Consider the following 57671-nt stretch of genomic DNA (forward strand, 5'->3'; position numbering starts at 1 on the left):
AGCCACGCGTAGCTGCGTGGCTTTTTTGTTTGCCGGTCGATCGGCTTAAAGATGCACGAGCCGCCCCGGTCGCAGCACACCATCTTGCCAAGCAGCCACTCCGAGCAGCGAAGCCGTGGCGCCCGCCTCTATCGTCTCACGCAAGCCGTACACGCGTACCTGATCTGCGTTCGGCAACGCCAATCGCAACGGCAAGCGCTGACCATGCAGGAAGCGGCGGCTCTCTTCCGCATCCAACTCCACACGCGGCAGCGTCTGCAACAGCGCATCGACTGGCGCCAGCAATGCGGCGCGGGCATCTTCAGGGGCTGCATCCAGCGATTCGAGCGTCACGGCGCCGTTCAGTGTCAGGTTGCCGACCTGCGTGCGACGCAGCGCAACCAGATGCCCGCCGCAGCCCAGCGCCTCGCCAATGTCTTCACCCAACGTGCGGATGTACGTTCCCTTGCTGCATGACACGCGCAACGTGATCGTCGGCTCCGTCGACTCTAGATCCGTCGCCAGCACATCGATCGCGTGAATCGTTACCCGCCGCGCAGCGCGTTCCACGGTCTGACCCGCACGCGCGTACTCGTACAAGGGCTTGCCGTCCTTCTTCAGCGCAGAGTGCATCGGCGGCACCTGGTCGATCTCGCCGACAAAGCGCGCGATGGCTGCCTGCAGTTGCTCGGGCGTGACCGATACCGGGCGCTCGTTCAACACCTCGCCTTCCGCGTCTGCGGTACTCGTCTTGATACCAAGACGCACGACGGTTTCGTACGTCTTGTCTGCATCGAGCAAATCCTGCGAAAACTTGGTCGCCTCGCCAAAGCACAGCGGCAGCAAGCCCGTAGCCAGCGGATCGAGCGTGCCGGTATGCCCCGCCTTCTTTGCCCACAGCAGGCGCTTAGCGCGAATCAGCGCATCGTTGCTCGACCAGCCGATCGGCTTGTCCAGCAGCAGCACGCCATGCACATCGCGGCGCGGTGGCTTTTGTGGCGTGGGCACATGTTGTTCGGCCATTTCAATCGTCTTTGGCACGCGTGGCGTTGGCCTCATCGATCAGACGCGACATCTCGATACCGCGCTCGACCGAACCATCAAAGTGGAAATGCAGTGTCGGCACCGTGTGGATGTGCAGGCGCTTGAACAACAGTGAATGCAGGTAGCCCGCCTTCTCGTTCAGAATGGCGCCAGCAACTTCCGGCTCAGCACCTAGCACCGTAAAGTAGATTTTGGCGTGCGCGTAGTCAGGCGTGAGCGTCACGGATTGCAGCGTCACCAGGCCCATCGCCGGGTTCTTGATTTCGCGCTGGATCAATTCGGCCAGATCACGCTGGATCTGATCGGCGATGCGCACGTTGCGGCCAGCGGCCGATCCCGATTTCTTCGGCATAGTGTGTTCCTCACATGGGCGCCGCCAGCACACGCCGGCGCGGCCCAAAAAGACAAAACGGTGGCGCGGGACGCGCCCGGGCCACCGTCGCAAAGTCGAGCCGGACACCGAAGCGTCCGGCTAACGTATTACAGCGTACGCGCCACCTCGGTGATCTCGTAGACCTCGAGTTGATCGCCTTCTTGAACGTCGTTGAAGTTCTTGATCGACAGGCCGCACTCGAAGCCTTGCTTCACTTCCTTCACATCGTCCTTGAAGCGCTTGAGTGAATCGAGTTCGCCCGAGAAGATAACCACGTTCGCACGCAGCACCCGCACCAGCGAATTGCGCTTGACGAAACCGTCCAGCACCATACAGCCGGCGACGGCGCCAACCTTCGGCACGTGGAAGACTTGGCGTACCTCGACAAGGCCCGTCGTCTCTTCGCGCTTTTCCGGCGAGAGCATGCCCGACATCGCCGCCTTCACCTCATCCACAGCGTCATAGATGATGTTGTAGTAGCGGATGTCGATGCCCTGATGCTCGGCCAGCTTACGTGCGCCCGCATCGGCCCGCGTATTGAAGCCGATGATGACGGCCTTCGACGCGGTTGCCAGGTTGACGTCCGACTCGGTGATGCCACCCACGGCGGCGTGCACAACTTGTACGCGCACTTCGTCGGTCGACAGTTTCTGCAGCGAGTGCACCAATGCTTCCTGCGAACCCTGAACGTCTGCCTTGATGATCAGCGGCAGCGACTTCACATCGCCTTCGCTCATCTGTTCCAGCATGTTTTCCAGCTTGGCAGCCTGTTGGCGCGCCAGCTTCACGTCACGGAACTTGCCTTGGCGGAACAGCGCGATTTCGCGTGCCTTGCGCTCGTCCGGCAGCACCAGCACTTCTTCGCCGGCGCCCGGCACTTCCGACAGACCCTGGATTTCCACCGGGATCGACGGGCCAGCTTCCTTGGCCGGCTTGCCGTTTTCGTCCAGCATGGCGCGCACGCGGCCATAGGCCGTGCCCGCGAGCACCACGTCGCCGCGCTTGAGCGTACCGCTCTGCACGAGCACCGTAGCGATCGGACCCTTGCCCTTGTCCAACTGCGCTTCCACCACCAGGCCCTTGGCCGGCGCATTGACCGGCGCCTTCAGTTCCAGCACTTCGGCCTGCAGCAGCACGTTTTCGAGCAGGCTGTCGATACCTTCGCCAGTCTTGGCGGACACCGGCACGAACGGCACATCGCCACCGTACTCTTCCGGAATCACGCTCTCAGCCACCAGCTCCTGCTTGACGCGGTCGGGGTTGGCTTCGGGCTTGTCGACCTTGGTGATCGCCACCACGATGGGCACCTTGGCCGCCTTCGCGTGGGCGATGGCTTCCTTCGTCTGCGGCATGACGCCGTCGTCGGCAGCCACCACCAGAATCACGATGTCGGTTGCCTTGGCACCACGTGCACGCATAGCCGTGAAGGCCTCGTGACCCGGGGTGTCCAGGAAGGTGATGACGCCGCGATCGGTTTCGACGTGATATGCGCCGATGTGCTGCGTGATGCCGCCGGCTTCGCCTGCCGCAACCTTGGCACGACGGATGTAGTCCAGCAGCGAGGTCTTGCCGTGGTCAACGTGACCCATGACGGTCACGACCGGCGGACGGGTTTCTGCCTCGGCATTCGTCGGTTCTTCCACGCCGCCAATCAGCAGCGCTTCCGGATCATCCAGCTTGGCCGCGACCGCCTGGTGGCCCATTTCTTCGACCACGATCATCGCGGTCTCCTGGTCCAGCACCTGGTTGATCGTGACCATTTGGCCAAGCTTCATCATCTGCTTGATGACTTCGGCGGCCTTGACTGACATCTTGTGCGCCAGATCGGCCACAGAGATGGTTTCCGGCACATGCACTTCACGCACGACCGGCTCGGTCGGTGCCTGGAAGGCATTGCGGTTGTCGTCGCCATGGCGGTTGCGGCCGCCCTTGGAGCCGGAGCGCCAACCGTCGGCACCGCCGCCGGTGTCGCCGCGCGTCTTCAGGCCACCACGCTTGCCACCACGGTTGTCGTCTTGCCAACCCGACTTGCCACGACCGCCCTTCTTGTCACCCGTAGGCGAACTCGGTGCAGCAGCGGCAGGTGCCGGAGCAGCCGGCTTCTTGGCAGCCGCAGCCGGGCGTGCTTCGCCAGCCGGCTTGACCGGCTTGTGCAGCGTGCCCAACTGCTCGGCCTTTTTGACCTCTTCAGCCTTACGCTCGGCGGGCGTCTTCAGCACACGAGCCGGGGCGCTCATCATCTCGCGGATGGCGCGGGCTTCGGCTTCAGCAGCTTCGCGACGCTTGCGAGCGGCGTCTTCCTCGGCCTTGATCTTGTCGGCAGCAACGCGCGCTTCGTCAGCAGCCTTCTGCGCGGCTTCGCGCTCGGTTGCCAGACGTGCGGCGTCTTCCTCGGCCTTGCGGCGCGGGGCTTCGTCCGACGCTTCAGCGGCAGCGCGGGCTGCAACGGCTTCTTCTTCCGCCTTCTTGGCAGCAAGTTCAGCCTGGCGTTTCTGCTCGGCTTCCGCTGCTTCCTGGCGGGCGCGACGCTCAGCCTCCTCGCGCTCCATCGCTTCCTGGCGCGCCTTCAGCTCGGCTTCCTGCCGGGCTAGCAATTCGGCCTGGCGGCGCTGTTCTTCCTCGCGACGCGCAACTTCCTCGGCATCGACCACCGGTGCAGCTTCTGCGGCCTCCGATTCAGCCTGTGCCGCGTTCGGCTCATCACGCTTGACCAGCACGCGCTTCTTCTTAACTTCCACTTGCACGGTACGCGTCTTGCCGGTGGCATCCGCTTGGCGGATTTCGCTGGTTTCGCGTTTGGTGATCGTGATCTTCTTGCGCGCGCCATCCTCGGCGCTGCCGTGTGCTCGCTTGAGATAGTCGAGCAGTCGGGTCTTGTCCGATTCGGTGATGACGTCTTCCGGCGTCGCCTTTTGCACGCCCGCGGCTTGCAATTGTTCCAGCAGCGCTGATGCGCTACGGTTCAATTCGCCAGCGAGTTGGGCAACTGTTGTGCTTGCCATTCAAACCCTTTCGATGCTTGGTTTCAGTGAGAATTGCGATAAACGATCAACGCTTATGCGACTCACGAAAACCAGTGTTCACGCGCCTTCATGATCAGCGCCTTGGCTTGTTCTTCGTCGACGCCGGTCATCTCGACCAATTCGTCCACGGCCAGCTCGGCCAAGTCGTCACGCGTCTGGATGTTCCCCTCGGCCAGCTTGCCGATCAGCTCCGGGGTCAGCCCCTCGAGGTCGCGCAGGTCTTGCGATACCTTCTCGACCTTTTCTTCCTTCGCCAGCTCCATCGTCAACAGCACGTCCCGAGCGCGGTTGCGCAGCTCGTTGACGGTGTCTTCGTCGAACGCTTCGATTTCCATCATTTCCTGCAGCGGCACGTAAGCCACTTCCTCGAGCGAGCTGAAGCCCTCTTCGATCAGGATGTCGGCAACCTCTTCGTCCACGTCCAGCTTCGCCATGAACAACTGGCGAACGACTGAGCTTTCTTCTGCCTGCTTCTGCGCAGACTCTGCCGGCGTCATGATGTTGATCTGCCAGCCGGTCAACTCCGACGCCAAGCGGACATTCTGGCCGCTACGGCCGATGGCCACGGCGAGGTTTTCCTCGTCGACCACCACGTCCATGCTGTGCTTTTCCTCGTCCACGACGATGGACTGCACTTGCGCCGGCGCCAGCGCACCGATCACAAACTGCGCCGGGTCTTCCGACCACAGCACGATGTCCACAGCCTCGCCGCCAACTTCGTTACGCACAGCCGTCACGCGGGTGCCGCGCACGCCGACGCAGGTGCCAATCGGGTCAATACGCTTGTCGTGCGCAACGACCGCGATTTTCGCACGCACGCCAGGATCGCGCGCGGCGGCCTTGATCTCCAACAGGCCCTGTTCCATTTCCGGCACTTCGTTTTCGAAGAGCTTGATCAGGAACTCTGGGCAGGTGCGCGAAAGCTCGATCTGCGGGCCGCGTGCGGTGCGGTCGACATTCAAGATGTACGCGCGGACGCGGTCGCCCGTGCGCAAATTTTCCTTCGGGATCATCTGGTCGCGGGCCAGCAGCGCCTCGACGCGGCCGGTTTCAACGATCAGGCCCTTCTTGTCGGCGCGCTTGATCGTGCCGGTCATGACCTTCTCGCCACGATCCAGGTAATCGTTCAGGATCTGCTCCCGCTCGGCATCGCGAATGCGTTGCAGGATCACCTGCTTGGCCGCCTGCGCGCCAATGCGGCCGAACTCGACCGACTCGATCTGCTCTTCGACGAAGTCGTCGACATCGAGGTCAGGATTTTGCTCCTTGGCTTCGAACAGCAAAATCTGCTTGTCCGGTTCCTGCAGGCCTGCATCGTCGGGAACGACGAGCCAGCGACGGAAGGTTTCGTGTTCGCCCGACTCACGGTCGATCGCCACGCGCACATCCACGTCTTCTTCAAAGCGCTTCTTGGTCGCGGAAGCCAATGCGGCCTCCAACGCCCCGAACACCACATCCTTGTCGACGTTTTTTTCGCGCGCAAGCGCATCGACGAGCAACAGAACTTCGCGGCTCATTGCTTGTTCCCTTTGTTTCGATTTCCTTTGAAGTCCAGCACAGGCACCAGCCGGGCGCGGTCGAGTTCCGACAGCGTGAATTCCAGCAGCGCGGGGCCTTCCTTGCCCTCAAACTCAAGGCCGATTCGTTCCTGGCCTGGCTCGCCCGTCGGAGCCTGAATGATTCCCGTGAAATTCTTTTGCCCGCCCACCGGCAGGCGCAACGTCACCTTGACCTCAAGGCCGGCGAAGCGCGTGAAGTCGGCCAGCGTGCGCAGCGGGCGGTCCAGCCCGGGCGACGACACTTCCAACCGTTCGTAGTTGACGTTTTCAACTTCGAACACGCGCGTGAGCTGATGGCTCACTTTTTCGCAATCTTCAATGACGATGCCGTTCTCTGCCTGATCGATATACACGCGCAGCAGCCCGGCGGGCGCGCGCTCCACTTCCACCAGCTCGTAACCCATGGCGGTGAGGGTTTTCTCAATCAGATCAGTCAAATGCACGTTTTTCCTGAAGAATTTCCCGGTATGACCAACCTGCGGAAGCAAAAAAAATGGGCGCAACGCCCATATCATTCGCCCATCTTCTGCAGGATGACTTTTGATTAGACTCTCATTGTAATACGTTTCGAGGCAAAACGCAAAAATTGCCTAGAAGCCGCCACAAAATGGGGCGTTGCGACGAACGCCGCACACAACGCCCGCATTTTTAACGCTTACCGCCGCGTTTGCTACCACCGCGCGGCGCCTTATTGCCACTCGGGACACCACCACCACTCTTTCCGGGGCGCTTGCTGCCGGGCGCGCGATTGCCATCACGCATACCACCGCCGCCGGCCGCGCCGCCGCGGCCATTCGGGCGCTCACCCATACGGGTGCGCGCTGTCAGCGTGGTGGGACCACCCACATTGATGTAGCCCATGGACGTTTGCATCGGATCGGGCTGACGCGGGCTCGACGGACGGCGCTGCGCGGGTTGCGCGCGATTACCGTTCTCAACGCCCATACCGCGCGACTGGAAGTTGGCTTCCCCCGCAAAACCGGACGACATCGGCCCCATCAACACCGGCGCGGGCCCACGGCGACGATTGCCCTGGCGGTCTTGCCCACCGCCAGAACTGGCCGTCGGCACCTTCATGCCCAGCGTACCCATCAGCGTACGCACATCGTCGGCCGACACTTCCTGCCAGCGCCCGCGCTTAAGCCCGCGTGGCAATACGAAGCTGCCATAGCGCGTACGGATCAGGCGCGACACGGTCAGGTTGACCGCCTCGAACATGCGCCGCACTTCGCGGTTACGCCCCTCGGTCAGGGCGACGTGGTACCAGTGGTTGACACCTTCGCCGCCGCCATCGACGCAGCGCAGGAAGTTGGCTTCGCCGTCCTGAAGCGGGATGCCGTGCAAGAGCTTCTGACGGTCAGTTTCGGCCAGCTCACCAAGCGTACGCACCGCGTATTCACGCTCAACGCCATAGCGCGGGTGCATGAACCGGTTGGCGATGTCGCCGGAGGTCGTGAAAATCAGCAGGCCCTCGGTATTGAAGTCGAGGCGGCCGACTGCAACCCACTTGCCCGTCTTCATGCGTGGCAACGCGTCGAACACGGTCGGCCGGCCTTCCGGATCGGACTGGCTCACGATTTCACCGGCCGGCTTGTGATACAGCAGCACGCGCGGCGGCTTGTTCGGCAGCTTGCGTTGGATCAGCTTGCCATTCACGCGCACCTGATCGGTCGCGAGAATGCGTTGGCCGATGTGGGCCGGCAGGCCGTTCACGGAGACGCGACCTTGCAGGATCAGGTCTTCCATGTCGCGGCGCGAGCCAAGCCCGGCATCAGCCAAGATTTTGTGCAGCTTGGGAGCGTCGTCGTCGGAGGTCAGTTCGCGCACCTTGGGGGGCTGCGATGCACCTCCAGCGTCAACCTCCGAATCGTACGCGCCGGAAATCACGTATTGGAAGACGTCTTCGGAGCCCTTGCCGCTCTTCAGCCCCTTGCCCCCTCGATTCTGGGTCTGGCCGCCAGCCTTGCCCTGCGGTTTGCCATTGTGGTTCGGCTGCTTGCCACGACCGCCGGCATTCTTGCCGCCAGCGCCTTCCGTACGTTCGCTGCGCTCGGCGCGTTCCGCCGGTTGGCCTTCGCCTTGACGGCGACGGTTCTTGCCGAAACGGCCGCGCGGACCACGTCGCTCCCCCTGGCTTTCTGCTGGCGCCTGTTCTGCCGGAGCAGCACCTTCTGCGGCAACGGTCGCCGGCTCACCAGCCGCCTCTTTCGGCTTGCGTGCCCGTGGCGCGCGGCTCTTGCGCGGTTGCGCAGGCTGGCCGGCGTCCGCACTACCCGCCTCAGCAGCTTCCCCCTCAGGGCGGCCGTCCTGCTGCTGGCGGCGCGAAGCCACAAGGTTGCGCAAGCCTCGGCGCAATCCCTTGCGACGAGGCGCGGCCTCAGTCCCATCACCGCCGTCTTGTCGCGGCGGCTGAGCGTCGGCGTCGGCCGGCATACGTGTATCCATGGAGTCTGACTGGGTGCTCACAACGTCTTCAAAAAATCTAGGGGTTCAGACCATGCACCGACTGTGCGGTGGGCATGGCGTCACGAATGTTCATTGGCGGGAGCCGCAGGCGGCTCGATCGGTGTTTTGTACTCGTCTTCAGTTGCAACCTCGATCGCATTCACTGTTTGCGACTCGGTTTCCAGCGCTGGCTCGCCACCCGCCGCAACCTCAACGGGCTGCGCTGGCGTTTCAGCAATTGCCTCGACGGAAGCCTCGGCAACGGGCGATCCGGCAGAGTCCTCCACCGAAGCCGCTACGCTCTCAGCACCTTCCGGCGCGTCGTTGACCATCGCCGTCAGCTCTTCCACCGCAATTGCACCGCCCTCGAATTCGATGGCGCCCTGCTCCAGCAGGCTCGCCTGCGCCTGGGCGCGGGCATCTTCAAGCGGCGGCAGTTCGTCCAGCGAACGCAAGCCAAGGTCGTCGAGAAACTGCTTGGTCGTCGCATACAGCGCAGGGCGGCCTGGCACGTCGCGATGACCGATGACCTCGATCCAGCCGCGGTCTTCAATCTGCTTGATGACCTGCGTGTTGACCGTCACACCGCGAATGTCTTCGATATCACCGCGGGTGACCGGCTGGCGATAAGCGATGATCGCCAGCGTTTCCATCACAGCGCGCGAATACTTTGGCGGCTTTTCCGGATGCAGGCGATCGAGATACACGCGCATTTCCGGGCGGCTCTGCAGGCGCCAGCCCGAGGCCAGCGCGACCAGTTCGACACCGCGATTCAACCAGTCCTGGCGCAGCTCTTCGAGCAGCACACGGATGGTGTCTGCGGAAACATCTTCGTCGAACAGCTTGCGCAAGTCATTGACTCGCAACGGGTCCTGCGCGCAGATCAGCGCGGTTTCGAGGACGATCTTCGCCTCTTGGGTATTCATCGGGTTGAGCGGCTCGTCATTGCTCGCGCGCGGCCAGTCGCCGTCACGCTTGAGGTTTGTCGTCCCGCCGCGAAGCACGCGGCATTTCTGAATGCTGTTGCCCGCCCGGGCCCGGCACGCGAAGGCCAATTAATTCAATTGGACTCTGCACCAAAACGCAGTGGCTGTGCCCGTAAAGTAGGGCCGGAGGAGCGAGTTGATCCGGTGCCGGTCAGGCACCACAAGGGCAATTTCTTCCGCCGCCATGGGAACGGATACTGCACCGGACGACTACCAAGAAGAACGGCAGCCTGCCCGAGTCGACTGTCCAGGGTGACTCTACCGCTGGATGGCATCGCTTGGCGCCGCGCTTGGGATTGTTGATTTGCGCGGGTGGCGAATCGAATTGTTGTCGATTGTAGGGCAATTTCCAGCGACGCCGCAACCGGGAAGATGCCCTAGCCACCCATCCCAGGCCGGATGGCAATTTCCGCGCGCCTTAAACACCTACAGCACTAGACAGAATCCGTGTGCGTTAAGCATCTCTGGCAACCAGATTGCGTGAACCAGCCCCCAGACCCCAAACCCGGCGATGGCGATGCCGGCCGCGCCCCGCGCCCATCGCTGGCGCGACAGCCCGCGCAGCCACCCAGCCAGACCAGACATCATCAGCAGGTTGGGCAGCGTACCGGCACCAAAAGCGAGCATGACCACGGCCCCGGAGGCGGCGTTGCCCGCCAACAACGCCACAGCCAATGCGCCGTAGACCATGCCACACGGCACCAGCCCCCAGGCCATGCCAGTGAGATAGCGGCGTAGTAACGGCGGCTGACGTTGCAGCCTACTTCCCACCGTGGCGGCCCCTCGAGACAGGCCACCTGCCACGCGGCCAAGCAAGCGCTCAAGCCACACACTGCGCCACGCATCCCCAGCGGAACGAACAAGCAGCAAAACCCCGTAGGCGACCAGCAATGCGCTAGCGAAGGCAAACAAGCCGCGTTGAATCGGCAGCCATTGCTGCCGCCAGACAGTCGCGCCCATCGCACCCATGATTGCGCCCAGCAACGCATAGGTGGTCAGCCGGCCGGCATGCATGACGACCTGCTCAAACCATAGCCGGCGACGGGACACGATCCGCACCGCCACAGCTCCACGTTCGGCCGCGAGTGCGATACCGCTGCACATCGCCAGACAATGCACACCACCGAGCAATGCAATCAGGAAAACGCTCAGAAGCGCTGCGGCACTCATCTTTCTGACGCTCTCTTGATATGGACCAAGGTTTTCGTTTTACTGTTGCGAACTAAGCGTAATCGACGCCTTTTGCCGCATCGGAAATGTCCGAGGACAAGAAGGTCGCCGTTATAATAAGCTGCAGCAGCATCACAAGAATTACTCATTTCACTTTCCCGAAATTCAGTCGCCCCCACCCGTGCTCACTCGAATCGCACTTACCGATCAAGCCTCGCGTTGCTCCACCTGCGTACTAGGGCAAATCTGCCTGCCGGTGGGAATGAACTCGGACGACGTGCGCAAGATGGACGATTTGGTCAGCGAGCGCATCCGCATTAAGAAGGGGCAATCGCTCTATTCCTTGGGCGAGCCGCTGGAAGCGGTTTATGGCATTCGTTTCGGCACGCTCAAAACCCATCTGACGCTTGAAGACGGTCGACACCAGATCACGGGGTTCCACCTGCCGGGTGAAATCGTCGGGCTCGATGGCATTGGCGACATGCGCCACGTGTCGGACGCCACCGCGCTCGAAGATACCGAAGTCTGCGTGGTGCGCTACGACGAGTTGCAGCACCTTTCGCGCCGGCTGCCTTCGCTGCAGCATCAGTTCCTGCGCATCATGAGCAAGGAGATTTCGCAGGATCATCTGATGCTGCTCACGCTGGGCTCCATGCGTGCGGAGGAGCGTCTCGCAGCGTTCCTACTAAACCTCTCGAAGCGTTCGGCCCAGCGTGGATATTCGTCGACCGAGTTTGTCCTGCGGATGAGCCGCGAAGAACTCGGCAGCTATCTTGGTCTGAAGCTCGAAACGGTCAGCCGCCTGTTCTCGCGCTTTGCCGAAGCGGGTCTCATCCAGATCCGCCAACGCCACGTCAAGCTGATCGACCTGGCCGGCCTGCGCCAGGTCATGAGCGGTCAGGCGGCCTAAGCTGCCCTCCATGGCGCCCGCTCAGACGAGCGGGTGTTCATGCGCTTCCAGCTTGCCAATGCCCGGTGACACATAGAGCGTCAGCGCGCTCGACAATCCGCACAACAACCAGAACACAAAGAACGACACGGTGTAGACCGCTTGGGCCGACACCGTGATCTGCTCGCCGAAAAAACGCAGGTCTGCGGGGTCGACCACCGCGAAGACCACCAGCTCAGCCAGCGCGGCCGACAGAAATGCCGGCCACAGAATCCACATCAGCAGTCGACGCTTCATCGGGCCTCCGTGTGAATGGCATGCGCCGGCGTCACGACCGTCTTTTCAACGACCAAACCGCGCCGCACGACGTTGTCATGAATAACAGCGTCGGGATGCGACACCGCCAGCCAGATTGTGACGCCGCAGCCGACCATGGCGACGAACGGCCCTGCCATCAGCAGCCACGGCCAGGGCTCGCGCCACCAAGGACGGGCCTGTGCGGAAGATTGCGTTGCGTGCATCGTTGCCTCCTGTTGGGGATGCCGCATCAGCGCGGCACGATGAAGCTCGACGGTTCGCGCAGTACGAGGCTGTCGCTACCGCTGTCTGCATGGATGACGAAACGGATTTTGTGCGAGCCGGGGGCGGCATCGTCGGCCGGCCGGCGTACGCGCACTGGCAGCAGCCGGTTAGCCGCCGGCGGCAGTTCCAATGTGGTCGACTCGCCGCGACCGCCCTCCACGTCCAGTTCCGGCATGCCCTCTGCAGTGATGGTCACGCGCATGGGGTGCTCGGAGGCGTTCATCAGTTGCAGGCGATAAACGTTCTCGATCTTGCCGCCGTCCACTTCACGCGCCAGTGCCCCACGATCACGAATGACGTCAACCTTGAGTGGCTGCCGCATGGCCAACGCCACGATGAACCCGGTGAAGAGCACCAGCATGATCCCGGTATAGATCAGCACACGCGGACGCAGCAGATGTCGCCGGGCTTCCTTCGGGCTGAGCCGATCAAGCATCGCGCGTTCTGACGTGTAGCGAATCAGACCGCGCGGGTAGCGCATCTTGTCCATGACCTGGTCACAGGCGTCAATGCAAGCACCGCAACCGATGCATTCGTATTGCAGCCCTTGACGGATGTCGATGCCGGTCGGGCACACCTGCACGCAGATGCTGCAGTCGACGCAAGCACCCAGACCCTGAGCTTCGAAATCGGCGTTGCGCGAACGGCTGCCGCGCGGCTCGCCGCGCTGGGTGTCGTAAGTCACAACATAGGTATCGGGATCGACCATCACGCTCTGGAAACGAGCGTAGGGACACATGTACCGACAGACTTGCTCGCGCATGAAACCGGCGTTGCCCCACGTCGCAAATGCGTAGAACAGCATCCAGAATGTCTGCCAAGGACCGAGCGACAGCGTCCAGGTCTCCATGCCCAGATCGCGGATTGGCGTGAAGAAGCCCACAAAGGTGAAGCCTGTCCACAGGGCGATGAGGATCCAAGCCGAATGCTTTGCGGCCTTCAGGCGGAATTTGCGCAGACTCCAACGCTCACCGTCGAGGCGGATGCGCGCGAAGCGATCTCCTTCGATGTGCCGCTCGATCCACATGAAAATCTCGGTGTAGACCGTCTGCGGACAGGCATAGCCGCAAAAGAGCCGCCCCGCCACCGCCGTAAATAGAAACAGCGCCAGCGCCGACAGCACCAGCAGCAACGTCAGATAGATGACATCCTGCGGCCACAACACGAGGCCAAAGAGGTAGAACTTGCGTGCGCCCAGGTCGAACAGCACTGCTTGGCGACCGTTCCACTGGAACCACGGCAAGCCATAAAAGATGGCTTGCGTGGCCAGCACCAGCCAGACGCGCCAACGCGCAAAGGCGCCGGTCACGGCGCGTGGATAAATCTTGCGCCGGACCTCATAGAGCATCTGCTCGGTGGGTGCGTCTTCGGCGCCCGCCGCCGCAGTGGCGGGCGTCATCGGGCGCCAGGCTGGTTCTTTGTCGCTCATTGCGCGTGACTCGTATTGCTATTCGACAGACCCCATACATAGGCCGCCAGCATGCGGATCTTCTCCGGCGAGAGCAGGTTCTCGTGCGCCGGCATCGTGTTGTCACGACCCTTGAGAATGGTCTCGACGATGGTTGCTTCCGAACTGCCGTACAGCCAGACGCGGTCGGTCAGGTTAGGTGCGCCAAGTGTCTGATTGCCCTTGCCGCTTGCCGTGTGGCAGGCCGCGCAGACCGACTTGAACGTCGGTTCACCACGCGCTGCCTTGATCGGGTCGTAAGACAGGCCCGACAGCGAGCGCACGTAGTTGGCCACGTTGACAGCCTGGTTGCCATCCACCACAGCAGCCAGCGATGGCATGACACCGTGACGCCCCTTGGTGATGGTGGTCAGGATCGTCTCGGGCTCGCCGCCGTACAGCCAGTCGCTGTCGGTCAGGTTCGGGAAGCCCTTCGAGCCGCCGGCGTCGGAGCCGTGGCACTGCGCGCAGTTGTTCAGGAACAGGCGCTGGCCGATCTCATGGGCCTGCGGGTCGGCGGCGATCTGCTTGATGTCCATGCTGGCATAACGCTCATAGACCGGACGGACCTGTGCATCGGCTGCAGCGCGCTGCGCGGCCAATTCGCCCCGTGTCGAGAAACCGAGGGCGCCGCCGTATGAACCCAACCCCGGGTAGAGGATCAGGTACCCCAACGCAAAGATGCACGACAGCAGGAACATCCACATCCACCAGCGTGGCAGCGGGTTGTTCAGTTCGCGCAGGTCGCCGTCCCATACATGGCCGGTGTCCTCGCCCGCGCTATGACCGGGCGCAATCTGAATGCGCCTCTGCGAAAACAGCAACCAGACACACCACACGATGCCAACCAAGGCGATCGCTGCGATGTAATACCCCCAGAACTCCGAAATGAAGTCGCTCATGATTCTGTGTCCTTATTGATGCGGGCGCGACGCGTCTGCGCGCGCACCGGCGACCTCGGCCTCATCGGGCAGCAGGAACGGCAGCATGGCCGATTCCGCATTCGCAGCGCGGCGATGCGCGGAGAATGCCCACCAGGTAATGCAGACGAACAACACGAGGAAGACGGCAGTCGCAATTGCACTCAGCATGGCCATGGCTTACTCCTTGGCTGCAACGGTGGCAGGCGCAGCAGCCGGAGCGACAGCCACGTCCCGGACGTTACGCAGCTCCACGCCAAGGCCTTGCAGATAGGCGACCACGGCGTCTTCTTCCGTTTTGCCTGCGAGTTGCTCGCGCGCCCCGGCAATCTGGGCATCCGTGTACGGAACACCCAGCTGACGCAGGACATGCATCTTCTTTTCGATGTCACTGTTGTCCAGCGGCGTCTTCGAGAGCCACGCATATGACGGCATGTTCGACTCAGGCACCACTTCACGCGGATCACGCAGGTGGATGCGATGCCAGTCGTCCGAATAGCGCTGCCCAACGCGCGCCAGATCCGGGCCCGTGCGCTTGGAACCCCACAGGAACGGGTGATCGAACACCGACTCGCCAGCCAGCGAATAGTGGCCGTAGCGTTCGGTCTCAGCGCGAAGCGTACGCACTTGCTGAGAGTGGCAGCCAACGCAGCCTTCGCGGATGTAGATATCGCGCCCCGCCAGCCGCAGCGGTGAATACGGGGCGATGCCCTTGACCGGTTCAGTGGTCGAATGCTGGAAGAACAGCGGCAAGATCTGCACCAGGCCGGCAATGCTGACGACGACGAGCGTCATCACGATCAGCAAGCCGATGTTCTTTTCCAGCGTCTCGTGCGAGAAAAACTTGTTGGATTGATTGCTCATGTTCCCCTCCTCACTGAGCCGCGACCATCGGGGTCTGGGCCGATTGAGGAATCGGTGCATCGATTGCCTTGCTGCCCTGGATGGTCTTGAACACGTTGAATGCCATCAGCAGCATGCCGCCCAGGAAGCACAGGCCGCCAGCCAAACGAATCAGGTAGAACGGGTACGTTGCCTTCACCGCTTCGACAAAGCTGTAGGTCAGCGTGCCGTCAGCCTCGGTGGCGCGCCACATCAGGCCCTGCATCACGCCGGCTACCCACATGGCAGCGATGTAGAGCACCACGCCGATGGTCGCCACCCAGAAGTGGACCTCGATCAGGCGCGTGCTGTACATCTTCTGCTGGCCGAAGAGGCGCGGGATCATGTAGTACATCGAGCCGATAGTGATCATTGCCACCCAGCCCAGGGCGCCGGAGTGCACGTGGCCGATCGTCCAGTCGGTGTAGTGCGACAGCGCATTCACGGTCTTGATGGACATCATCGAGCCCTCGAACGTCGCCATGCCGTAGAACGACAGTGCCACCACGAGGAACTTCAGGATCGGATCGGTGCGCAGTTTGTGCCAGGCACCCGAGAGGGTCATGATCCCGTTGATCATGCCGCCCCACGATGGGGCCAGCAGAATGAGCGAGAACACCATGCCCAGCGACTGCGCCCAGTCGGGCAGCGACGTGTACTGGAGGTGGTGCGGACCCGCCCACATGTAGGTGAAATTCAGCGCCCAGAAGTGGACGATCGAGAGGCGATACGAATAGATCGGACGCTCGGCCTGCTTGGGCACGAAGTAATACATCATGCCCAGGAAGCTGGTGGTCAGGAAGAAGCCCACTGCGTTGTGGCCGTACCACCATTGCACCATCGCATCCTGCACGCCGGCATAAGCCGAGTACGACTTCCACATCGACACCGGCAACTCAGCGTTGTTGACGATGTGCAGCAGCGCAATCGTGATGATGTAGGCGCCGAAGAACCAGTTGGCCACGTAGATGTGCCGGGTCTTGCGCTTGACGATTGTGCCAAAGAACACGATCGCGTAGGCCACCCACACCACGGTGATCAGGATGTCGATCGGCCATTCGAGTTCGGCGTATTCCTTCGAGCTTGTGTAGCCCAGCGGCAGGGTGATGGCGGCTGCCACGATCACTGCCTGCCAGCCCCAGAACGTGAAGGCGGCGAGCTTGTCGGAAAGCAGGCGCACCTGGCAGGTACGCTGCACGATGTAGTAAGACGTCGCAAACAGAGCGCTGCCGCCAAACGCAAAGATGACGGCATTCGTGTGCAGAGGACGCAGCCGACCATAGGTCAGCCAAGGCACCCCGAAATTCAGTTGCGGCCAGATCAACTGGGCCGCGATCAGCGCACCGACCGCCATACCGACGATGCCCCAGACGATCGTCATGATCGAGAACTGGCGAACAACGCGGTAATTGAAGGTCTGGGTGGGCTGCAACGCGCTGGACGATTGCATGCTTGCTCCCCGAGAGTGTTGGTTTGATAGGGTCATGTTAAGAATGGGGCGACATTCGAGTCTTGATGTGCGTCAAGGCACCCCAGCCAACGTGGTCAAGTAGTTCCGTCCCGCGACATTGCGTCACGCGCCGGGGTATCAGGGTCCAGCAGAATCGATTCAGCAGGCGCCTTGAGATCGTCGTACTGGCCCGAGCCGACGGCCCACCACAGCACCCCGACAATCGCCACCACCAACATCAGCGACAGCGGAATCAGCAGGAATAGCGTTTCCATTTCGGCTCCTTAAGCGGCGCGCGACAAACGCCACGCATTGAGCGCCACCAGCAACGACGACACCGACATGCCGATGCCCGCCACCAGCGGCGACAACCACCCCAGCGTGGCGAGCGGAATGCAGATCGCGTTGTAGGCGAAAGCCCAGCCGAGGTTCTGGCGCACCACGCGCAACGTGCGACGGCCAATCGACACGGCCTCGCTAATGGCAAACAGGCGAGGCTCGGTGAGGATGGCATCCGCGCCGGCCTGGGCCAGCGGCGCACCCGACCCAATGGCAATGGAGACCTGCGCCTGCGCGAGCAACGGCGCATCGTTGATGCCGTCGCCGACGGCCAGCACGCGGGCGCCGTCTGCCTGCAGCTTGCGCACGTAGGCACGCTTGTCTTCGGGGCTGGCGCCGCCCACGGCGCGGTCGATGCCAAGGCGGTTGGCCCACCAGTGCACAGTCTCAGGCGCATCGCCAGAAACGAGATGCAAGCGCAATCCTTGTGCGCGCAACGCACTCAGGCATGCAGGCGCATCGGCACGTGGCGTATCGGCCAGCGTGAAGCGCGCGAGCGGTTGACCATCGCGGCCGAGCCAGACCGACGTGCATGCGGCCGCTGGCGGCACCTCCTCCATCGGCGCTTCCGTGCCGTAACGAATGGAAGCAACCGGCTGATCTGCGTAGTGCGCGACCGCGAACGACTGCGTGCCAAGACGCACCAATTGGCTATCAGCCACGGCATACACGCCCTGCCCTGGCACGTTGGTCACGCGCCCCAACGTTGGCAACGGCATTTCAGCGGAGGTGGCGGCGCGCAACGACTGGGCAATCGGATGATTCTCGGATTGCTCCATCGCGCATGCCAGTGCGAGGCAGTGCTCGGCATCCACGTCGGCGAAGGTCTCGATGCTCAGCAAGCGCAGACGCCCCTCGGTGAGCGTACCGGTCTTGTCGAGCAGCACGTCCGTCACGGCTGCCAGGCTCTCGATGGCGTGGCCGCGCGTGACCAGCACACCGCGCCGTGCCAGGGCACCACTCGCCGCGGCCAGCGCAGACGGCGTAGCCAGCGACAACGCGCAGGGGCAACTCACCACCAGCACCGCCACGGTGACGGCAAACATGCGTGTCGGATCGATCCACCACCACGCGATCGCCGTCAGCAGCGCCCAGCCGAGCAGCACTGCCACAAAGCGCCCGGCCACACGATCGGCGAGTTCAGCCATGCGGGGCTTGTCTGTCAAGGCGCGTTCAAGCAGATCGACGATGGCGGCAAGGCGCGTCTGGGCGCCCACGCGGTTGACACGCACGCGAATGGCGCTGACGACGTTGTAGCTGCCCGCCAGCACGGTCGCGCCCACGTCACGCGGGCGCGGCACGCTTTCACCGGAGAGAAGCGATTCGTCGATCTCAGTGGTGCCGCGTTCAATGGTGCCGTCGGCGGGCAGAACTTCACCGGCGCGCACTTCCACGCAATCGCCTTGCTGCAAGGCTGCAACGGGGATGGTCTCGAGCACGCCGCTTTCGGCGTTGAAGCGCCGGCAAGTAGCCGGCAACTGATGCACCAACGCTTCGGCACCGGAAGCCGCACTCTGCCGCGCACGCAGTTCGAGATAGCGCGCCGCCAGCAGGAAAGCGACGAACATCGTCACGGAATCGAAGTACGTCTCGCCATGACCGCGCAAGGTCGCCAGCACACTGGCAATGAACGCCGCGCCGACCCCCAGCGCCACGGGCACATCCATGCCGACGTGCGCATGCCGTACTTGCCGCCACGCATTGATGAAAATGGGCCGCGCAGAAATCAACACCACCGGCACGGTCAGCATCAGGCTGGCCCACTGCATCAGGCGCGTCTGGCTCGCGGGGATATCGCTGCCGTGCAGATACACCGGCCACGCGTACATCATCACTTGCATCATCCCGAGCATCGCCAGTCCCAAGCGGATCAGCAGGCTGCGGCGTTCACGCGCTTCGGCAGTGCGGCGAGCGGATGGCTGGTCTGGCCACGCTTCGTAACCGACGTCGGCAATCGCGGCAAACACCGCAGACAGCCGCATCGCCCCAGCGTCTCCGACGATGCGCGCGCGTTCCGTGGCGTAATTGACAGTGGCTTCGCGCACGCCTGGCACTCGCGAGAGCGCGCGCTCGATCAGCCATACACACGCGGCGCAACGCATGCCGCTGATGGCAAGAGAAAGTTCTTCCGCGCCGTCAGCGCGTGTGCGTACGAAGCGCTCACGCATGACGGGCAGATCGTAGGTTGCCCAAACGGCTTCGGCTTCGGTGCGACGGTCACCTTCGATGGGCTTGGCGAAGGCGATTGGGCCATCATAGACGTGACCCATGCCGGAGGCGTGCAGCGTTTGCGCAACAGCCTGACAGCCGGCACAGCAAAATTCCCGGGACTTGCCGCCGATCTCAGCGTGGACGGCGGTGTCGCCCTCCAGTGGCGACGCGCAGTGATAGCAAGTGATGTGCGACGCGCCTGCCCCGCTCGGGCCGATAGGCGAGCCTATGCCGTCAACCGGCGCGGTTGGATAGTTGGGGGCGAATATCGTCGTCATTATGGGGACGATGCTAGCCAGCATCCCCCGGCGCGCCCTTGATGCGCATCAAGCACGGCGCAATAAGAATCAACCCGAGATGCGATTCTCAGCGCACTTCAACCGCCCCTACCCTCCCATAAAAAAATAGGCCGCCTATATTGGATAGCTGCACCAGGCAAACAGGAGGGCCCGACATGGCAACCGAATTCAGCCTGTACAACATCCACTGTGAATGGGGTGAGCACGGAGCATCCGCGCTGGCGCCGCATTGCGACGCCGTCATCGTGGTGGACGTGCTGTCCTTCTGTACTTGTGTGGATGTAGCCGTGGCGCGCGGGGCACGCATCTATCCGTACCCATGGCGTGACGCCAGCGCTGAAACCTTCGCACGCCGCGCCGGCGCCATGCTGGCGGGCTACAACCGCAGCCAGGCGGGGTATACGCTCTCGCCAGCGTCGCTGCGTGAATTACCAATCGGCAGCAACCTGGTCCTGCCCTCGCCTAATGGTGCAACGCTCGCGCTCGCCACCGGATCGACGCCGACGTTTGCAGGTTGTCTGCGCAACGCGCGCGCCGTGGCAGAAGCCGCATCGCGGCTGGGCCGTCGCGTGGCCGTGGTAGCGTCAGGAGAGCGCTGGGCCGATGGCAGCCTGCGCCCGGCCCTTGAAGACTGGCTGGCCGCCGGTGCGATCGTGCATCACCTTTCGGAAACGGTGGCGGGGTTCCTGCCGCAAGCGCTGTCGCCCGAAGCGCTCGCCGCCCGCGCGATCTATCGCGAGGCGTCGCAGACAGGCATGATGAAAGCGTGGTTGCTCGATTCCGTGTCGGGCCGGGAGCTGTGCGAACGGGGCTTTACCGAAGACGTGACCATGGCTTCGCAAACCGATGTGAGCAACGTCGCCCCCATGCTGGTGGAAGGCGCGTTCCGGAACGTCAACCGCAAGACCGAGCGTCTGCCACAGGACTTCTTTGGCGCAAACCTGCGGCCCTCGCAGGCACCGCCGTCGCACCGCAACCCGCCGCCGACGTCACACTAGGCGGTTGCCACCGGGAGAAGTCAGGTCAGTGATGTGTCGACCTCACGTCGAGGCGCCTCGAGGTATTCGCGCGACTGCATCTCGACGATACGCGACACGGTGCGCTGGAATTCATTGGCCATCTGGCCTTCGGTGTACAGCTCGTCCGCCGGCACCTCCGCCGACATCAGCAGCTTGACCTTGTGGTCGTAGAACACGTCGATCAGCCACGTGAAGCGGCGTGCCTCGGACGCCATGCGCGGCGTCATCTTCGGCACATCGGCCAGGATAACGGTGTGAAAGCGCGAGGCGATTTCCAGGTAATCGTTCTGTGAGCGCGGGCCACCGCACAGCGTGGCGAAATCGAACCAGACCACGCCGCCGGCCTTGCGCGCCGCGCGAATCTCACGGTGCTCGATGCGCAGCACCGGCGATTCGTCCGGCGCTTCCGCCACTGCCGCAAACGCATCGCGCAACGCCGAGTTGGCCTTGGCACCCAACGGCGTGTAATACGCCCGCACCTGCTCCATCGCTCGCTTGCGGTAATCAACGCCCGCGTCGACGTTGAGGACGTCGAGCTTCTCCTGCAGCAGCGCAATGGCCGGCAGCACGCGGTCGCGGTGCAGGCCGTCCGGATACAGCAAGTCGGGCCGATCGTTGGACGTCATCACAAACTGCACGCCGTTGGCAAACAACTGATCGAGCAAGCGGTGCAGGATCATCGCGTCGGCAACGTCGCTGACGTGGAATTCATCAAAACAGATCAAGCGGTAGCGCTTGGCGATGCGACGGGCCAGCTCGTCCAGCGGATCAGCGCGGCCGCGCAGCTCTTCCAGTTGACGATGCACTTCGCGCATGAACTCGTGAAAGTGCAGGCGCGTCTTACGCACCAACGGCACGCAGCTATAGAACGCATCCATCAGGAACGACTTGCCGCGCCCCACCCCGCCCCACATGTAGACGCCACGGGGCAAATCCGGGCGCACGAGCATCTTGCGCAGCGCAGTCGAACGACGGGCCTTGTAGGCAAGCCATTCGTCGTAGCACCGCTGCAGGCGATCGACGGCGCGCTGTTGCGCTTCGTCGGGCCGATAGCCGCGCGCCTTCAATTCCTGTAGGTAGGTTTCCTGGACGTTCATCTGCTTGATCTGCATGGGGCACCGTTTGCGGGCCCAGATGGACCGATGCCCGGCAATCTTGTGGATTCACCGGGCATCGTACTTGCCTTGCGGCTTGCGATTTACATATTGAGCTGACGCTTGTCGACCGCCAGCGCAGCTTCGCGCATCACTTCCGACATCGACGGGTGCGGATGGCAGATACGGCCGATGTCTTCAGCTGCAGCCTTGAACTCCATCGCCACCACGGCTTCGGCAACCAGGTCCGAAGCGTTGGCTGCCACGATGTGCACGCCCAGGATTTCATCGGTCTTCGCATCGGCGATGACCTTCACGAAACCATCGGATGCGCCCATGCCCAGTGCGCGGCCGTTAGCAATGAACGGGAACTGGCCGGCCTTGGTCTCGCGGCCTTCGGCCTTGAGCTGCTGTTCGGTCTTGCCCACCCATGCAATTTCCGGGTAGGTGTAGATGACCCACGGAATGCAGTTGTAGTCGATGTGCGGCTTCTGGCCAACGATGCGCTCGGCCACGGCCACGCCTTCGTCTTCTGCCTTGTGCGCCAGCATCGGGCCACGCACCACGTCGCCGATCGCCCACAGGTTCGGCAGCTTGGTCGCGCAGTGTTCGTCCACCTCGATAAAGCCACGCTGATCCGCCGCCAGGCCGATCGCTTCCAGGCCCAGGTTGTCGGTGTTCGGCACGCGGCCGATCGACACGATCAGCTTGTCGCACTCCAGCACTTGCGCAGCGCCGGCAGCGTCGGTGTAGTTCACCTTCACGCCCTTGCCCGACGATTCGATCTCGCCGACCTTCACGCCGACGTTGATCTTCAGGCCCTGCTTGGTCAGCAGCTTGTTGGCTTCCTTGGCAACGGATTCGTCAGCCGCACCGAGGAAGCTCGGCAGCGCTTCGAGAATCGTCACTTCGGCACCCAGACGGCGCCACACCGAACCGAGCTCGAGGCCGATCACGCCAGCACCGATCACGCCCAGCTTCTTCGGCACTTCGCCAAACTTCAGTGCGCCTTCGTTGTCGGCGATGGTCACGTTGTCGACCTTCACGCCCGGCAGATGACGAGCCTTAGAGCCCGTAGCGATGATCACGTGCTTGGCCGTCACGACTTCCGTGCCGGCCTTGCCTGCGATCTCGACCTGATAGCCCGCCTCCGTCTTGCCGACGAACTTGCCGTGGCCTTTGAGCAGCGTCACCTTGTTCTTGCGGAACAGGAACTCGATGCCCTTCGTCATCTTGCCGACGATGTCGTCCTTGCGCTTGAGCATCTTGGCCACGTCGACCTTGACGCCATCCACCGTGATGCCGTGGTCGGCCAGGTGGTGGTTCACGTTCTCGAACTCTTCCGACGAGGCCAGCAGCGCCTTCGAGGGAATGCAGCCGACATTCAGGCAGGTGCCGCCCAGGCGCGGCTCGCCCTTCGGGTCGTCGTAGGCGTTGTCTTCGCAGCAGGCCACGTTCAGGCCCAGCTGGCCAGCGCGGATGGCGGCGATGTAACCGCCAGGGCCGGCGCCGATCACCAGCACGTCAAATTCTTTGCTCATGGAGAAATCCTTTAGTCCGTCGCTCCCGCACAAGCGGGAACGTCAACAAGCGGTTTAAACCTGTTCACGGTCCGTAGCGAGCGGGCCGAGGTTGGTCCGACGAATTTGCCAAAATCGGCAGCCGTACGTGGGTACGGCGAGTATCACAGGGCCAAGATCGGGCCGCGCAGTAGGAACGTGGGCAGGTTTACAGGTCCAGCAGCAGGCGGGCCGGGTCTTCCAGCGCTTCCTTCATCGCCACCAGGCCCAGCACAGCTTCGCGGCCGTCGATGATTCGGTGGTCATAGGACATGGCCAGGTAGTTCATCGGGCGAACCACGACTTGGCCGTTCTCCACCACAGCGCGATCCTTGGTGGCGTGCACGCCCAGGATGGCCGATTGCGGCGGGTTAATGATCGGGGTCGACAGCATCGAGCCGAACGTGCCGCCGTTCGAGATCGAGAACGTACCGCCGGTCAGGTCGTCCAGCGTCAGCTTGCCGTCCTTGGCCTTCTGGCCGAACTCGGCAATCTTCTTCTCGATATCGGCCAGGCTCATCTGGTCGGCATTGCGCAGGATGGGCACCACCAGGCCACGCGGCGAGCCGACAGCGATACCGATGTCGAAATAGCCGTGGTAGACGATGTCGTTGCCGTCAACCGACGCGTTGATCACGGGGTACTTCTTCAGCGCGTGGACAGCGGCCTTCACGAAGAACGACATGAAGCCCAGCTTCACGCCGTGGGTCTTCTCGAACTGGTCCTTGAACTTGGCGCGCAAGTCCATCACCGGCTTCATGTTGACTTCGTTGAAGGTGGTGAGGATCGCGTTGGTCGATTGCGACTGCACCAGGCGCTCGGCGATACGGGCGCGCAGGCGGCTCATCGGCACGCGCTCTTCCGGACGGTCGCCCAGGGCGGCGAAGTCCACCGGTGCAGCGACTTGCTGCAGCGCCGGACGTGCGGCTTGCGGTGCAGCAGCGGCAGCCGGCTTGGCGCCACCAGCCACAGCACCCAGCACGTCGCCCTTGGTGATGCGGCCATCGCGGCCCGTGCCGGCCACTTGGCCAGCCGACAGATTGTTCTCAGCCATCAGCTTGGCAGCCGACGGCATGGCCACGCCACCCGCTGCAGCTGCAGCCGGAGCGGCAGCAGCCGGTGCCGGCGCAGCGGCTGCAGGAGCCGGTGCAGCAGCAGCCGGAGCGGCGGCGCCTGCCTTGCCTTCGGTGTCGATCTTGGCCAGCAGCTGCTCCGACGTCACGGTTGCGCCGTCCGCCACCAGCACTTCAGCCAGCACGCCAGCCGACGGGGCCGGCACTTCCAGCACGACCTTGTCGGTCTCGACTTCGATCAGGATTTCGTCCTGGGCCACGGCTTCGCCCGGCTTCTTCTTCCAGGAGATCAGCGTGCCTTCTTCAACGGACTCGGAAAACTGCGGGACCTTGACTTCAACGATAGCCATTTCGGTGCTTCCTTGGATTCATGTGCACGTGCTCCTCTTGTTCGGGAGCCGCGCCAATTCGATATACGGTGGAATTCGGGAGCGAAGATGCGTCAAGGCGACAGCCGAAGCTGCCGCCCTGGTGCAGATGTCGCTTACTTGTTCAGCACGAAGCCCTTGAGCTTGCCAAACGCGGCATCGATCAGCGCCTTCTGCTGCTCGTTGTGCTTCGCGTAGTAGCCCACGGCCGGAGATGCCGATGCCGGGCGGCCTGCGTAGCCCAGCTTCTGACCTTCGGTCATGTTCTCCAGGATGTAGTGCTGCACGAAGAACCAAGCGCCCTGGTTCTGCGGCTCGTCCTGGCACCACACGACTTCAGCAAGGTTCGGATACTTCTTCAGCTCGGCTGCGAACGCCTTGTGCGGGAACGGATAGAGCTGCTCCACACGGATGATGGCTGTGTCGGTCAGGCCACGTTCCTTACGAGCGTTGACCAGGTCGTAGTAGACCTTGCCCGAGCAGGCCACGATGCGCTTGACCTTGGCGGCGTTCAGATCTTCGGCCGTATCGGCGATCACCGTCTCGAAATGGCCCTTGGCCAGATCCGACAGCGGCGACACAGCGTCCTTGCTGCGCAGCAGCGACTTCGGCGTCAGGATGATCAGCGGCTTGCGGAACATCCGGATCATCTGGCGACGCAGCAGGTGGAAGATTTGCGCCGGCGTGGTCGGCTGCACCACTTGCATGTTGTGGTCTGCGCAGAGCTGCAGGTAACGCTCCATGCGTGCCGAGCTATGCTCCGGACCTTGACCTTCGTAGCCGTGCGGCAGCATCAGCGTCAGACCCGAGGCACGACCCCACTTCACTTCGCCCGACGAGATGAACTGGTCGATCACCACCTGTGCACCGTTAGCGAAGTCACCGAACTGGGCTTCCCAGATCACCAGGGTGTTCGGCTCAGCCGACGAATAGCCGTACTCGAAGCCCATCACGGCCTCTTCCGACAGCACGGAGTCGATCACCGTAAAGGGAGCTTGGCTCTCCGACACATTCTGCAGCGGGATGTAGCTGCCGGCGTCCCAACGCTCGCGGTTCTGATCGTGCAGGACTGCGTGACGGTGCGTGAACGTACCGCGACCAGCATCCTGACCGGTGATACGCACCGGGTAGCCAGACGCCACCAGCGATGCGAAAGCAAGGTGCTCGCCCATGCCCCAGTCCAGCGACAGCTCGCCCTTGCCCATCTTGGCGCGGTTGTTGACAACGTTCTCAACCAGCGGGTGCAGCTTGAAGTGATCCGGGATGGCGGTGATGCGCTCGGCCAGACGCTTGAGTTCGGCCATCGGCACAGCGGTATCGGCGGCATCCGTCCACTTGCGGTTCAGGAACGGCATCCAGTCCACAGCGAACTTGTTCTTGAAGTTCGACAGCACCGGGTCGACCGTGTGCTTGCCCGCGTCCATGGCAGCACGGAATTCCTGCACCAGGGTGTCCGGCTCTTCAGTCTTCAGCGTGTTCTGCGTGACAAGCCTGTCTGCGTAGAGCTTGCGCGTGCCGGGGTGCGTGCCGATCTTCTTGTACATCAGCGGCTGCGTCATCGCCGGCGTGTCTTGCTCGTTGTGGCCGAGCTTACGGAAGCAGATGATGTCGACCGCGATGTCCTTTTGGAACTCGGTACGGTAGTCCACGGCCAGTTGCATGGCCAGCACGACGGCTTCCGGATCGTCGCCGTTCACGTGCAGGACCGGCGCTTCGATCATCTTGACCACGTCGGTACAGTACAGCGTCGAGCGCGAGTCGCGCGGGTCCGACGTCGTGAAACCGATCTGGTTGTTGATGACGATGTGGATCGTGCCGCCCGTGCCGTAACCGCGCGTTTGCGCGAGGTTCAGCGTTTCCATCACGACGCCCTGGCCGGCGAAGGCTGCGTCACCGTGGACTTGCACAGCCAGCACTTGCGCGCCGTGCTTGTCGCCGCGGCGCTCCTGACGCGCCTTGACCGAGCCTTCCACGACCGGGTTGACGATTTCCAGGTGCGACGGGTTGAACGCCAGCGACAGGTGGACGGGGCCGCCCGGGGTGGTCACGTCGCTCGAGAAGCCCTTGTGGTACTTCACGTCGCCGGCCGGCAGGTCGTCCACGTGCTTGCCTTCGAATTCGGCGAACAGGTCGGCGGGCATCTTGCCCAGCGTGTTGACCAGCACGTTCAGACGGCCGCGGTGGGCCATGCCGATCACGATTTCCTGCACGCCCTTGGCGCCGGAATGCTGGATCAGTTCGTCCATGGCCGCGATGAAGCTCTCGCCGCCTTCCAGCGAGAAACGCTTCTGACCGACGTACTTGGTATGCAGGAAGCGCTCGAGGCCTTCAGCGGCTGTCAGGCGTTCCAGGATGTGCTTCTTCTTTTCAGCCGAGAACGTCGGCTTGGAGCGGATGGTTTCCAGACGCTCTTGCCACCAGCGCTTTTGGGCCTGGTCGCTGATGTACATGAACTCAGCGCCGATCGAGCCGCAGTACGTTTCGCGCAGGTTGTTGACCAGCTCGCGCAGGCTCATCGATTCCTTGCCGAAATACGTGTTGCTGGCATTGAAGATGATGTCCTGGTCGGCTTCGGTGAAACCGTAGAAAGCCGGGTCCAGATCCGGCACAGGCGGGCGCTCCTGACGCTTGAGCGGATCAAGATCGGCCCAACGCAGGCCCACATTGCGGTACGCGGCGATCAGCTGCGTAGCCGACACGCGCTTGCGACCCATATCGGAATCGGCAGACGCGACAATCGTCTTGATCGGGCCGGACTTGGCGCGCTCAGCGAACGACGTGACGATGGGGGCGTGGGGGATATCCCGGGCGTTGGAACCGTCGACGGCGGGGACGTTCTGCAGCGCATCGAAGTACGCGCGCAGTGCCTCGCTAACGGACGTGGGATCTTGAAGGTACGCTTCGTACTGATCTTCAACGTAGGCGGCGTTACCGCCGGACAGGTACGAAGTGTCCAGGTACTGCTTATACAGCTCTGTCATGGGGCGCTCACTTTTCTCCGGGTCTGCCGGAGTTCAGCGGGTTCATCAACCTTCCGCGACACGGCTTGACCGGTTAGCGGATCGCAAACTAAATCGCCTGAAATCACCTGGTCGGACCGGATCGCGCAAGGCAGAAAAGAGGTACCGAGACAGCTTTTACAGACAAGTTGTGCGGGAAGGACCTAAGTCTTCACGGAGCGGAAGCATAGCATGTTTATAAGCAATATTCCGATTCTTTGACGTGACAAACGACGCTTGTTATGCCACGCCAAAGCCATGTTTTCATCACATTCAGGCGGGCGAAATACGGTCCACCCAATCGGTGATCAAGCCGTCCAGTCCCGCGCCCCAGAGCAGATGCGCGCGATCCAGGTCGTTGACCGTATAGCAGCAGACGCGAAATCCTGCGGCGTGTGCCTCGTCAATGATTTCGGGCGTGAGTTCGCGATGGTTGGCGTCGAGTGCCACACAATCCAATGCGCGCAGGCGATCGAGCCAATCGGCGGGGAGCTTGTCGAGCAGCAATGCGCGCGGCAATTCCGGCGCAGCTTCGCGTGCGGCGGCCAAGGCTTCTTCGGAGAACGACGACAGCAGCGGCGGCACGTCGGCGCCGGCCCACAGCGTGCGGGCGTCGAGCGCCACAGCCGCGCCCGTGCGCCACTCCGCGCCTGGCACCGGCTTGATCTCGATATTGGCGAGGAAGTTGTTGGCGCGAAGGTAGCGCGCGATGGCTGCCAGCGTCGGCACCGGCTCACCCGCGTAGGCAGCGCTGTGCCAACTGCCGGCGTCTAGTTGCGCGATCTGACCCACCGTGAGCGCATCGAGGCGGCCCGCGCCGTTCGTGGTGCGATCCAGCGTGGCGTCGTGCAACAGGACCGATGCGCCGTCGCCGGAAAGCTTCACGTCGAATTCGAACATGCGATAGCCGAACGATGCGCCATGGCGGAAGGCTGCCAGCGTGTTCTCCGGCGCCAGCTTGCCCGCGCCGCGGTGTGCGATGGCACGCGGATACGGCCATGCCGGCAAGGCGTGTGCGCCAGTCATGCCAGAGCCTCGATGCGGCGGGTGGTTTGCGGGTCGAACCAGTGCAAGTGCTCGGCGGACGCGGTGATCGGCAGCTTGTCACCGGCCTTTACGCTGGCATGCGGCTCTAGGCGGACCACGACTGGATGACCAGCCAGCGTGCCGTACGCGAACGCATCCGCACCGAGGGCCTCGACCACGCGCACGTCGATGAAGGCGATGGCCTGATCAGCCGAGCACGACTCGATGTGCTCGGGGCGCAATCCCATCAGCGCGTGTTCGGGCAGGTGCAGCCCCATCGGCAGATGGCCGAGCGTGGCCGCAACATCGCCCTCCTTCGCACCATCCACCCGGATCTGCGTGTCGCCACCGGCATTGCGCGACACAGGCACGAGGTTCATCGGCGGCGAGCCGATGAAGCCCGCCACGAACGTGCTGGCCGGACGCGAGTACACCTCAAGCGGTGTACCGATCTGTTCGACCCGGCCGCCGTTGAGCACCATCATGCGATCGGCCAACGTCATCGCTTCGACCTGATCGTGCGTGACGTACAGACTGGTCGTGCGCAGACGGCGATGCAGATCCTTCAGCTCCAGGCGCATCTGCACGCGCAGCTTGGCATCCAGGTTGGAGAGCGGTTCGTCAAACAGGAACACAGCCGGCTCACGCACGATCGCTCGGCCCATGGCCACACGCTGGCGTTGGCCGCCCGAGAGCTGGCGCGGCTTGCGATCGAGCAGTTTGCCGAGTTCGAGAATGCCCGCAGCCTGTTCCACACGCGCTTGAATATCGCTCTTGGGCAAGCCTCGGATCTTCAGGCCGTAGGCCATGTTGTCGAACACGCTCATGTGCGGATACAGCGCGTAGTTCTGGAACACCATCGCGATATCGCGCTCGGCCGGCTCCAGTTCGTTGACGACGCGGTCGCCAATCCACACTTCGCCGCCGGTGATCGGCTCCAGCCCCGCCACCATGCGCAGCAGCGTGGACTTGCCGCAGCCCGAGGGCCCGACGATGACGATGAACTCCCCGTCGCCGATTTCCATGTCGATGCCGTGCACGACCTGGAGGTTGGCGTAATGCTTCTGGACGTTGCGTAGCGAAAGTTTTGCCATCTTGCTTCTTTTACTTTTCGGTTTCGACGAGGCCCTTCACGAACCACCGCTGCATGCCGATCACGATTGCCGCGGGCGGCAACATGGCCAGCATCACGGTGGCCATCAGCAGGTTCCAATCGGTGGCGGAGTCGCCGGAGCGGGAGATCATTTGCGTCACGCCCAGCACGATGGGCGTCATGCTCTTTTCGGTCGTGATCAGGAGCGGCCAGAGGTACTGGTTCCAGCCGTAAATGAACTGGATCACGAACAGCGCGGCGATGCTGGTGCGCGAGAGCGGCAGGACCACGTCCCAGAAGAACTTGAGCGGGCCAGCGCCATCGATGCGCGCGGCTTCCGCCAGCTCATCGGGAATGGTCAGGAAGAACTGCCGGAACAGGAAGGTAGCCGTGGCCGACGCGATGATCGGAATCGTCAGGCCGAAGTAGCTGTTCAGCATGCCGAGATCCGACACCACCTTGTACGTGGGCAGAATCCGCACCTCCACCGGCAGCATCAGCGTGACGAAGATGAGCCAGAAGAATGTCTTGCGCATCGGAAAACGGAAATAGACGATCGCAAACGCCGAGATGATGGAGATCGCGATCTTCCCCAGCGAGATGCCCAGCGCCATGATGAGGCTGTTCATGAGCATGGTGCCGACCGGCGTGGCCGAGTTGCCCATGCCCGACGTGAGCACCGTGCGGTAGTTTTCGATGAGGTGCGGACCAGGGATCAGCGTCATCGGTGCCTGCAGCACGTCTTCGGCCGTCAACGACGACGCGACGAAGACGACGTACACCGGAAACGCGACGATGATCACACCGAGGATCAGCACGACGTGGGTGAGGAAGTCCAGGAATGGACGGCGTTCAATCATGGCGCGTATGCCCTCCTTTCAGTATTGGACTTTGCGTTCAACGTAACGGAACTGGACGATCGTCAGCACGATCACCAAGGCCATGAGGATCACCGACTGGGCCGCCGATCCACCGATATCGAGACCGCGCACGCCGTCTTGATAGACCTTGAACACCAGCGTCTCCGTCGCCTTGAACGGCCCGCCCTGCGTGACAGAATCGATGATGGCGAAGGTGTCGAAGAATGCGTACACGACGTTCACCACCATCAGGAAGAACGTGGTCGGCGACAGCAGCGGAAAAACGATCGACCAAAAGCGCTTCCAAGGCCCGGCACCGTCAATGGCGGCCGCTTCGATCAGCGACTTCGGGATGCTCTGCAGCCCCGCCAGGAAGAAGAGGAAGTTGTAGCTGATCTGCTTCCACGCCGCGATGATGACCACCAGCGTCAGCGCCTGCCCGCCGTTGAGCACGAAGTTCCAGTCCACGCCCATTTTGCGGATCACGAACGACACGATGCCCAGCGAGGGGTTGAAAAGGAAGCTCCACAGCACGCCCGCCACGGCCGGCGCAATGGCGTACGGCCAGATCAGCAGGGTCTTGTAGAACGTGGCGCCACGCAGCGCGCGATCAGCAAAGTACGCCAGCGCCAGCGAGGTGCCCAGACCCACCAGCGCGACGCCAATAGCGAATACCGCCGTGGTCTGGAACGAACCGAGATAGGTCGGATCGTTGAAGAGATCACGAAAGTTCTCCAGCCCCACGAATTCGAGGTTGATGCCGAAGGCATCCTGGCGCAGCAGCGACTGATATAGCGCCTGCCCCGCGGGCCAGAAGAAGAACACCAGGGTGATGACGATCTGCGGGGCAACCAGCACATACGGCAGCCAGCGCGACCGAAAAACGACGCGTTTTTCCATGCGACATTCCAAAAACGCACCGCCGGCCTGTGCGAGCGCACGAGGCCGGCGGTTTAGACGAGCACCGAATCGGCGCTTATTCCTTGACGGTCTTCTCGAAACGGGCGAGCAGCTCGTTGCCGCGTGACACAGCCGTGTCCAGCGCTTCCTTCGGCGTCTTCTTGCCGGCCCAGACGGCTTCCAGCTCTTCGTCGATCACCTGGCGAATCTGCGGGAAGTTGCCCAGACGAATGCCGCGCGACTTGTCGGTCGTCTTGACGATCATCTGCTTGACGGCCACGTCGGCGCCCGGGTTCTTGTCGTAGTAACCGGACTTCTTGGTCAACTCATACGCTTCCATCGTGACAGGCAGGTAGCCGGTCGACTGGTGCCAGTCGGACTGGATATCCGGACGCGACAGGAAGGTGAAGAACTTGGCCACGCCCTTGTATTCGTCAGCCTTGTGACCGCCCATCACCCACAGCGAAGCCCCGCCGATGATGGTGTTCTGCGGCGCGCCGGGCACACCGGCTTCGTACGGCAGAGGCGCCGGGCTGAAGGCGAACTTGGTGCCGACGCCCTTGCGGATGTTCGCCAATGCCGCCGACGAACCCGTGTGCATGGCGCACTCACCCGCGATGAACTTCGCCTTCGGCTCGTCCTTGCGGCCGGCATAGGTGAAGTAGCCCTTCTTCTCCATGTCGAGCAGGTTCTGGATGTGCTTGATCTGCACCGGGCCGTTGAAGTTCAAGCGAGCCTTTGCGCCACCAAAACCGTTGTTCTCGGTAGCGAACGAGACGTTGTGCCAGGCCGAGAAGCTCTCCAGATGCACCCACGATTGCCAGTCGGTCGTGTAGCCGCAGGGCACGCCGGCGGCTTTGAGCTTGGCCGCATCGATGGCCACTTCCTGCCACGTTGCGGGCGGCTTGTTCGGGTCAAGGCCGGCCTTCTTGAAGGCGTCCTTGTTGTAATACATGATCGTCGTCGAGCTGTTGAACGGGAACGACAGCATCTCGCCCTTATTCGACGTGTAGTAGCCAGCCACAGCAGGCACGTAGGCCTTCGGATCAAATTTCTCGCCGGCGTCCTTCATGATCTTGGCGACCGGCACGATGGCGCCCTTGGCGTTCATCATCGTCGCGGTACCCACTTCGAACACCTGCAGGATGGCCGGCGCATTGCCGGCGCGAAACGCCGCGATACCAGCAGCCAGCGATTCGTCGTACTGGCCCTTGTAGACCGGCACGATCTTGTAGTCGGACTGGCTCGCGTTGAACTTGGTGGCGATCTCGTTCACCTTGTCGTTCAAGGCGCCTTCCATCGAATGCCACCATTGGATTTCCGTCACCGCGTACGCGCCTTGCGCAAACGTACACGCGGCCAGTACTGCTGCGGCCCCCGCAATCTTCTTGATCGACATGATTTCTCCTGGTTTCGACCCGGCGGGCTCCCTCGCTCCGCCCACGGCGCGCCGACTGTATATGCACGGTCGGTCATTTTTATGACAGCGGGATGTTACTTGGCTTTCTGTCACAAAGAAATCGGGAAATCCCTCCAAGGTTTGGCTTGCGACGGCCGTTAAAATGGGTCCAAGACACTCTCTTTTGCACCCGCAGCATGCTCGCCCCACCCACCACTCCTGCCGCTCCGGACTCACCTGAAACCACGCCCGTCATCGCCGAGCGGCGTGTTCCGCTAGCACTCCATCAGCTCTCGGATGATGCATTGCGCAATATCACCGGCGTCTTCACCGACGTGGATGGCACCCTCACCACGAGGGGGAAGCTTCCCGCGCAGACGTACTCGGCGCTCGAGCGCTTGCACCGTGCCGGCATCAAGGTCGTGCCGGTCACGGGCCGCTCGATTGCCTGGTGCGAAGTCATCGCGCGGCTGTGGCCCGTAGATGCCGTGATCGGCGAGAACGGTGCGTTTGCCATGCGCGTCGATTCGCGTGGGCATCTGGCCACCGACTTTGTAGACGACGCGCAAACGCGCGCGCGCAATCTGGAGCGCATCCGTGAAGTCGCTGCGGAGATCCGGCGTGCCGTGCCGGGTTCAGCGCTGGCAACGGATCAGGCCTGGCATGCAGCGGATCTCGCTGTCGATCATGCTGAGCAAGTCCCGCCGCTACCGCATCATGCCGTGCAACACATCGTCGACATCATGCGCATGCATGGCATGCATGCCACGGTCAGTTCAATTCACGTCAACGGCTGGTTCGGCAAGCACGACAAGCTGAGCGCCAGCGTGTCGCTCGCACGCCGCGCATTCGGTATCGACTTGCATGCAGAACGTGAACGCTGGGTGTTCGTGGGCGACTCGGCCAACGATGCTGCAATGTTCGAGTTTTTCCCGCTCTCGGTGGGTGTGGCCAATGTGCTGGACGTGATCGATACGCTGCCCGTGCCGCCCGCTTACCTCACAGAGGCCGAGGGCGGTGGCGGCTTTGCCGAAGTCGCTGAACGCATCCTGGAAGCGCGCTCCCTGGCCCTGCCCGCGCCGCGCGACTGACGCGGCATCCTCGCACCGCAACACGACCTGGAGATCCGGCGTCGCTTGCCGCACCCGGCACGCCGCTTGCGCCGAAATTGGGCGTTGCACCGCTTTGCACCATGTGACGGCCTCATAACGGTGCACGCAGTGCCAACGCCCTTTTTTACGCAACCGACAGGAGCCCTCCATGCAAACAGAGAAACTGCGCCAGCGTTTTGAACATGCGGAAAGCACCATCGCCGAACTGGCCCGGACCTGCGCCTCGCACAAGGACGTGCCTGACTCGCTGAAGCAATCGATCCAGCAACTGGACGACCAAGCCCGCCAGTGCCACTCGCGCCTGGAAGGTGCAGAAGACCAACAGACCTTCGTCGAGGCCATCGACAAGCTCGAAGCCTGCTCCGACCGCGCGAAGATGGCCTGCCAAAACGCCACCGGCAAGGTGGACCACTCCGTGGAATCTGCCGTGATGCGCGCACATGAAGAACTGTCGCAGCTGAAGCACAAGCTGCACTAAGCGCGATACGCATTCGCGGCACACAAAAAAAGGGCGGACTCCCTTACCGGAAATCCGCCCAATCCCAATCGCCAAGCTCGACGATATTCGGTGGACTGGCCTTGCTGACACCACGTCAGTCGAAGCCAAGCTCCTGCAATTTGCGCGTGATGGTGTTTCGGCCGATACCCAGGCGCGTTGCCGCCTCGACACGGCGCCCGCGCGTGACACCAAGCGCAGCCTCCAGAATTGCCTTCTCGAAGCGACGCGTAAGCGCGTCCATCACGTCAGGTTGGCCCGCTTCGAGCATGGCCTTGGCCTCGCCGGCGAGCGCACGCTCCCAGCCTGCGGCGATGGATGCGCCCACTGAAGTCGTCGAAAGCAACGCATCGACCGACGGCGTAACACCGTACGGTTCGCCACCATGCGAGGGCTCGCCGATGAAGGCCGGGCGCGCCTGGGCATCGCCCATGGCAGGCAGCATCTGCGCGTTGCCTCGCACCAGATCGGCGGGCAGATCCTTGCTTTCAATGGTCTGCGCCGGCGCCATCACGGTCAGCCAGTTGCAGAGGTTTTCCAGTTGCCGCACGTTGCCCGGGAACGGCAGCGTGGCGATATGCGCCAGCGCATCGTCCGACATGCGCTTGGGCTCCACGCCCAGCTCCTTGGCGCTCTTCTGCAGGAAATGGCGCGCCAGCAGCGTGATGTCTTCCGGGCGTTCGCGCAGCGCCGGCAAGCGCAGACGGATCACGTTCAGGCGGTGAAACAAGTCCTCGCGGAACAAGCCGTCCTTGACGCGCGTTTCAAGATTCTGGTGCGTGGCCGCAATGACGCGCACGTTGGCCTTGAGCGGGTTGTGACCGCCCACGCGATAGAAGTGTCCGTCCGACAGCACGCGCAGCAACCGCGTCTGCAGATCGAACGGCATGTCGCCGATTTCATCAAGGAACAGCGTGCCGCCCTCGGCTTGCTCGAAGCGCCCGCGGCGCATGGTCTGCGCGCCCGTGAAGGCGCCACGCTCGTGACCGAATAGTTCGGATTCCAGCAGATCTTTCGGAATCGCCGCCGTATTCAGCGCGATAAAGGGACCGCTCGCACGCGGGCTGTGCTTATGCAGCGCCCGGGCCACCAGCTCTTTACCCGTGCCGGATTCGCCGGTGATCAGCACCGTCACGTTGGACTGCGACAACCGCCCAATCGCGCGGAACACGTCCTGCATGGCCGGCGCCTGCCCGAGAATCTCAGGCGCGTCGCTCAGGCGGTCGTCGATTTCCTCCTCGCGCAGGCTCTCTTCCAGCGCTCGGCGGATCAGCTCGACCGCGCGATCCACGTCGAACGGCTTGGCCAGGTATTCAAACGCGCCGCCCTGGAACGCCGCCACAGCGCTGTCCAGGTCCGAATACGCGGTCATGATGATGACCGGCAGCCCCGGGTGCTTGGCCTTGATGGCCTGCAGCAGATCCAGCCCCGAGCCGCCCGGCATGCGGACGTCTGAGATCAGGACTTGCGGCGTTTCTTCGTCGAGCGCATTGAGCGCGTCGCGCACGTTGGTAAAGCTGCGCGAGAGCAGGCTCTCACGCGCCAGCGCCTTCTCAAGGACCCAGCGGATGGATTGATCGTCGTCGACTATCCAGATTGGCTTCATGTGTTGGTTCGTCTGCTTGACTTCGTCTCGCCTGGGCCGTCTCGCGCTGCGTTGTTGAAGCTGCGACGCTTCAGTGCAGCGGCACGAGAATGCGGAAATCCGTTTGACCCGGCCTGCTCTCGCATTCGATCAGACCATCGTGCTGCTGCACGAACGTCTGCGCGAGTGTCAGGCCCAGCCCACTTCCCCCCTCCCTTCCGGACACCAGCGGGAAGAAGATTCGCTCGCGGATGTCGTCCGGGATACCAGGACCGTTGTCCACTACATGCAAGTCCAATGCCAGCTTGTAAAGACGTTTTGCAATCGTAACTTTGCGTGCGACGCGTGTGCGCAGAATGATCTCGCCATCGCCCTGCGCAATGCGAGGGCCCAGCGCATGCGCCGCGTTGTGAACGATGTTGAGCACGGCCTGGATGAGCTGCTCCTTGTCGCCTCGAAACTCCGGCAGGCTCGCGTCGTAGTCGCGCACGATCCGCAAACCCTGCGGAAACTCCGCCAGCACCACCGAACGCACGCGCTCCAGCACCTCGTGGATGTTCACATCGCCAACGATATGTGGATGCCGGTGCGGTTCGAGCAGGCGGTCGACCAACGTCTGCAACCGGTCGGATTCCTTGATGATCACCTGCGTGTACTCGCGCAGCGAGCGCTCCGGCAGCTCAAACTCCAGCAACTGCGCGGCGCCGCGAATGCCGCCCAACGGGTTCTTGATCTCGTGCGCAAGGTTGCGGATCAGTTCTTTGTTGGCGGAGGTCAGGTCGAGCAGACGCTCTTCGCGCTCGCTGCGGATCTTCTGCTCATTGGGCAGAAGCTCAAGCAGCACCGAGCCCGGCGCAAAGTCGAGCGCGCCCACGACGGCATGCGCATGCAGCGGCTCATGGCCCACACGGTCGAGCGACACGTCGCGCCGCTTGGCGTCGAACTGGCGAGCTGCCACGGTGGCGATCATCTCGGCCAGCTCCGACGGATCGGCAAACAGCTCGTACAGCGACATCTCGACCAACTGGCGGCGGGACACGGCCAGTGCGGCTTCAGCGGCAGGATTGGCGTAGAAGATCGTCAGCGCCGGATGGCGGACGAACAGAATGGGATTGGGCACCGCGTCGAGCCCGGGGAACGATGGCGGTGCACCATGGGAAAACGGAATCGGCGGCGGCCCGTCGATGGGCTCGCCTACAGAGACCTCCAGCCCGACGGCGGAGGCTGACGGCGCGGATGGCGTCGTCTGTTCCTGTTCATCGCGGCGTGCCGCTTTGCGGATCAGTCGACGCATGGTTTATCTAGTCCTTGAGATTGCCCAACTCCCGGCGGATGGAATCGACATTGGCCTGGCTGCGCTCGATGTCGCCCTTCAACTGCGCGGTGCGGTCCAGATACTTCTGATAGTTACGTTCGTTGCCCTGGCGCTCGGGCTGACCGTTGTTGTATTCGGCCTTCAACGCCTGGAGCTTGCGCTCCTCGTCTGCCAGCTCGGCCTCCAGCACCTGGCGGCGTTCGCCGTCACGTGCCTTCTGCGTGGCGTTGTCCACGCGGGGGAAACCACCACCTGCATTGTTTTGCGCCGGTGCGGGTGCCGCTCCTGCACTGCGCGGGCTGCGCGTGCCGGGGACGGTTACCACATCTGGCAGCGTCAACTTCTTGCAGCCTTTCACATTGCCGCTGTTGCGGTACTCCGGCACGCCGTTCGGGCCGGTGCACAGATAGACATCATCAGCGTACGCGGGTGCCTGCACGGACAGCGTGGCAAACACCGCCGCGGCGGCGGCAAGCAGTCCGGATGCGATGCGTGGGGAAGGACGGAACATGAATGGAACCTGGCGGATACGTCGATCGGGCGCCGGAGTCCGGCGGACGCCCATTCTAGCCACAAAACTCCGCTTCATAAAAAGGAAGGGCGACCTGCGCCGCCCCTCCTCTCACAACCGTCTCTTCGCCCCGACATGTCGCTCGGGGCGCTCGCAGATTACAGCGAGTAGTACATCTCGAACTCGAGCGGGTGCGTCGTCATGCGGAAGCGCGTGACTTCTTCCATCTTCAGTTCGATGTAGGCGTCCAGCATGGCGTTGGAGAACACACCACCGCGGGTCAGGAATTCGCGATCCTTGTCCAGGTACTCGAGGGCCTGATCCAGGCTCGAGCACACGGTCGGGATCTTTGCATCTTCTTCCGGCGGCAGGTCGTACAGGTTCTTGTCGGCGGCTTCGCCCGGGTGGATCTTGTTCTGCACGCCATCCAGACCGGCCATCAACAGAGCCGAGAAGCCCAGGTACGGGTTCATCAGCGGATCCGGGAAGCGCGTTTCGATACGACGGCCCTTCGGGTTCGCAACGTACGGAATACGGATCGAAGCCGAACGGTTGCGAGCCGAGTAAGCCAGCTTGACCGGAGCTTCAAAGCCCGGCACCAGACGCTTGTACGAGTTCGTGCCCGGGTTGGTGAGGGCGTTCAGCGCACGAGCGTGCTTGATGATGCCGCCGATGTAGTACAGCGCGAATTCCGACAGGCCAGCATAGCCGTTGCCTGCGAACAGGTTCTGGCCGTCCTTCCACACGGATTGGTGCACGTGCATGCCCGAACCGTTGTCGCCCACGACCGGCTTCGGCATGAACGTGGCGGTCTTGCCGTAGGTGTGTGCGACGTTCTGGATCACGTACTTTTGCAGTTGGGTCCAGTCGGCGCGCTGCACCAGCGTGCTGAACCTCGTGCCGATTTCGTTCTGGCCTTGGCCTGCCACTTCGTGGTGGTGCACTTCAACCGGAATGCCCAGCGATTCCAGGATCAGGCACATTTCCGAGCGCATGTCTTGGAACGTGTCGATCGGGGCAACCGGGAAGTAACCGCCCTTCTTGCCCGGACGGTGGCCCGAGTTGCCGTGTTCGAAGTCCTTGCCCGACGACCACGGAGCTTCTTCGGACTGGATCTTCACGAAGCAACCCTGCATGTCGATGTTCCAGGTCACGCCGTCGAAGATGAAGAACTCGGGTTCCGGACCGAAGTAGGCGGTGTCGCCCAGGCCGGTGCTCTTCAGGTAGGCTTCAGCGCGCTTGGCGATCGAGCGCGGGTCGCGATCGTAGCCCTTGCCGTCCGACGGTTCGACCACGTCGCAGGTCAGGACCAGGGTCGGCTCTTCGTAGAAAGGGTCGACGTGTGCGGTGTTTGCATCCGGCACCAGCAGCATGTCCGACGCTTCGATGCCCTTCCAGCCGGCGATCGACGAGCCGTCGAATGCGTGACCGCTTTCGAACTTGTCTTCGTCGAAGTGCGAAACGGGGACCGAGACGTGCTGCTCCTTACCCTTGGTATCTGTGAAGCGGAAATCGACGAACTTCACGTCGTTTTCCTTCACGAGCTTCATCACGTCTGCAATGCTTTGGGACATGCCATTCTCCTGGTAGCGCAATAACGCAAAGTATTGTGAGCCGGTTGTGTGACGGATCGCTGCGCATCGGCTGCAACTCCGCTTTCACTCCGAAACATCTTCTTTCCAGCAAGGTCGTCCGACAAACGGACGCCCCCGAAAAAGACCGCGGGAATCTTAGCAGAAACTATGCCAATTCCGGGCCGACAATGGGCAAGCACTCCCGCAAACAGTGCAGTGCCGCGCCAACCCATGTCTGACACGGTGCGCGCGCCCGGCGGTCCGGCCGAACCGCGCCCCGCCGAATCCCCCGTAGAGATGCCCGAGGCTGTTCAGGCAGCATAGTCAACGCACACGAAAGGTGCACAAAAACCTCATCAGCACAGTTTCAGTGCATATAGACACTACGCGCACCGTTTCGGGGATTTCCGCCCGACCCATGTGACGGCAGCGCTAAAATGATTGTTTCCCATTTCACACGCTCAACCGCCATGACTGCCACCACGCTCACCCGCGAGTCCCTGCTCGAGGCCGCCGCCGCCCGCCGCGAGGCAGATCAGCTGCCTTACTTCGGCGCACTGTCGCCGCAAGAGGCTGCCGCATTGTTGGCCGCCGACCCGCAAGCGCGACTCGTGGACGTGCGCACGCGTGCCGAACTCGATTGGGTGGGCACGCCGGACATCTCCCCAAGTCAGTTCGTGCATGTGGAGTGGAATCAGTATCCAGGCGGCGTGCGCAACGCCAACTTCCTGAGCGCGCTGGAAGCCGCCGTGCCGAAGGACGTGCCGGTGTTGTTCCTATGCCGTAGCGCCGCGCGCTCCAAGCATGCTGCAGTGGCGGCCGCGCAGGCGGGCTATGCGGCAGCGATGGATGTGCTCGAAGGTTTTGAGGGCGCCAAAGACACCGAGGGCCATCGCAAGACCGTGGAAGGCTGGTGCTTCCGGGGCCTGCCCTGGCACGGCGCCTGAGGCACGCTGCTGAACGTCAGGACGCCGCGGGGGCGTCCGCCTCGAAGATCTCGCCGCCCAGCGCCAACGCGCCCTCTCGCAGCACCACATAGGCGCGCGTCACAGCCTCCGGTGAGCCCTTTACGCCCAAGTCGATGTGCGAGCGGGCATAACGCTCGCCGCGCGCGGCATCGCCCACGCTGGGCAGGCTGAAGACCTTCACGCCATCGAACTCGGCTTCGACGCGCTCCATCAGCGGTGTGAGCCGCGACTCCGGCAAGCCGAACACCAGGAACGAGCGCTCTTCGCGCGGCGCGCGGTGAAATTGATCGGCGTAATAAGTGTCGAGCACCCACTCCATCATCGGCCACGCCATCACCGGAAAACCCGGCATGAAATGGTGATGCGCCACCGAGAAACCGGGGATGCGGTTGTAGCTGTTCGGGATGATGCGTGCGCCCTGCGGAAACTCGCCCATCTTGAAGCGGTGCTGGTTTTCGGGCGTGGAGATATCTGCCTTGACCGGGTCACCGTTGGCCGACTCGGAAATGCGCAACGTGATCTGCTCGCGCGCTTCCGGATGCAGCTCCAACGGCACGCCCAGCGCAGCAGCTGCGCATTGGCGTGTGTGGTCATCGGGCGTCGCGCCGATACCGCCAGTGCAGAACACCACGTCGTCGGTGGCGAAGGTACGCTTGAGGACGCTGGTGATGCGCGCGGGTTGATCGCCGACGTATTCCGCCCACTCCAACGCCAGGCCGCGCTCGCCGAGCACTTCGATCAGCTTGCGCAGGTGTTTGTCTTCGCGGCGACCGGAGAGAATCTCGTCGCCAATGATGATCATGCCGAAAGCCATGTCAGTTCCGATGGTTTCTGATTATTCGCGAGGCAATTCAATGGTAGTGACTTCGATCTCGCTGGCCTCGACCATGCGCGCAGGCGGCGCTTCAGCGCGAAGGCGTGTAAGCGCGCGCAAGCAGAAATGGCCGAACCACAGTGCCGAGAAAATGAAGATCAGTACGTACAGCCAGATGACGGCGATGGCGATAATCGGGAACAGCACAATTGTCACCACCGACGACACCCACAGCAGCGTTGGCGCCGAGCCCAGCATGCCCACCGCCACGCCAATGCCCAGGAGCGGCAGCCGGTAGCGCTGCATGATTGCGCGGCGCTCTTCGGCCGTTGCGTGGTCAGCCAACGCGTCGTACGTCATCAAACGGTACGTGAGCCAACCCCACAGCAATGGGGGAATCAGTGCAAAAAACGGGGGGATCAGCCACAACGGCAGCGTGACGATCGCCACCAGAATGACCACCAGCGTGCATAGCAGCGCATGCGTCAGGCTGCCCAGCACCGACCCGCCCTTGCGACGCTCAAGCTGCGGATAGCTGCGATCAAGAAAACGCATGACCACCGGCACCGACGCCACGCTCACCAGCACGAGAATCGACACGACAATCACCGGCACCAGCAAGGTGATCACCAGCAACGGCGCAATGGCCGACCACAACCCGGCCATGCCGATGGCGTTGAGGCCGCTCTTGATCCAGCCCATGAAGGCCCAGCCTTCCACGGCGTTGCGGGCCATGCCGTTCATGGCATCCCAGCCGAAATACAGCACTCCGCCCCAGACCACCACGGCCACGACGAAAGGCAGCACCGTCAGGAACAGCATGCGCGGATGCAGTTGCGAGAGCAGCGCGCGGCCAAATGAGCGAATCAGGTCGTTCATGCAGAAATCGGGAAATCAGGGAGCGAACAGCCTAGCACAGCGTGCAGAAATGACGCAGGCGCCGCCGCGCGAGAGTTTTATGCCCGGCCGAACAGGCGCTTGAGGCCGAGCCACTGCTGACGCAGCACGCCGCGCCCGTAGTCGCGCGAGCGCCCTTGCGGTGCGGGAAGTTGATCGCGGATGCCGGTGACGTGGTACTCCGGCGAGAAGATGGCGGTGCCGAACAGCATGTCCCACCAGGGGAACAGCACGCCAAAATTGCAGCCGCCCAGCACGCCAGGCTTGCCCGGCACCTCGTGCCCCAGCCCAATGGCGTGATGCAGCCGATGAAAGCGCGGCGAGATCAGCAGCCGGTCGCCGAGCCAGCCGAAATGCAGCCGCACGTTGGCGTGCTGCAAGCTTTGCAGCAACTGCGAAATGGCGACCAGCAGCACATACTGCGAGGGTTCCACCCCAATGACCAGCGCTGCGACGGCAAACACCGCGCCGCGCAGCACATCGTCAAGGATGTGGTTGCGGTCATCGGACCAGAGCGTCATCTGCTGCTGGCTGTGATGCAGCGAATGCAGGTTCCACCACCAGTGGAACTTGTGTGAAAAACGGTGATACCAGTAGTCGAGCAAGTCGAACAACACCAGATAAATCAAAAAGCTGACAACGGAAACTGACGTGACGCCCGGCCACCAGTCTTCCACATTCAGATGCGCCCAGCCCCAGAACCGCAGCTTGCCGTCGAGGTGGTCGATCAGCGGCTGCAGCGTGAAGAACAGCAGCAGCGGAAAGAATCCCAGGCGGTGGAACAGCGTGTAGAAAATGTCGGCACGCACAGCCTTGCGGTCTTGTACCGGTTCCACCGGGCGCCAGCGCTCCAGCGGGCGGAAGATCAATAGCAGCACTGCAATCTGCACCAGCCCCATCAGCAGCCATTCAGTGCCGGGGTAGGCATCTTCGACGTAACCACCCAGGCCGACCGCGTAAGTGATCGGCATCACGACGTGCTGAAACAGTACGTCCTGCGCTTGCGTGAAGGTGTCGGCGATCCAGTCAAACATGTCAGCGGGCCGCCGCGTGTGCCGGGTGAGCAGCAAACCAGGCTTGGTACTGCGGATGATCGCGCAGCGTGGCGAAGCAGAAACCCTTGTGCTCCAGGCCGGTGATCAGCGGCTCCAGATCCGCTGGTGCCCACGGATCCTTGCGCGACCAGATGCCCAGATGCGCCATGGTGATGTCGCCATCGCGCAAGTTGGACAGGGCCTTCTGTAGCAACGCGTCGTTCGGATAGCGCTCGGACGGCAACTCATCGCCCAGGAAACCGGCAGGCGCCCACGCGACGTGGGCAAACCCGCATTGCTTGGCCCAGGCCTCGGTCGTCGCCGAAAGGTGACCGCCCGGCGCGCGCCACAGCGGGTCCATCGGCTGACCAGTCATGGCTTTGAAGCGCTCGGCGCTGTGTTTCAGTTCCGCACAGAATTCAGGCTCGCTCCACACGACGTTGCGGCCGCCCTGCTCGCCAAACTGCGGGCGGAAGCGGACCTTGCCCGCACCCGCCTCGCCCTTGTAGTAGACGTGATCGAAGGTGTGCGTACCGAAGGCGTGGCCGTCGGCAGCGAGCGATTTCCAATAAGGCGCCCAGCCGTCATCCAGCGTGCTGTCGCCGTGGATGGTCTTCTCGTTGGCGAGGAAGAACGTAGCGTGGATGCGATGGCGGCGCAGCGTGTCGGCAATCAACTGCGCCTGGCTCATGCTACCGGTGTCGAACGTCAGGTAGACGGTGCCCTTGCACGCACCTGCATTCACACCACCGGGCGCAGCCGTGGCCAACGCGCACAGCCCCAGCGCCGCCGTGGCAGCGGCCGTACGTAACATCGACAGGCCGGATTTCATGGTAGTGATGCTCAAATCAGTGGAGCACGCGTGCGGAAGTAAATGCCGTGCGGCGAGCGCCCGACCTTGATCTCTTCCACGACCTTGCGGCTTGCCACGTCGACGATCGCCACGCGTTTGGCCCAGCGGCAGGTCACCCAAAGTTGCTTGCCGTCGGCGGTCAATTCCATGTCGTCGGGGCCAGGCGGCAGGCCGGTGATGTCGCCCACCTTGGTCAGCGTTTGCTGATCGATGATGCTGATCGTGCCCGACACGCGGTTCGACAGGAACAAGTGGCGCTTGTCGCCCAGCGCGCGGAAGTTGTGCGCGCCCTTGCCGGTCGGGATGCGCTTGACGCTGGTGCGGTTGTGCCAGTCGATCACTTCGACGTAATCGGCGCCGGTCATGCCAACCAGCAGGTATTTCTGATCGGTCGTGACCCACACCCCGGCCGGTGCGGAGCCAATGGTCATGCGCCACATCACGGTCTGCGTGGGCAGGTCGATGGCCATCACCTCGTTGGAATCCTGCAGGGTGATGAACGCGATCTTGCTGTCAGCGGTAAAAGCAATGTGGCTGGGCGTCTTGGCCGCAGGCACTTGCTTGGCGATGGTCAGCGCGTGACCGTCCCAGCGGTAAATATCAATGCGGTCCAGCCGGTTGCCGGTGGTCAGGAACCACTTCTGGTCCGGCGAGAAGCCGATCTGATAAGGATCGTCGATGCGCGGCACACGCTGCTGAATCTTGCCGGTCACGGGATCGAGGAACACCAGTTCGTTGCCGACCGCGTTGGCGACGATCAACGATTTTTCGTCCGGCGTGGCAATCAGGTGGTGCGGCTCCTTGCCGATGGGGAACGTCTCCAGCACCTTGCGGGTGTCCTTGTCGATCAAAGAGACGCTTGCGTCGCCCGAGTTGAGCACGGTGACGACTTCGGCACGCGCCGCATGCGCTGCCATCAGAGCAGCAGCCGACAGAACAAGCGTGGAAAACCAACGGGAGGCAAACGAGGCGCGCAAGGCAGACATATCGAGAAGATTCAGCAACTTAGCCAACCATTTTAACGCTCGCATTTACGCCGTCGCTGACACAAATCAAAAAAAGAAAACGGGAACTTTCCGCGCTCCCAACAATGCATTGCAGCTATCGCTGCATTGATTCCCACACCTTCTGCAACCGCTTGACCGACATCGGCACCGGCGTGCGCAACTCCTGCGCAAACAGGGCGATGCGCAACTCCTCCAGCATCCAGCGGAATTCCTCCATGCGTGGATCATTGCCGCCCTGCCCTTGCACGCGCAGGGCCTTTTCCGCGCGTTGGTATTGCTGGACGAGCGGCGCCATCTCCTGCATGCGCTGGGTGTCACGCGTCGGGTCAGCCTTGAGCTTGTCGATGCGCAGCGCGATGCCCTTCAGGTAACGCGGAAAGTGCGTCAACTGCGCGTACGGCGTCGCCTCGATAAAGCGCTTGTGCATCAGCGTCTTGAGCTGCGCGTCGATATCGGCGGTGGCGGCGGCAAACGGCTTGGCAATCTGCAGCTTGCGCGGCAGTTGCGCATATTCGGCCAGGATGGCGCCCACCAGCCGCGCGATCTCCTGCGCCAGCAACGTCAGGCGCGCGCGGCTTTCGTCCTTGCGGGCACCGAAGCTGGCGTCATCGGTCGGCAGCGGGTCTTGCAGGCAGGCGCGCTCCAGCGTGGCATCCAGGATCTGGTCGCGCAGATCGTCCTGCGTGCCCAGGTTCATGAACTGGATTGCCATCTGCGACAGGCCCGGGATGTTCTTTTCCAGATACTTCAACGGCTCGCGCAGTTGGATTGCGAACAACCGCCGCAAGCCTAGGCGATGGATGCGCGTGGCTTCGGCCGGATCATCGAAGACTTCCACATCGCAGTGGTCACCCGCATCGACGAGCGCGGGATAGCCGAACAGCGTCTGGCTGCCTTTGCGAACTTCCAGCAGCTCCGGCAGCTCGCCGAAATTCCAGGTGGTCAGGCCCGAGTACAGCGCGGCGTTTGCCGGAGCTTCAGACTTGCCTGACTTGCCGGGCTTGGCGCCCTCGTTCTGTGCTCCAGCCACGGCAGCGTCCTGCGCGGCGATCGACTGGAATGTCTGCTGCGCGCGTCCGCCAAGTTCCGCCCGCAACTGGGCCAGATTGCGGCCCATGTCGAGCTGGCGGCCGTGCTCGTCGATCACTTTGAAATTCATGAAGTGATGCGCGGGCAGCGTTTCGAGCTTGAAGTCGGCGCGCTTGAGCGCAATGCCGGTCTGCTCGCGCACGTCGGCGATCAAGCGGTCGAGCAGCTCGCCATCCCCCAACCGCACGCGCAAGACGAATCCGGCGGCGTAATCCGGCAGCGGCACGCAATGGCGGCGCAGCTTTTGCGGCAGGCTTTTCAGGAGCAGATGCACCTTCTCCTTGAGCATGCCCGGCACCAGCCATTCGGTGCGTTGCGCGGGCACCTGGTTGAGCGCGTACAGCGGCACCGTGAGCGTTACGCCGTCACGCGGGCTGCCGGGCTCGAAGTGGTACGTCAGCCCCATGTCGATGCCGGCAATCGGCAGCACCTTCGGGAATAGGTCGGTCGTGATGCCAGCCGCTTCGTGCCGCATCAGGTCATCGCGATTCAGGTACAGGAGCTTCTGGCCACTCTTGCCGCTTGCGTTGGCGGCTTCGGCGTACCAGCGCTCGAACGAGACAGTGTTGTAGATGTCCGTCGGAATCTGACTGTCGTAGAAGGCGTAGATCAGCTCGTCGTCCACCAGCACGTCTTGCCGACGTGACTTGTGCTCGAGGTTTTCGATCTCGCGCACCAGGCGCTGGTTGTGCGTGAAGAACGGCAGGCGCGTTTCGAATTCGCCATCGACCAGTGCGCGGCGGATGAACATCTCGCGCGCTTCCTTCGGCTGCATTGGTCCAAAGTGCACGCGGCGCTGCTGATAGATCGGCAGGCCGTACAGCGTGCCGCGCTCGAAGGCCATTACCTGGCCGGCCTTCTTTTCCCAATGCGGATCGCTCCACGACACCTTCAACAGGTGCGCCCCGACCTTCTCCACCCATTCCGGCTCGATGCGTGCCAGCGTGCGGCCGAACAGGCGGCTGGTTTCGATCAGCTCGCCACCAACGACCCACTTGCCCGCCTTGCGCGCAATGACCGAACCCGGCCACAGGAAGAACTTGATGCCGCGCGCGCCGAGGTATTCACGGCCTTTCCCGTCCGCCTCCTCGATGCGCACACCGATGTTGCCGAGCAAGCCCGTCAGCAGCGCCAGGTGCAACTGCTCATAGGTCGGATCGGAGTCATTGAGCTTCCAGCCCTGCTCCGCCACCGTGGTGTGCAGTTGCGAATGCACGTCGCGCCACTCACGCAGCCGCACATGCGACAGGAAATGCGTGCGGCACTGGTCTTGCAGCTGCTTGTTCGACTTCTTGTGCGCGACGGCCTCTTCAAACCACTTCCACAGCTTCACCCAGCCAAGGAACTCCGATTTCTCATCGGCGAACTGGCGATGCGCCTGATCCGCCTGCTGCTGCAGTTCTTGCGGGCGCTCGCGTGGGTCTTGCACGGACAAGGCGCTCGCGATGATCAGCATCTCGCGCAGGCACTGGTGGTCGCGGCCGGCCAGGATCATCCGCGCCACGCGCGGGTCCAGCGGCAGCCGGGCAACCTGCTTGCCCAGCGGGGTCAGCGCGTTTTCATCGTCGACGGCACCGAGTTCTTGCAGGAGTTGGTAGCCGTCGGCAATCGCACGGCCCAGCGGCGGCTCGATGAAGGGAAACTGTTCGACGTCCGTCAGCCGCAGCGCCTTCATACGCAAAATGACGGCGGCCAGCGACGAACGCAGGATTTCCGGATCGGTAAAACGCGCCCGCGCAATGAAATCCGCTTCTTCATACAAGCGGATGCAAACGCCATCGGCCACCCGGCCGCATCGACCGGCACGCTGGTTGGCCGCGGCTTGCGACACCGGTTCGATCTGCAGTTGCTCGACCTTGTTGCGATACGAATAGCGCTTGACGCGCGCCAGCCCCGTATCGACCACGTAGCGAATGCCCGGCACCGTCAGCGAGGTCTCGGCCACGTTCGTCGCCAGCACGAGGCGCCGCGCGTTGGACGGCCGGAACACACGCTCCTGCTCCTGCACCGACAGGCGCGCAAACAGCGGCAGGATCTCGGTATGCGCTGGATGGTGCTTGCGCAGCGCCTCGGCCGCCTCGCGAATCTCGCGCTCGCCCGGCAGGAAGATCAGCACGTCGCCCGAGCCTTCGCGGGCAAGCTCATCCACCGCATCGACGAGCGCTTCGTAGAGATCGCGCTCCTTGTCCTTGTCGTCGCGCTGAATCGGGCGGTAGCGCACCTCGACCGGATACAACCGGCCGCTGACCTCGATAACGGGCGCTGGTCCCTTGGGGCCCGCGAAGTGCTCGGCAAACCGCTGCGCATCGATGGTCGCCGAGGTAATGATCACCTTCAGGTCGGGCCGGCGCGGCAGAAGCTGTTTGAGATAGCCGATCAGGAAATCGATGTTGAGGCTGCGTTCGTGCGCCTCGTCGATGATGATCGTGTCGTAGGCGCGCAGCAGCGGATCGTTCTGCGTCTCAGCCAGCAAAATGCCGTCGGTCATCAGCTTGACCGACGCACCAGCCGACAGCGTGTCGTTGAAGCGCACCTGAAAGCCCACGTGCTCGCCCACCGGCGTGCCGATTTCCTGCGCGATGCGCTTGGCCGTAGACGTTGCTGCAATCCGGCGTGGCTGCGTATGGCCGATCAGCCCGGTGCCGCCCGCGCCAATGCCTCGCCCGATCGACAGGCAGATCTTCGGCAACTGCGTGGTCTTGCCCGAGCCGGTCTCGCCCGAGACGATCACCACCTGGTTGGCGGCGATGGCCTGGGCGATCTCGTCGCGCCGGGCCGACACGGGCAGCGCTTCGGGAAACGTGATCGGCGGGACGCGGTTGGCCCGTGCGCGGCGCGCCTCCAGCGCCGCGGCGAGTTCTTCCGGCGTGGGCTTTGGGCGGCGCTGCGGACGACCATTGCCTTCGGGCTTGCGCTCGGGCGGCGGCGTGTCTTTCGGCGATTTCGGGGAAGGCGCCGCCGGGCGTGGCCGGGGCGGCTGAGCGTGGGAATCTGACATCGGGCGGGATTATAATCCGCGCATCTTTCCTACGCCGGCCCGCGCCCCGTGCCGCTTTTCCTCCTCCGCCCGTGACCGCTCGCTCCTCCGCCCCCGCCTCCGGCGTTTCGCTGGCGGCGCACACGCCCGCCCCTGTTGATGTCGCCCCGATTCCGCCCACGCCCGAACAGCAGCAGTTCGTGGACTGGCTGCGCGAGGTGGCGCCTTACATTCACTCCTTCCGCGACAAGACCTTCGTGATCGGTTTTGGCGGCGAGCTGGTCCAGGCCGGCATGCTGGGCGCGCTCGTCAACGACGTCGCGCTGTTGCATGCGATGGGGATGCGCATCGTGCTGGTGCACGGCTCGCGCCCGCAGGTGGAGGAACAGCTTGCCCTGCGCAACGTGAAAACCCAGTTCGTGGATGGCGTACGCGTGACGGACGCCGCCGCGCTGGAATCCGCCAAGGAAGCCTCCGGCGAACTGCGTCTGGACATCGAAGCGGCCTTCAGCCAGGGCCTGCCCAACACACCGATGGCCGGCGCGCGCATGTCGGTGGTGTCCGGCAACTTCGTGACGGCGCGGCCGGTGGGCATCGTCAACGGTGTGGACTTCCAGCACACGGGGCTGGTGCGCAAGATCGATGCGGAGTCGATCCAGCACTCCCTGTCCAACCGCAAGATCGTGCTGCTCTCGCCGCTGGGCTTTTCGCCGACGGGCCAGGCGTTCAACCTGTCGATGGAAGATGTGGCAGCCAACACCGCCACGGCGCTTAAAGCCGACAAGCTCATCTTCATCACGGAGCTGCCCGGCATCATGGACCGCGTGGGCAAGCTGCAGCAGGATCTGTCGATGGAAACTGCCATCGAACGCCTGCGCGACGGCAGCCTGTCACACGACACGGCCTATTACCTGCAGCACATCGTCAAGGCGATGCGCGGCGGCGTGCGCCGGGCGCACGTAATCCCGTTCGCGCTGGACGGCAGCATCCTGCTGGAGCTGTTCCTGCACGATGGCGTGGGCACCATGGTGTCGCACACCGATCTGGAATACCTGCGCGAGGCCACGCTGGACGACGTGGGCGGCATCGTCTCGCTCATCGAGCCGCTGGAAGCCGACGGCACGCTGGTGCCGCGCGAACGCCGTCTGCTGGAACGCGACATCGCCAACTTCTCCGTCATCGAGCACGACGGCATCATCTTCGGCTGCGTGGCGCTGTATCCGTACCCGAAGGACGGCATGGCCGAAATGGCCTGCCTGATCGTCTCTCCAGACAGCCAAGGTACCGGCGACGGCGAGCGCCTGCTCAAGCACACCGAAGTGCGCGCCCGTGCGCTGGGCCTCAAGCGCCTGTTTGTGCTCACCACGCGGACGGAACACTGGTTCCTCAAGCGCGGTTTCGTGCGTGCCAGCGTGGACGACCTGCCGGAAGACCGCCGCAAGCTCTACAACTGGCAGCGGCGATCGATGGTGCTGATGAAGAAGCTCTAAACCCTTGGCGCGCGTCGTGGAATCCTAGCCCGGCGGCGCGCCGCCTTTACAATAGCGGCACCTGCGTCGCGCTTGAGCGGCGCTCCCGCCACACAAGAGGAATCCCCATGGCCCGCATGGTCCACTGCGTCAAGCTCAACAAGGAAGCCGAAGGTCTCGACTTCCCGCCCCTGCCCGGCGAACTGGGCAAGAAACTCTGGCAAAGCGTCTCGAAGGAAGCCTGGGCCGGCTGGCTCAAGCACCAGACCATGCTCATCAACGAAAACCGCTTGAACATGGCCGATTCGCGCGCACGCCAGTACCTGCTCAAGCAGACCGAGAAGTACTTCTTTGGCGACGGCGCAGACGAGGCTGCCGGCTACGTGCCGCCGCCCTCGGCCTGATCTGCCGCGACAAAAACAAAGCCGTTCAGCGCAAACTGAACGGCTTTTTTGTTTGGGCAACCCCAATTCAAAGTACTGCAGCAAGCACAAAAAAAGCTGCCCATTTGCATGAGCAGCTTTCCAATAAGCGAACAGCGATCAAAAATCGCGGCGCTGCACACCCGCTTCGGTACCCAGCAGCAGCACGTTGGCACCGCGCTTTGCAAACAGGCCGACCGTCACCACGCCCGGAATATCGTTGACGATCGATTCGAGGCCCTTCGGATCGGCAATACGCAGGCCCACCACATCGATGATCACGTTGCCGTTATCGGTCTTGTAGATCTGGCCTTCCTTGGTCATGCGCAGACGCGGCTGGCCGCCCAGCGCAGCGAGCTGGCGGGCCACGGCGGCACGTGCCATGGGCACCACTTCCACCGGCAACGGGAATGCACCCATCGTCTCAACGAGCTTGCTGCCGTCAGCAATGCAGACGAACACGCTGGCAACCGAAGCAACGATCTTTTCGCGCGTGAGCGCACCGCCGCCGCCCTTGATCATGGCGCCCGAGGCGTCGATTTCGTCAGCGCCGTCCACGTAGACGGGAATGGCATCGACTTCGTTCAAATCGAGCACCGTGAAGCCGTGGCCCTGCAGCCGACGCGTTGACGCCTCCGAGCTGGACACCGCGCCAGCAAAGCGCGCCTTGTGCGGCGCCATCGCGTCGATGAACAGGTTGGCCGTCGAGCCGGTGCCAACACCCAGAACAGCGCCCTCAGGCACGTTGGCCAATACGTAATCTGCTGCGGCCTGCGCCACCAGCGCCTTCAGTTCATCCTGCGTCATCGCAAAAACTCGGTCGGATCGGAAAACCCGGTAGTGTACCGGATCAATGCGGTGGCTCTCGGCCGGCTGGCGGAGCCAAACCCGCGGAGTACAATCGATTCACCTTTCCACCTCCAGCGCAACGTTGGAACGTACTTCGGACTCGCTTCATGACTCAGCTCGATCAACTCAAGCAGTTCACCACCGTCGTCGCCGACACAGGCGATTTCCAGGCCATGCGCGCCTACGCGCCGCACGATGCAACGACCAATCCGTCGCTGATCCTCAAAGCCGTGCAGAAGGCTGAATATCGCCCGCTGCTGGAACAAGCCGTGCGCGACGCCCGCAGCGACAGTGTGGAAGACATCATCGATGCCGTGCTCGTGGCATTCGGCTGCGAGATCCTGTCGATCATCCCGGGCCGTGTGTCAACCGAAGTCGATGCGCGCCTGTCGTTCGACACCGAGGCGACGGTCGCCAAGGCCAAGCATCTGATTGCGTTGTACGAAGCACGGGGCGTGGCGCGCGAGCGCGTGCTGATCAAGATCGCGTCGACGTGGGAAGGCATCCGCGCGGCGGATCAGCTCCGCGCCGAAGGCATCCGCTGCAACATGACGCTGCTGTTTTCGCTGGCCCAGGCGGTGGCTTGTGCGGAAGCGGGCGTGCAGCTCATCTCGCCCTTTGTCGGCCGCATCTATGACTGGTACAAGAAAGATGCCGGCGCCAACTGGGACCCTGTCGCGCAAGGCGGGGCGAACGACCCGGGCGTGCAGTCCGTCCTGCGCATCTACAACTACTACAAGAAGTTCGACTACCCGACCGAAGTGATGGGCGCGAGCTTCCGCAACATCTCGCAGATCGTTGAACTCGCTGGCTGCGACCTCCTGACCATCAGCCCGGATCTGCTCGCCCAGTTGCAGCAGTCCGACGCGCCGGTCGAACGCAAGCTCTCTGCGGACAATGCCAACGCCGCCAACATCGTGCGCCTGCCGGCCGACGAGAAATCGTTCCGCTGGCACATGAACGCCGATGCCATGGCCACCGAAAAGCTGGCCGAAGGCATCCGCCTGTTTGCGGCGGACGCAGTCAAGTTGGAAGCGTTGATTGAGCCGCTGCGCGTGGCAGCGTAAGAAGAACGCCGCGCCTTATCCCAGCATGGCGGGCAAGCACACGCCCGCCGGCTGGTGGATCACCAGATCGGCCGTTGCATCCAGCGCGCTCGGCTCCGGATTCACGACGATCACCTTGGCGCCGTGGTCCTTTGCCAACCCCGGCAGTCCGGCCGCCGGATACACCATGCCGGACGTGCCCACCACCAGGCATACGTCACACGTGTTGGCGGCCTCTTCAGCGCGGTAGTTCGCCACGAGCGGGAGTTGCTCGCCGAACCACACCACGCCTGGGCGCAACATCGCGCCACACGTCGCACAACGCGGCGGCCTGCCTGGCACGGCCGTGGCGACATCGCATTTGCCGCAGCCACCCAGCCATTTGTTGGCGAACAGGTTGCCATGCAGCTCGACCACGCCTTCGCTGCCGGCGCGCTGATGCAAGCCATCCACGTTCTGTGTGACGAGCGTCACCGTCTTGCGCTTGGCCAGCGCGGCAATCGCAAGATGGGCGGGATTCGGCTGCGCCTGCAGCACGCGCTCGCGGCGCTCCTGATACCAGTCCCACACCATGCGCGGGTGCTTGCGATACGCGGCCTCGGTGGCCATGTCTTCAGGATTGAAGCGCGACCACAGGCCGGTCAGCGCATCACGAAACGTGGGCACGCCGGATTCGGCCGAGACGCCAGCCCCCGTCAGCACCATAACGTGCTGGGCGGCCTCGACCCAGGCGTGGGCCTGGGCCAATGCAGCCGCATCGGAAGCGGCCGTGGGTTCGACACGCATTACTTCTTGGCAGGTGCCGCTGCCCGCTGGCGCACAGCTTCAAACAGGCACACGCCGCTGGCCACCGACACGTTCAGGCTTTCCACGCTGCCCGCCATTGGAATGCTGACCAGCGCGTCGCACGTTTCGCGCGTGAGGCGACGCATGCCCTCACCTTCGGCGCCCATCACGATGGCAATGGGGCCTTTGAAGTCGGCTTGGTAGAGATCCTGTTCGGCTTCATCAGCCGTGCCGATAACCCACACGCCCCGTTCCTGCAACTCGCGCAGCGTGCGCGCCAGGTTGGTCACGGTGATGTAGGGGACGGTTTCCGCCGCGCCGCTGGCCACCTTGGCGACCGTCGTGTTGATTCCAACGCTGCGGTCCTTCGGCGCAATCACGGCGTGCGCGCCAGCGGCATCGGCCACGCGCAGGCACGCGCCCAGGTTATGCGGATCGGTCACACCGTCAAGCACCAGCAGCAGCGGCGTGCCTTCGATACCGTCGAGCAGTTCATCAAGATTGAGCGCCAGCGACAGCGACTCTGCCTTGGCAACCACGCCCTGGTGACGATCGGTGCCGGCAATCCCGCGCAAGCGGTCGGCGTCAGCAGGAATGAGGCGAACGCCCGCTGCTTCCGCCGCTTTCAGGAAATCCTGCATGCGGCGGTCGCGGCGGTTGGCCTCGAAGTAGATTTCGTCGATCGACTTGGCGCCGTGGCGCAGTCGGGCGGTGACGGCATGAAAGCCGATGAGGAGCTTGGATTTAGACATGGCGCGATTGTACCCGTCTGCCCTTGCTCCCCGGCCGCTTTAACGCCCCTTGGTCTTATGCGAGGCCTTGCCTGCCACCTTGCGCGGCGCAGCAGTCTTGGCACCACCCTTGGGCTTCGTGCCACGCGCCGGCTGCTTCTTACGCGCCGGCTTGGCATGGGCATGGCCCGGGGGCAGTGCACGGCCACCCGGCTCGAACACCGGCTGCTCTTCGATGACGCGATCGAGCGTCTCGTCGAACGATTCCTCCGGCTTGGCCGTACCGCCCAGCAATGCGGCCAACTGGCGCGGCTTCTTGCGGCCGACCGATGGCGCCGACGTTGCGCCGGCAGGCTGACGCGCGGTCGCGGCTTCCGGCACGCCAGTCACCTTGGCCGGGCGCAGCGCCTTGGTTGAGGGCTCCTGGATCAGGCGGAAATCCATCTTCCGGGCATCCAGATCCACGCGCAATAACTGCACGCGCACGCGATCAGTCAGCCGATAACGGATGCCCGTGCGCTCTCCGCGCAGTTCGTTGCGGGCTTCGTCGTATTGGAAGTAATCGCTGCCCAGCTCGGTCACGTGTACGAGGCCTTCCACGTACAGCTCGTCGAGCTGCACGAAGATGCCGAACGAGGTGACCGCGCTGACGGTGCCCGAGAACTCGTTGCCGAGCTTGTCGCGCATGAAGTAGCACTTGAGCCAGGCTTCGACGTCGCGCGAGGCTTCGTCGGCGCGACGCTCGTTGGCCGAACAGTGCACGCCCAGTTCATTCCAGATCGCTTCCGCCTTGGCCTTGTTGACCACCGCTGCCGGCACGCCTTTCTCGGCTTCGGCTTGCAAACGACGCGCCTTGGGCGACAGCGCGCTATTCAACTGCACGCCCGGTGCAAGCCCAGGCACGTAACGCGTGCGGTGCAGGATCGCTTTGATGGAGCGATGCACCAGCAAATCCGGGTAGCGGCGGATCGGGCTCGTGAAGTGCGCATACGCCGGATACGCCAGGCCAAAGTGGCCGATGTTGTCCGGGCTGTAGACCGCCTGCTGCATCGAGCGCAGCAGCATGGTCTGCAGCATCGGAGCGTCGGGGCGTACGGCCACCTTCTCCATCAGTTCGGCGTAATCGGCTGCCTGCGGTTTGTCGCCGCCACCCAGGGTCAAGCCGCTGGTTTTCAGGAAGGCCCGCAGCGCCTGCAGCTTTTCTTCCGTCGGGCCAGCGTGGACGCGATACAGCGCCGGATGTTTGTACTTCTCCAGCATCTCGGCCGCGCAGACGTTGGCCGTCAGCATGCACTCCTCGATCAGCCTGTGCGCGTCGTTGCGGGTGCGCGGCAGGATCTGCTCGATCTTGCCCTGCGCGTTGCAGACGATGTATGTCTCGGTGGTATCGAAGTCGATCGCGCCGCGCTCGCGGCGGGCCTTGAGCAGCGTCTGATACAGCTCGTACAGGTCTTGCAGGTGCGGCACCAGCGGCGCCCGTTTGGCAGCTTCCGGGCCTTTCACGTTCGACAGAATCGCCCAGACCTCGTTGTAGGTCAGGCGCGCCTTCGAGTGCATCACCGCCGGATAGAACTGATAAGCCTTGACCTCGCCCTTGGCCGTGATCACCGCGTCGCAGACCATGCACAGACGGTCCACTTCCGGGTTCAGTGAGCACAAGCCGTTGGAGAGCTTCTCCGGCAGCATCGGGATCACGCGGCGCGGGAAATAGACCGAAGTCGCGCGATCAATGGCGTCCGCATCCAACGGGTGCCCAGGCCGCACGTAATGCGACACGTCGGCAATCGCCACGATCAGACGCCAGCCCTTGCTGCGGCCGATCTTGACGGGCTCCGCGTAGACAGCGTCATCGAAGTCGCGTGCGTCTTCGCCGTCGATGGTGACGAGCGACACATCGCGCAAGTCGATGCGACCTGCCAGATCGACATCGCGGACCAAGTCGGGCAGCGCTTCCGCCTCGCGCTGCGTCGGCTCGGAAAACTCGTGCGGCACGCCGTACTTGCGCACGGCAATTTCGATCTCCATACCAGGGTCGTCAATCTCACCCAGCACTTCGACCACGCGGCCAATCGGTTGTACGTAGCGGTCCGGATATTCCAGGATCTCAACGCTTACCACCTGGCCGACCTTGGCCTTGCCCTGCCCCTTCGGCGCAATCAGGATGTCGCGGCCGAGACGCTTGTCTTCAGGCGCCACAACCAGCGTGCCGCTTTCCGACAGCAACCTGCCGATGACGCGCTTGTTGGCCCGCTGCAGGATCTCGACGATCTGCCCTTCCGAGCGCCCGCGGCGGTCGTAGCCCACGGCGCGCACCAGGGCGCGATCACCGTGCATGGCCTTCTGCATCTCACGCTCGGGCAGGAAGATATCGGGCTCGCCGTCATCGCGCACGAAGAAGCCGAAGCCGTCGCGATGACCGATCACGCGGCCTTCGATGAAATTGGGCTGGTGCGCCAGTTCGTAGCGCCCCTTGCGGTTGAGTTCGATCTGACCATCCCGCTCCATGGCGGTCAGACGCTTGATAAAGCCGTCATGCTCCTTGCGCGTGACAGACAGCGTCTTGGCAATATCGGTAGCAGACAACGGAGACCCCGACGTGCGCAGCACACCGAGGATTTCCTCGCGGCTTGGGATCGGATAAGTCGGTTGATTCAATTTTTTCTTCTAGAGTGTTGACAGGATCGCTGGATCCCGTAATAATTGCAGCTTCGGTACACGCACACCTGCCCAGGTGGCGGAATTGGTAGACGCACTAGTTTCAGGTACTAGCGGGTAACTCCGTGGAGGTTCGAGTCCTCTCCTGGGCACCAGAGTTTAGGAACGGCGCAACGCAAGTTGCGCCGTTTTTCTTTTCCGCGGCCGGATTGCTGTTGTTCAGTTGCTGATGCGACATTCCGCGAAGTGCGACGTGCATTGTGTCTTGGCTATCGCGCCAGGGCCGAGCCGGGATCACCGGACTCACCTGCCCCAAACGCTGGGTGGGCTCGAAGCCCAGTGCATCCACAAAGACACACCTCGCTTCGATCAACCGCGCACCTCGCATTGGGCCACTCCTGCAAAGCCAATCCGTACGCGGGTTTCGGGGCAATATTGCGGCCCGTGACAGCAGGTTACCGAAGTGGCACGCACGACGCAAGCCGCACACGCC

At 63.0% G+C, this 57671-nt stretch carries 48 protein-coding genes and 1 tRNA gene; 9 read left to right on the top strand and 40 right to left on the bottom strand.

Annotated elements, in window-relative coordinates:
* Window positions 1-45 precede the first annotated feature (45 nt).
* From truB to BG83_RS0106240, 8 genes are all read right to left on the bottom strand, one after another.
* The gene (truB, locus tag BG83_RS0106205; protein ID WP_024975913.1) at window positions 46-1002 is read right to left on the bottom strand and encodes a tRNA pseudouridine(55) synthase TruB; all 957 of its coding nucleotides are present in this window, start codon (window positions 1000-1002) and stop codon (window positions 46-48) included.
* A 1-nt stretch (window position 1003) separates the two neighbouring features.
* A complete protein-coding gene (gene rbfA, locus BG83_RS0106210; RefSeq protein ID WP_004626422.1) occupies window positions 1004-1375 on the bottom strand; it encodes a 30S ribosome-binding factor RbfA in 372 nt (123 codons plus the stop codon).
* 128 nt (window positions 1376-1503) lie between these two features.
* On the bottom strand, window positions 1504-4398 hold the full coding sequence (infB, locus tag BG83_RS0106215) for a translation initiation factor IF-2 (RefSeq protein ID WP_024975914.1): 2895 nt from the start codon (window positions 4396-4398) through the stop codon (window positions 1504-1506).
* A 62-nt stretch (window positions 4399-4460) separates the two neighbouring features.
* Entirely contained in the window at window positions 4461-5936 is a 1476-nt protein-coding gene (gene nusA / locus BG83_RS0106220) for a transcription termination factor NusA (RefSeq protein ID WP_024975915.1), read from the bottom strand.
* On the bottom strand, window positions 5933-6421 hold the full coding sequence (rimP, locus tag BG83_RS0106225) for a ribosome maturation factor RimP (protein WP_024975916.1): 489 nt from the start codon (window positions 6419-6421) through the stop codon (window positions 5933-5935). The genes nusA and rimP overlap by 4 nt, the downstream gene beginning before the upstream one ends.
* A gap of 205 nt (window positions 6422-6626) precedes the next feature.
* Window positions 6627-8411: a pseudouridine synthase gene (locus BG83_RS0106230; protein WP_024975917.1), complete on the bottom strand. Its 1785-nt coding sequence runs from the start codon at window positions 8409-8411 to the stop codon at window positions 6627-6629.
* A 92-nt stretch (window positions 8412-8503) separates the two neighbouring features.
* The gene (gene scpB, locus BG83_RS0106235; RefSeq protein ID WP_024975918.1) at window positions 8504-9349 is read right to left on the bottom strand and encodes an SMC-Scp complex subunit ScpB; all 846 of its coding nucleotides are present in this window, start codon (window positions 9347-9349) and stop codon (window positions 8504-8506) included.
* A gap of 486 nt (window positions 9350-9835) precedes the next feature.
* Window positions 9836-10579 (bottom strand): sulfite exporter TauE/SafE family protein, encoded by a 744-nt coding sequence (locus tag BG83_RS0106240; protein WP_024975919.1) that lies wholly within the window; start codon window positions 10577-10579, stop codon window positions 9836-9838.
* 181 nt (window positions 10580-10760) lie between these two features.
* Between BG83_RS0106240 and fnr the strand changes: the two genes are divergently transcribed.
* The gene (fnr, locus tag BG83_RS0106245; protein WP_080693650.1) at window positions 10761-11489 is read left to right on the top strand and encodes a fumarate/nitrate reduction transcriptional regulator Fnr; all 729 of its coding nucleotides are present in this window, start codon (window positions 10761-10763) and stop codon (window positions 11487-11489) included.
* Window positions 11490-11510: 21 nt separating this feature from the next.
* Here fnr and BG83_RS0106250 read toward each other — a convergent pair whose 3' ends face one another.
* The 9 genes from BG83_RS0106250 to BG83_RS0106290 form a co-directional block, all read right to left on the bottom strand.
* The gene (locus tag BG83_RS0106250) at window positions 11511-11765 is read right to left on the bottom strand and encodes a hypothetical protein (RefSeq protein ID WP_004626404.1); all 255 of its coding nucleotides are present in this window, start codon (window positions 11763-11765) and stop codon (window positions 11511-11513) included.
* Window positions 11762-11989 (bottom strand): FixH family protein, encoded by a 228-nt coding sequence (locus BG83_RS0106255; RefSeq protein WP_024975920.1) that lies wholly within the window; start codon window positions 11987-11989, stop codon window positions 11762-11764. The genes BG83_RS0106250 and BG83_RS0106255 overlap by 4 nt, the downstream gene beginning before the upstream one ends.
* 26 nt (window positions 11990-12015) lie before the next feature.
* On the bottom strand, window positions 12016-13479 hold the full coding sequence (gene ccoG, locus BG83_RS0106260) for a cytochrome c oxidase accessory protein CcoG (RefSeq protein ID WP_024975921.1): 1464 nt from the start codon (window positions 13477-13479) through the stop codon (window positions 12016-12018).
* Window positions 13476-14399: a cytochrome-c oxidase, cbb3-type subunit III gene (ccoP, locus tag BG83_RS0106265; protein WP_024975922.1), complete on the bottom strand. Its 924-nt coding sequence runs from the start codon at window positions 14397-14399 to the stop codon at window positions 13476-13478. Before ccoP ends, ccoG begins: the two co-directional genes overlap by 4 nt.
* Before the next feature lie 12 nt (window positions 14400-14411).
* Window positions 14412-14594, bottom strand: coding sequence for a cbb3-type cytochrome oxidase subunit 3 (locus BG83_RS0106270; protein WP_009238364.1), 183 nt, complete (start codon window positions 14592-14594; stop codon window positions 14412-14414).
* Between the two features lie 3 nt (window positions 14595-14597).
* Window positions 14598-15281, bottom strand: a complete 684-nt coding sequence (gene ccoO, locus BG83_RS0106275) for a cytochrome-c oxidase, cbb3-type subunit II (protein ID WP_012435344.1) — start codon at window positions 15279-15281, stop codon at window positions 14598-14600.
* A 10-nt stretch (window positions 15282-15291) separates the two neighbouring features.
* A complete protein-coding gene (ccoN, locus tag BG83_RS0106280; RefSeq protein WP_024975923.1) occupies window positions 15292-16749 on the bottom strand; it encodes a cytochrome-c oxidase, cbb3-type subunit I in 1458 nt (485 codons plus the stop codon).
* A gap of 95 nt (window positions 16750-16844) precedes the next feature.
* Complete coding sequence (ccoS, locus tag BG83_RS0106285) at window positions 16845-17024, bottom strand: cbb3-type cytochrome oxidase assembly protein CcoS (protein WP_024975924.1); 180 nt, start codon at window positions 17022-17024, stop codon at window positions 16845-16847.
* A 9-nt stretch (window positions 17025-17033) separates the two neighbouring features.
* Entirely contained in the window at window positions 17034-19577 is a 2544-nt protein-coding gene (locus tag BG83_RS0106290) for a heavy metal translocating P-type ATPase (protein WP_024975925.1), read from the bottom strand.
* A 176-nt stretch (window positions 19578-19753) separates the two neighbouring features.
* Between BG83_RS0106290 and BG83_RS0106295 the strand changes: the two genes are divergently transcribed.
* Complete coding sequence (locus BG83_RS0106295; protein WP_024975926.1) at window positions 19754-20596, top strand: 2-phosphosulfolactate phosphatase; 843 nt, start codon at window positions 19754-19756, stop codon at window positions 20594-20596.
* 20 nt (window positions 20597-20616) lie between these two features.
* Here the strand turns inward: BG83_RS0106295 and zapE are convergent, their stop codons facing one another.
* The 9 genes from zapE to ugpB form a co-directional block, all read right to left on the bottom strand.
* A complete protein-coding gene (gene zapE / locus BG83_RS0106300) occupies window positions 20617-21714 on the bottom strand; it encodes a cell division protein ZapE (protein ID WP_024975927.1) in 1098 nt (365 codons plus the stop codon).
* Window positions 21715-21815: 101 nt separating this feature from the next.
* A complete protein-coding gene (gene lpdA, locus BG83_RS0106305) occupies window positions 21816-23252 on the bottom strand; it encodes a dihydrolipoyl dehydrogenase (protein WP_024975928.1) in 1437 nt (478 codons plus the stop codon).
* A 187-nt stretch (window positions 23253-23439) separates the two neighbouring features.
* Window positions 23440-24693, bottom strand: a complete 1254-nt coding sequence (gene odhB, locus BG83_RS0106310; protein WP_024975929.1) for a 2-oxoglutarate dehydrogenase complex dihydrolipoyllysine-residue succinyltransferase — start codon at window positions 24691-24693, stop codon at window positions 23440-23442.
* A gap of 134 nt (window positions 24694-24827) precedes the next feature.
* On the bottom strand, window positions 24828-27692 hold the full coding sequence (locus BG83_RS0106315) for a 2-oxoglutarate dehydrogenase E1 component (protein ID WP_024975930.1): 2865 nt from the start codon (window positions 27690-27692) through the stop codon (window positions 24828-24830).
* A gap of 291 nt (window positions 27693-27983) precedes the next feature.
* The gene (gene ugpQ / locus BG83_RS0106320) at window positions 27984-28736 is read right to left on the bottom strand and encodes a glycerophosphodiester phosphodiesterase (RefSeq protein ID WP_024975931.1); all 753 of its coding nucleotides are present in this window, start codon (window positions 28734-28736) and stop codon (window positions 27984-27986) included.
* Window positions 28733-29830: a sn-glycerol-3-phosphate import ATP-binding protein UgpC gene (locus BG83_RS0106325; RefSeq protein ID WP_024975932.1), complete on the bottom strand. Its 1098-nt coding sequence runs from the start codon at window positions 29828-29830 to the stop codon at window positions 28733-28735. The genes ugpQ and BG83_RS0106325 overlap by 4 nt, the downstream gene beginning before the upstream one ends.
* A 10-nt stretch (window positions 29831-29840) precedes the next feature.
* Window positions 29841-30689 carry a sn-glycerol-3-phosphate ABC transporter permease UgpE gene (ugpE, locus tag BG83_RS0106330; protein ID WP_024975933.1) on the bottom strand — a complete coding sequence of 283 codons (849 nt, stop codon included), beginning with the start codon at window positions 30687-30689 and terminating at the stop codon, window positions 29841-29843.
* Between the two features lie 18 nt (window positions 30690-30707).
* A complete protein-coding gene (gene ugpA, locus BG83_RS0106335; RefSeq protein WP_024975934.1) occupies window positions 30708-31589 on the bottom strand; it encodes a sn-glycerol-3-phosphate ABC transporter permease UgpA in 882 nt (293 codons plus the stop codon).
* A 76-nt stretch (window positions 31590-31665) separates the two neighbouring features.
* Window positions 31666-32988: a sn-glycerol-3-phosphate ABC transporter substrate-binding protein UgpB gene (gene ugpB / locus BG83_RS0106340; protein WP_024975935.1), complete on the bottom strand. Its 1323-nt coding sequence runs from the start codon at window positions 32986-32988 to the stop codon at window positions 31666-31668.
* 197 nt (window positions 32989-33185) lie between these two features.
* On the opposite strand from ugpB, the gene BG83_RS0106345 reads away from it, so the two are divergent.
* Both BG83_RS0106345 and BG83_RS0106350 read left to right on the top strand, forming a co-directional pair.
* Entirely contained in the window at window positions 33186-34079 is an 894-nt protein-coding gene (locus BG83_RS0106345) for an HAD-IIB family hydrolase (protein WP_024975936.1), read from the top strand.
* Window positions 34080-34248: 169 nt separating this feature from the next.
* Window positions 34249-34578, top strand: coding sequence for a hypothetical protein (locus BG83_RS0106350; protein ID WP_024975937.1), 330 nt, complete (start codon window positions 34249-34251; stop codon window positions 34576-34578).
* Window positions 34579-34693: 115 nt separating this feature from the next.
* On the opposite strand, the gene ntrC is transcribed toward BG83_RS0106350, so the two are convergent.
* The 4 genes from ntrC to BG83_RS0106370 form a co-directional block, all read right to left on the bottom strand.
* A complete protein-coding gene (gene ntrC / locus BG83_RS0106355; RefSeq protein ID WP_024975938.1) occupies window positions 34694-36202 on the bottom strand; it encodes a nitrogen regulation protein NR(I) in 1509 nt (502 codons plus the stop codon).
* A gap of 70 nt (window positions 36203-36272) precedes the next feature.
* On the bottom strand, window positions 36273-37475 hold the full coding sequence (glnL, locus tag BG83_RS0106360; RefSeq protein WP_024975939.1) for a nitrogen regulation protein NR(II): 1203 nt from the start codon (window positions 37473-37475) through the stop codon (window positions 36273-36275).
* A 7-nt stretch (window positions 37476-37482) separates the two neighbouring features.
* Entirely contained in the window at window positions 37483-38007 is a 525-nt protein-coding gene (locus BG83_RS0106365; protein WP_024975940.1) for a hypothetical protein, read from the bottom strand.
* A gap of 158 nt (window positions 38008-38165) precedes the next feature.
* Window positions 38166-39581 (bottom strand): 3-hydroxylaminophenol mutase, encoded by a 1416-nt coding sequence (locus BG83_RS0106370; protein WP_024975941.1) that lies wholly within the window; start codon window positions 39579-39581, stop codon window positions 38166-38168.
* 470 nt (window positions 39582-40051) lie between these two features.
* On the opposite strand from BG83_RS0106370, the gene BG83_RS0106375 reads away from it, so the two are divergent.
* A complete protein-coding gene (locus tag BG83_RS0106375; RefSeq protein WP_024975942.1) occupies window positions 40052-40528 on the top strand; it encodes a rhodanese-like domain-containing protein in 477 nt (158 codons plus the stop codon).
* A 16-nt stretch (window positions 40529-40544) separates the two neighbouring features.
* Here the strand turns inward: BG83_RS0106375 and BG83_RS0106380 are convergent, their stop codons facing one another.
* From BG83_RS0106380 to hrpA, 6 genes are all read right to left on the bottom strand, one after another.
* Entirely contained in the window at window positions 40545-41363 is an 819-nt protein-coding gene (locus BG83_RS0106380; protein WP_024975943.1) for a competence/damage-inducible protein A, read from the bottom strand.
* A gap of 21 nt (window positions 41364-41384) precedes the next feature.
* On the bottom strand, window positions 41385-42242 hold the full coding sequence (locus tag BG83_RS0106385; protein ID WP_024975944.1) for an EI24 domain-containing protein: 858 nt from the start codon (window positions 42240-42242) through the stop codon (window positions 41385-41387).
* A 77-nt stretch (window positions 42243-42319) separates the two neighbouring features.
* The gene (locus tag BG83_RS0106390) at window positions 42320-43294 is read right to left on the bottom strand and encodes a sterol desaturase family protein (RefSeq protein WP_024975945.1); all 975 of its coding nucleotides are present in this window, start codon (window positions 43292-43294) and stop codon (window positions 42320-42322) included.
* Window position 43295: 1 nt separating this feature from the next.
* The gene (locus tag BG83_RS0106395) at window positions 43296-44126 is read right to left on the bottom strand and encodes a polysaccharide deacetylase family protein (protein ID WP_024975946.1); all 831 of its coding nucleotides are present in this window, start codon (window positions 44124-44126) and stop codon (window positions 43296-43298) included.
* 11 nt (window positions 44127-44137) lie between these two features.
* Window positions 44138-45133 carry a cytochrome D1 domain-containing protein gene (locus BG83_RS0106400; protein ID WP_024975947.1) on the bottom strand — a complete coding sequence of 332 codons (996 nt, stop codon included), beginning with the start codon at window positions 45131-45133 and terminating at the stop codon, window positions 44138-44140.
* Window positions 45134-45248: 115 nt separating this feature from the next.
* Window positions 45249-49241: an ATP-dependent RNA helicase HrpA gene (gene hrpA, locus BG83_RS0106405; protein ID WP_024975948.1), complete on the bottom strand. Its 3993-nt coding sequence runs from the start codon at window positions 49239-49241 to the stop codon at window positions 45249-45251.
* A gap of 71 nt (window positions 49242-49312) precedes the next feature.
* Between hrpA and argA the strand changes: the two genes are divergently transcribed.
* Window positions 49313-50710, top strand: a complete 1398-nt coding sequence (gene argA / locus BG83_RS0106410) for an amino-acid N-acetyltransferase (RefSeq protein WP_024975949.1) — start codon at window positions 49313-49315, stop codon at window positions 50708-50710.
* A 107-nt stretch (window positions 50711-50817) separates the two neighbouring features.
* Window positions 50818-51093 (top strand): oxidative damage protection protein, encoded by a 276-nt coding sequence (locus BG83_RS0106415; RefSeq protein WP_004626344.1) that lies wholly within the window; start codon window positions 50818-50820, stop codon window positions 51091-51093.
* Window positions 51094-51231: 138 nt separating this feature from the next.
* Here BG83_RS0106415 and rpiA read toward each other — a convergent pair whose 3' ends face one another.
* Window positions 51232-51918, bottom strand: coding sequence for a ribose-5-phosphate isomerase RpiA (rpiA, locus tag BG83_RS0106420; RefSeq protein WP_024975950.1), 687 nt, complete (start codon window positions 51916-51918; stop codon window positions 51232-51234).
* A gap of 149 nt (window positions 51919-52067) precedes the next feature.
* On the opposite strand from rpiA, the gene tal reads away from it, so the two are divergent.
* Window positions 52068-53027: a transaldolase gene (tal, locus tag BG83_RS0106425; protein WP_024975951.1), complete on the top strand. Its 960-nt coding sequence runs from the start codon at window positions 52068-52070 to the stop codon at window positions 53025-53027.
* Between the two features lie 15 nt (window positions 53028-53042).
* Here tal and BG83_RS0106430 read toward each other — a convergent pair whose 3' ends face one another.
* Genes BG83_RS0106430 through rnr form a run of 3 tightly spaced genes read right to left on the bottom strand, consistent with a single transcriptional unit; the run spans window position 53043 to window position 57178 of the window.
* On the bottom strand, window positions 53043-53792 hold the full coding sequence (locus BG83_RS0106430; protein WP_024975952.1) for an SIR2 family NAD-dependent protein deacylase: 750 nt from the start codon (window positions 53790-53792) through the stop codon (window positions 53043-53045).
* A complete protein-coding gene (rlmB, locus tag BG83_RS0106435; protein WP_012761781.1) occupies window positions 53792-54544 on the bottom strand; it encodes a 23S rRNA (guanosine(2251)-2'-O)-methyltransferase RlmB in 753 nt (250 codons plus the stop codon). The genes BG83_RS0106430 and rlmB overlap by 1 nt, the downstream gene beginning before the upstream one ends.
* Window positions 54545-54583: 39 nt before the next feature.
* Window positions 54584-57178, bottom strand: a complete 2595-nt coding sequence (rnr, locus tag BG83_RS0106440; protein WP_024975953.1) for a ribonuclease R — start codon at window positions 57176-57178, stop codon at window positions 54584-54586.
* A gap of 70 nt (window positions 57179-57248) precedes the next feature.
* Between rnr and BG83_RS0106445 the strand changes: the two genes are divergently transcribed.
* A tRNA-Leu gene (locus tag BG83_RS0106445) sits at window positions 57249-57333 on the top strand.
* The last annotated feature ends 338 nt before the right edge of the window (window positions 57334-57671 follow it).

The sequence above is a fragment of the Ralstonia pickettii genome (assembly GCF_000607165.1).
In the GTDB taxonomy this organism is placed as follows: domain Bacteria; phylum Pseudomonadota; class Gammaproteobacteria; order Burkholderiales; family Burkholderiaceae; genus Ralstonia; species Ralstonia holmesii.

Bases quoted from the DNA above. Each gene is read 5' to 3' on its own strand.
- BG83_RS0106395 (WP_024975946.1), bottom strand. From the start codon at position 44,126: ATGAAATCCGGCCTGTCGATGTTACGTACGGCCGCTGCCACGGCGGCG.
- BG83_RS0106290 (WP_024975925.1), bottom strand. From the start codon at position 19,577: ATGACGACGATATTCGCCCCCAACTATCCAACCGCGCCGGTTGACGGC.
- BG83_RS0106365 (WP_024975940.1), bottom strand. From the start codon at position 38,007: ATGTTCCGTCCTTCCCCACGCATCGCATCCGGACTGCTTGCCGCCGCC.
- BG83_RS0106250 (WP_004626404.1), bottom strand. From the start codon at position 11,765: ATGAAGCGTCGACTGCTGATGTGGATTCTGTGGCCGGCATTTCTGTCG.
- BG83_RS0106400 (WP_024975947.1), bottom strand. From the start codon at position 45,133: ATGTCTGCCTTGCGCGCCTCGTTTGCCTCCCGTTGGTTTTCCACGCTT.
- ccoN (WP_024975923.1), bottom strand. From the start codon at position 16,749: ATGCAATCGTCCAGCGCGTTGCAGCCCACCCAGACCTTCAATTACCGC.
- ccoP (WP_024975922.1), bottom strand. From the start codon at position 14,399: ATGAGCGACTTCATTTCGGAGTTCTGGGGGTATTACATCGCAGCGATC.
- ugpQ (WP_024975931.1), bottom strand. From the start codon at position 28,736: ATGACTGGCGCACACGCCTTGCCGGCATGGCCGTATCCGCGTGCCATC.
- BG83_RS0106380 (WP_024975943.1), bottom strand. From the start codon at position 41,363: ATGGCTTTCGGCATGATCATCATTGGCGACGAGATTCTCTCCGGTCGC.
- BG83_RS0106430 (WP_024975952.1), bottom strand. From the start codon at position 53,792: ATGCGTGTCGAACCCACGGCCGCTTCCGATGCGGCTGCATTGGCCCAG.
- BG83_RS0106270 (WP_009238364.1), bottom strand. From the start codon at position 14,594: ATGGCCATGCTGAGTGCAATTGCGACTGCCGTCTTCCTCGTGTTGTTC.
- rpiA (WP_024975950.1), bottom strand. From the start codon at position 51,918: ATGACGCAGGATGAACTGAAGGCGCTGGTGGCGCAGGCCGCAGCAGAT.
- tal (WP_024975951.1), top strand. From the start codon at position 52,068: ATGACTCAGCTCGATCAACTCAAGCAGTTCACCACCGTCGTCGCCGAC.
- BG83_RS0106385 (WP_024975944.1), bottom strand. From the start codon at position 42,242: ATGAACGACCTGATTCGCTCATTTGGCCGCGCGCTGCTCTCGCAACTG.
- rbfA (WP_004626422.1), bottom strand. From the start codon at position 1,375: ATGCCGAAGAAATCGGGATCGGCCGCTGGCCGCAACGTGCGCATCGCC.
- glnL (WP_024975939.1), bottom strand. From the start codon at position 37,475: ATGCGTCGACTGATCCGCAAAGCGGCACGCCGCGATGAACAGGAACAG.
- BG83_RS0106255 (WP_024975920.1), bottom strand. From the start codon at position 11,989: ATGCACGCAACGCAATCTTCCGCACAGGCCCGTCCTTGGTGGCGCGAG.
- infB (WP_024975914.1), bottom strand. From the start codon at position 4,398: ATGGCAAGCACAACAGTTGCCCAACTCGCTGGCGAATTGAACCGTAGC.
- BG83_RS0106325 (WP_024975932.1), bottom strand. From the start codon at position 29,830: ATGGCAAAACTTTCGCTACGCAACGTCCAGAAGCATTACGCCAACCTC.
- BG83_RS0106295 (WP_024975926.1), top strand. From the start codon at position 19,754: ATGGCAACCGAATTCAGCCTGTACAACATCCACTGTGAATGGGGTGAG.
- ccoS (WP_024975924.1), bottom strand. From the start codon at position 17,024: ATGGAAACGCTATTCCTGCTGATTCCGCTGTCGCTGATGTTGGTGGTG.
- ccoO (WP_012435344.1), bottom strand. From the start codon at position 15,281: ATGAGCAATCAATCCAACAAGTTTTTCTCGCACGAGACGCTGGAAAAG.
- BG83_RS0106315 (WP_024975930.1), bottom strand. From the start codon at position 27,692: ATGACAGAGCTGTATAAGCAGTACCTGGACACTTCGTACCTGTCCGGC.
- lpdA (WP_024975928.1), bottom strand. From the start codon at position 23,252: ATGAGCAAAGAATTTGACGTGCTGGTGATCGGCGCCGGCCCTGGCGGT.
- BG83_RS0106350 (WP_024975937.1), top strand. From the start codon at position 34,249: ATGCAAACAGAGAAACTGCGCCAGCGTTTTGAACATGCGGAAAGCACC.
- nusA (WP_024975915.1), bottom strand. From the start codon at position 5,936: ATGAGCCGCGAAGTTCTGTTGCTCGTCGATGCGCTTGCGCGCGAAAAA.
- BG83_RS0106370 (WP_024975941.1), bottom strand. From the start codon at position 39,581: ATGTCCCAAAGCATTGCAGACGTGATGAAGCTCGTGAAGGAAAACGAC.
- BG83_RS0106415 (WP_004626344.1), top strand. From the start codon at position 50,818: ATGGCCCGCATGGTCCACTGCGTCAAGCTCAACAAGGAAGCCGAAGGT.
- ntrC (WP_024975938.1), bottom strand. From the start codon at position 36,202: ATGAAGCCAATCTGGATAGTCGACGACGATCAATCCATCCGCTGGGTC.
- truB (WP_024975913.1), bottom strand. From the start codon at position 1,002: ATGGCCGAACAACATGTGCCCACGCCACAAAAGCCACCGCGCCGCGAT.
- ccoG (WP_024975921.1), bottom strand. From the start codon at position 13,479: ATGAGCGACAAAGAACCAGCCTGGCGCCCGATGACGCCCGCCACTGCG.
- ugpA (WP_024975934.1), bottom strand. From the start codon at position 31,589: ATGGAAAAACGCGTCGTTTTTCGGTCGCGCTGGCTGCCGTATGTGCTG.
- odhB (WP_024975929.1), bottom strand. From the start codon at position 24,693: ATGGCTATCGTTGAAGTCAAGGTCCCGCAGTTTTCCGAGTCCGTTGAA.
- BG83_RS0106345 (WP_024975936.1), top strand. From the start codon at position 33,186: ATGCTCGCCCCACCCACCACTCCTGCCGCTCCGGACTCACCTGAAACC.
- BG83_RS0106230 (WP_024975917.1), bottom strand. From the start codon at position 8,411: ATGCCGGCCGACGCCGACGCTCAGCCGCCGCGACAAGACGGCGGTGAT.
- rlmB (WP_012761781.1), bottom strand. From the start codon at position 54,544: ATGTCTAAATCCAAGCTCCTCATCGGCTTTCATGCCGTCACCGCCCGA.
- zapE (WP_024975927.1), bottom strand. From the start codon at position 21,714: ATGAACGTCCAGGAAACCTACCTACAGGAATTGAAGGCGCGCGGCTAT.
- BG83_RS0106375 (WP_024975942.1), top strand. From the start codon at position 40,052: ATGACTGCCACCACGCTCACCCGCGAGTCCCTGCTCGAGGCCGCCGCC.
- BG83_RS0106240 (WP_024975919.1), bottom strand. From the start codon at position 10,579: ATGAGTGCCGCAGCGCTTCTGAGCGTTTTCCTGATTGCATTGCTCGGT.
- BG83_RS0106390 (WP_024975945.1), bottom strand. From the start codon at position 43,294: ATGTTTGACTGGATCGCCGACACCTTCACGCAAGCGCAGGACGTACTG.
- scpB (WP_024975918.1), bottom strand. From the start codon at position 9,349: ATGAATACCCAAGAGGCGAAGATCGTCCTCGAAACCGCGCTGATCTGC.
- ugpB (WP_024975935.1), bottom strand. From the start codon at position 32,988: ATGTCGATCAAGAAGATTGCGGGGGCCGCAGCAGTACTGGCCGCGTGT.
- ugpE (WP_024975933.1), bottom strand. From the start codon at position 30,689: ATGATTGAACGCCGTCCATTCCTGGACTTCCTCACCCACGTCGTGCTG.
- hrpA (WP_024975948.1), bottom strand. From the start codon at position 49,241: ATGTCAGATTCCCACGCTCAGCCGCCCCGGCCACGCCCGGCGGCGCCT.